The 56,698-nt window shown below is 64.8% G+C and carries 54 protein-coding genes and 2 tRNA genes; 38 read left to right on the forward strand and 18 right to left on the reverse strand.

Annotation, left to right across the window (positions count from 1 at the left end):
* Window positions 1-154 precede the first annotated feature (154 nt).
* Window positions 155-820, reverse strand: coding sequence for a GNAT family N-acetyltransferase (locus HIM68_RS00005; RefSeq protein WP_367647391.1), 666 nt, complete (start codon window positions 818-820; stop codon window positions 155-157).
* Between the two features lie 126 nt (window positions 821-946).
* Here HIM68_RS00005 and gdhA point away from each other — a divergent pair, with 126 nt between their 5' ends.
* Entirely contained in the window at window positions 947-2,293 is a 1,347-nt protein-coding gene (gene gdhA, locus HIM68_RS00010; protein ID WP_139907317.1) for an NADP-specific glutamate dehydrogenase, read from the forward strand.
* Window positions 2,294-2,572: 279 nt separating this feature from the next.
* Here gdhA and HIM68_RS00015 read toward each other — a convergent pair whose 3' ends face one another.
* Window positions 2,573-3,088, reverse strand: coding sequence for a flavin reductase family protein (locus HIM68_RS00015; RefSeq protein WP_139907318.1), 516 nt, complete (start codon window positions 3,086-3,088; stop codon window positions 2,573-2,575).
* Between the two features lie 31 nt (window positions 3,089-3,119).
* Here HIM68_RS00015 and HIM68_RS00020 point away from each other — a divergent pair, with 31 nt between their 5' ends.
* Both HIM68_RS00020 and HIM68_RS00025 read left to right on the forward strand, forming a co-directional pair.
* The gene (locus tag HIM68_RS00020) at window positions 3,120-3,374 is read left to right on the forward strand and encodes a DUF3039 domain-containing protein (protein WP_035320920.1); all 255 of its coding nucleotides are present in this window, start codon (window positions 3,120-3,122) and stop codon (window positions 3,372-3,374) included.
* Window positions 3,375-5,168 (forward strand): DEAD/DEAH box helicase, encoded by a 1,794-nt coding sequence (locus HIM68_RS00025; RefSeq protein ID WP_139469693.1) that lies wholly within the window; start codon window positions 3,375-3,377, stop codon window positions 5,166-5,168. It begins immediately after the preceding gene.
* A gap of 112 nt (window positions 5,169-5,280) precedes the next feature.
* Here the strand turns inward: HIM68_RS00025 and HIM68_RS00030 are convergent, their stop codons facing one another.
* Window positions 5,281-6,600: a nicotinate phosphoribosyltransferase gene (locus HIM68_RS00030; RefSeq protein ID WP_172168599.1), complete on the reverse strand. Its 1,320-nt coding sequence runs from the start codon at window positions 6,598-6,600 to the stop codon at window positions 5,281-5,283.
* A gap of 52 nt (window positions 6,601-6,652) precedes the next feature.
* Between HIM68_RS00030 and clpS the strand changes: the two genes are divergently transcribed.
* The 10 genes from clpS (at window position 6,653) to HIM68_RS00080 (ending at window position 16,564) form a co-directional block, all read left to right on the forward strand.
* Complete coding sequence (gene clpS / locus HIM68_RS00035) at window positions 6,653-6,958, forward strand: ATP-dependent Clp protease adapter ClpS (RefSeq protein ID WP_101545203.1); 306 nt, start codon at window positions 6,653-6,655, stop codon at window positions 6,956-6,958.
* 3 nt (window positions 6,959-6,961) lie between these two features.
* Window positions 6,962-7,540: a DUF2017 family protein gene (locus tag HIM68_RS00040; protein WP_172168602.1), complete on the forward strand. Its 579-nt coding sequence runs from the start codon at window positions 6,962-6,964 to the stop codon at window positions 7,538-7,540.
* On the forward strand, window positions 7,537-8,358 hold the full coding sequence (locus HIM68_RS00045) for an MBL fold metallo-hydrolase (RefSeq protein WP_172168605.1): 822 nt from the start codon (window positions 7,537-7,539) through the stop codon (window positions 8,356-8,358). Before HIM68_RS00040 ends, HIM68_RS00045 begins: the two co-directional genes overlap by 4 nt.
* Window positions 8,359-8,416: 58 nt before the next feature.
* Window positions 8,417-9,139: a ribonuclease PH gene (rph, locus tag HIM68_RS00050; protein ID WP_139469689.1), complete on the forward strand. Its 723-nt coding sequence runs from the start codon at window positions 8,417-8,419 to the stop codon at window positions 9,137-9,139.
* Window positions 9,136-9,741 carry an RdgB/HAM1 family non-canonical purine NTP pyrophosphatase gene (gene rdgB / locus HIM68_RS00055; RefSeq protein WP_139469688.1) on the forward strand — a complete coding sequence of 202 codons (606 nt, stop codon included), beginning with the start codon at window positions 9,136-9,138 and terminating at the stop codon, window positions 9,739-9,741. The genes rph and rdgB overlap by 4 nt, the downstream gene beginning before the upstream one ends.
* 126 nt (window positions 9,742-9,867) lie before the next feature.
* On the forward strand, window positions 9,868-11,373 hold the full coding sequence (locus HIM68_RS00060) for an ABC transporter substrate-binding protein (RefSeq protein WP_172168608.1): 1,506 nt from the start codon (window positions 9,868-9,870) through the stop codon (window positions 11,371-11,373).
* A gap of 12 nt (window positions 11,374-11,385) precedes the next feature.
* Window positions 11,386-12,333: an ABC transporter permease gene (locus tag HIM68_RS00065; protein WP_172168611.1), complete on the forward strand. Its 948-nt coding sequence runs from the start codon at window positions 11,386-11,388 to the stop codon at window positions 12,331-12,333.
* 134 nt (window positions 12,334-12,467) lie between these two features.
* Window positions 12,468-13,283 carry an ABC transporter permease gene (locus HIM68_RS00070; RefSeq protein ID WP_245396104.1) on the forward strand — a complete coding sequence of 272 codons (816 nt, stop codon included), beginning with the start codon at window positions 12,468-12,470 and terminating at the stop codon, window positions 13,281-13,283.
* Window positions 13,276-15,096, forward strand: a complete 1,821-nt coding sequence (locus HIM68_RS00075) for an ABC transporter ATP-binding protein (protein WP_172168617.1) — start codon at window positions 13,276-13,278, stop codon at window positions 15,094-15,096. Before HIM68_RS00070 ends, HIM68_RS00075 begins: the two co-directional genes overlap by 8 nt.
* A 49-nt stretch (window positions 15,097-15,145) precedes the next feature.
* Window positions 15,146-16,564: an amidase gene (locus HIM68_RS00080; RefSeq protein WP_139907324.1), complete on the forward strand. Its 1,419-nt coding sequence runs from the start codon at window positions 15,146-15,148 to the stop codon at window positions 16,562-16,564.
* Between the two features lie 137 nt (window positions 16,565-16,701).
* Here HIM68_RS00080 and HIM68_RS00085 read toward each other — a convergent pair whose 3' ends face one another.
* Window positions 16,702-18,510, reverse strand: coding sequence for a hypothetical protein (locus tag HIM68_RS00085; RefSeq protein ID WP_172168619.1), 1,809 nt, complete (start codon window positions 18,508-18,510; stop codon window positions 16,702-16,704).
* Window positions 18,511-18,625: 115 nt separating this feature from the next.
* Between HIM68_RS00085 and HIM68_RS00090 the strand changes: the two genes are divergently transcribed.
* Window positions 18,626-19,960 (forward strand): DUF6350 family protein, encoded by a 1,335-nt coding sequence (locus tag HIM68_RS00090; RefSeq protein WP_216656704.1) that lies wholly within the window; start codon window positions 18,626-18,628, stop codon window positions 19,958-19,960.
* Window positions 19,961-20,126: 166 nt separating this feature from the next.
* Here HIM68_RS00090 and HIM68_RS00095 read toward each other — a convergent pair whose 3' ends face one another.
* Entirely contained in the window at window positions 20,127-20,579 is a 453-nt protein-coding gene (locus HIM68_RS00095; protein ID WP_101545186.1) for a hypothetical protein, read from the reverse strand.
* A 102-nt stretch (window positions 20,580-20,681) separates the two neighbouring features.
* On the opposite strand from HIM68_RS00095, the gene purN reads away from it, so the two are divergent.
* The 4 genes from purN (at window position 20,682) to HIM68_RS00115 (ending at window position 23,560) form a co-directional block, all read left to right on the forward strand.
* Entirely contained in the window at window positions 20,682-21,305 is a 624-nt protein-coding gene (gene purN, locus HIM68_RS00100) for a phosphoribosylglycinamide formyltransferase (protein ID WP_172168621.1), read from the forward strand.
* 48 nt (window positions 21,306-21,353) lie between these two features.
* On the forward strand, window positions 21,354-22,898 hold the full coding sequence (gene purH / locus HIM68_RS00105) for a bifunctional phosphoribosylaminoimidazolecarboxamide formyltransferase/IMP cyclohydrolase (RefSeq protein WP_139469679.1): 1,545 nt from the start codon (window positions 21,354-21,356) through the stop codon (window positions 22,896-22,898).
* A gap of 1 nt (window position 22,899) precedes the next feature.
* Complete coding sequence (locus HIM68_RS00110; protein ID WP_172168623.1) at window positions 22,900-23,241, forward strand: DUF3017 domain-containing protein; 342 nt, start codon at window positions 22,900-22,902, stop codon at window positions 23,239-23,241.
* Window positions 23,242-23,377: 136 nt separating this feature from the next.
* On the forward strand, window positions 23,378-23,560 hold the full coding sequence (locus HIM68_RS00115; protein WP_139469677.1) for an antitoxin: 183 nt from the start codon (window positions 23,378-23,380) through the stop codon (window positions 23,558-23,560).
* Between the two features lie 188 nt (window positions 23,561-23,748).
* Here HIM68_RS00115 and HIM68_RS00120 read toward each other — a convergent pair whose 3' ends face one another.
* Both HIM68_RS00120 and HIM68_RS00125 read right to left on the reverse strand, forming a co-directional pair.
* The gene (locus HIM68_RS00120) at window positions 23,749-26,298 is read right to left on the reverse strand and encodes a UvrD-helicase domain-containing protein (protein ID WP_172168625.1); all 2,550 of its coding nucleotides are present in this window, start codon (window positions 26,296-26,298) and stop codon (window positions 23,749-23,751) included.
* Window positions 26,299-26,419: 121 nt separating this feature from the next.
* The gene (locus tag HIM68_RS00125) at window positions 26,420-26,812 is read right to left on the reverse strand and encodes a hypothetical protein (RefSeq protein WP_139469675.1); all 393 of its coding nucleotides are present in this window, start codon (window positions 26,810-26,812) and stop codon (window positions 26,420-26,422) included.
* A 64-nt stretch (window positions 26,813-26,876) separates the two neighbouring features.
* Here HIM68_RS00125 and HIM68_RS00130 point away from each other — a divergent pair.
* From HIM68_RS00130 to pth, 6 genes are all read left to right on the forward strand, one after another.
* Window positions 26,877-26,948 (forward strand) — tRNA-Gln (locus tag HIM68_RS00130).
* Between the two features lie 32 nt (window positions 26,949-26,980).
* Complete coding sequence (gene glmU, locus HIM68_RS00135) at window positions 26,981-28,438, forward strand: bifunctional UDP-N-acetylglucosamine diphosphorylase/glucosamine-1-phosphate N-acetyltransferase GlmU (protein WP_172168627.1); 1,458 nt, start codon at window positions 26,981-26,983, stop codon at window positions 28,436-28,438.
* Window positions 28,431-29,402 carry a ribose-phosphate diphosphokinase gene (locus HIM68_RS00140; RefSeq protein WP_025777652.1) on the forward strand — a complete coding sequence of 324 codons (972 nt, stop codon included), beginning with the start codon at window positions 28,431-28,433 and terminating at the stop codon, window positions 29,400-29,402. Before glmU ends, HIM68_RS00140 begins: the two co-directional genes overlap by 8 nt.
* A gap of 144 nt (window positions 29,403-29,546) precedes the next feature.
* Window positions 29,547-30,563: an alpha/beta hydrolase gene (locus HIM68_RS00145; protein WP_172168629.1), complete on the forward strand. Its 1,017-nt coding sequence runs from the start codon at window positions 29,547-29,549 to the stop codon at window positions 30,561-30,563.
* Between the two features lie 148 nt (window positions 30,564-30,711).
* Window positions 30,712-31,356 (forward strand): 50S ribosomal protein L25/general stress protein Ctc, encoded by a 645-nt coding sequence (locus HIM68_RS00150; protein ID WP_139469671.1) that lies wholly within the window; start codon window positions 30,712-30,714, stop codon window positions 31,354-31,356.
* Window positions 31,357-31,544: 188 nt separating this feature from the next.
* On the forward strand, window positions 31,545-32,144 hold the full coding sequence (gene pth / locus HIM68_RS00155) for an aminoacyl-tRNA hydrolase (RefSeq protein WP_172168632.1): 600 nt from the start codon (window positions 31,545-31,547) through the stop codon (window positions 32,142-32,144).
* A gap of 43 nt (window positions 32,145-32,187) precedes the next feature.
* On the opposite strand, the gene HIM68_RS00160 is transcribed toward pth, so the two are convergent.
* Window positions 32,188-32,904, reverse strand: a complete 717-nt coding sequence (locus tag HIM68_RS00160) for a rhomboid family intramembrane serine protease (protein WP_216656705.1) — start codon at window positions 32,902-32,904, stop codon at window positions 32,188-32,190.
* A gap of 122 nt (window positions 32,905-33,026) precedes the next feature.
* Window positions 33,027-34,505, reverse strand: coding sequence for an arylsulfotransferase family protein (locus tag HIM68_RS00165; RefSeq protein WP_172168635.1), 1,479 nt, complete (start codon window positions 34,503-34,505; stop codon window positions 33,027-33,029).
* A gap of 97 nt (window positions 34,506-34,602) precedes the next feature.
* Here HIM68_RS00165 and mfd point away from each other — a divergent pair, with 97 nt between their 5' ends.
* The 5 genes from mfd (at window position 34,603) to eno (ending at window position 41,229) form a co-directional block, all read left to right on the forward strand.
* A complete protein-coding gene (gene mfd / locus HIM68_RS00170) occupies window positions 34,603-38,205 on the forward strand; it encodes a transcription-repair coupling factor (protein WP_172168638.1) in 3,603 nt (1,200 codons plus the stop codon).
* A 120-nt stretch (window positions 38,206-38,325) separates the two neighbouring features.
* Entirely contained in the window at window positions 38,326-38,520 is a 195-nt protein-coding gene (locus HIM68_RS00175; protein ID WP_139469666.1) for a CsbD family protein, read from the forward strand.
* Between the two features lie 63 nt (window positions 38,521-38,583).
* Window positions 38,584-39,033, forward strand: coding sequence for a MazG nucleotide pyrophosphohydrolase domain-containing protein (locus HIM68_RS00180; RefSeq protein WP_367647394.1), 450 nt, complete (start codon window positions 38,584-38,586; stop codon window positions 39,031-39,033).
* On the forward strand, window positions 39,030-39,872 hold the full coding sequence (locus HIM68_RS00185) for a tyrosine-protein phosphatase (RefSeq protein ID WP_172168641.1): 843 nt from the start codon (window positions 39,030-39,032) through the stop codon (window positions 39,870-39,872). The genes HIM68_RS00180 and HIM68_RS00185 overlap by 4 nt, the downstream gene beginning before the upstream one ends.
* 76 nt (window positions 39,873-39,948) lie before the next feature.
* The gene (eno, locus tag HIM68_RS00190; RefSeq protein ID WP_172168643.1) at window positions 39,949-41,229 is read left to right on the forward strand and encodes a phosphopyruvate hydratase; all 1,281 of its coding nucleotides are present in this window, start codon (window positions 39,949-39,951) and stop codon (window positions 41,227-41,229) included.
* A gap of 536 nt (window positions 41,230-41,765) precedes the next feature.
* On the opposite strand, the gene HIM68_RS00195 is transcribed toward eno, so the two are convergent.
* Window positions 41,766-42,773: a DUF559 domain-containing protein gene (locus HIM68_RS00195; RefSeq protein WP_172168645.1), complete on the reverse strand. Its 1,008-nt coding sequence runs from the start codon at window positions 42,771-42,773 to the stop codon at window positions 41,766-41,768.
* A gap of 487 nt (window positions 42,774-43,260) precedes the next feature.
* On the opposite strand from HIM68_RS00195, the gene HIM68_RS00200 reads away from it, so the two are divergent.
* The 5 genes from HIM68_RS00200 to HIM68_RS00220 all read left to right on the forward strand — a co-directional run bounded on the left by HIM68_RS00200 (window position 43,261) and on the right by HIM68_RS00220 (window position 47,944).
* Window positions 43,261-43,755 (forward strand): septum formation initiator family protein, encoded by a 495-nt coding sequence (locus HIM68_RS00200; protein WP_172168647.1) that lies wholly within the window; start codon window positions 43,261-43,263, stop codon window positions 43,753-43,755.
* Window positions 43,755-44,282 carry a DUF501 domain-containing protein gene (locus HIM68_RS00205; protein ID WP_172168649.1) on the forward strand — a complete coding sequence of 176 codons (528 nt, stop codon included), beginning with the start codon at window positions 43,755-43,757 and terminating at the stop codon, window positions 44,280-44,282. Before HIM68_RS00200 ends, HIM68_RS00205 begins: the two co-directional genes overlap by 1 nt.
* Window positions 44,283-44,290: 8 nt before the next feature.
* Complete coding sequence (locus tag HIM68_RS00210) at window positions 44,291-45,238, forward strand: Ppx/GppA phosphatase family protein (protein ID WP_172168651.1); 948 nt, start codon at window positions 44,291-44,293, stop codon at window positions 45,236-45,238.
* On the forward strand, window positions 45,235-46,479 hold the full coding sequence (locus tag HIM68_RS00215; RefSeq protein ID WP_367647395.1) for a S8 family serine peptidase: 1,245 nt from the start codon (window positions 45,235-45,237) through the stop codon (window positions 46,477-46,479). Before HIM68_RS00210 ends, HIM68_RS00215 begins: the two co-directional genes overlap by 4 nt.
* 91 nt (window positions 46,480-46,570) lie before the next feature.
* A complete protein-coding gene (locus HIM68_RS00220) occupies window positions 46,571-47,944 on the forward strand; it encodes an NAD(P)/FAD-dependent oxidoreductase (protein ID WP_139469659.1) in 1,374 nt (457 codons plus the stop codon).
* A gap of 116 nt (window positions 47,945-48,060) precedes the next feature.
* On the opposite strand, the gene HIM68_RS00225 is transcribed toward HIM68_RS00220, so the two are convergent.
* Window positions 48,061-48,666 carry an NAD(P)-dependent oxidoreductase gene (locus tag HIM68_RS00225; RefSeq protein ID WP_139469658.1) on the reverse strand — a complete coding sequence of 202 codons (606 nt, stop codon included), beginning with the start codon at window positions 48,664-48,666 and terminating at the stop codon, window positions 48,061-48,063.
* A 118-nt stretch (window positions 48,667-48,784) separates the two neighbouring features.
* Between HIM68_RS00225 and HIM68_RS00230 the strand changes: the two genes are divergently transcribed.
* A complete protein-coding gene (locus HIM68_RS00230) occupies window positions 48,785-49,180 on the forward strand; it encodes a helix-turn-helix domain-containing protein (RefSeq protein WP_216656752.1) in 396 nt (131 codons plus the stop codon).
* 124 nt (window positions 49,181-49,304) lie between these two features.
* On the opposite strand, the gene HIM68_RS00235 is transcribed toward HIM68_RS00230, so the two are convergent.
* Together HIM68_RS00235 and HIM68_RS00240 are read right to left on the reverse strand one after the other, a co-directional pair.
* Window positions 49,305-49,748: a hypothetical protein gene (locus HIM68_RS00235; protein WP_139469657.1), complete on the reverse strand. Its 444-nt coding sequence runs from the start codon at window positions 49,746-49,748 to the stop codon at window positions 49,305-49,307.
* 65 nt (window positions 49,749-49,813) lie between these two features.
* A tRNA-Leu gene (locus HIM68_RS00240) sits at window positions 49,814-49,890 on the reverse strand.
* A gap of 90 nt (window positions 49,891-49,980) precedes the next feature.
* Here HIM68_RS00240 and HIM68_RS00245 point away from each other — a divergent pair.
* Together HIM68_RS00245 and ppk2 are read left to right on the forward strand one after the other, a co-directional pair.
* Window positions 49,981-51,267, forward strand: coding sequence for an MFS transporter (locus tag HIM68_RS00245; protein ID WP_172168655.1), 1,287 nt, complete (start codon window positions 49,981-49,983; stop codon window positions 51,265-51,267).
* 67 nt (window positions 51,268-51,334) lie between these two features.
* Entirely contained in the window at window positions 51,335-52,237 is a 903-nt protein-coding gene (ppk2, locus tag HIM68_RS00250; RefSeq protein ID WP_139469655.1) for a polyphosphate kinase 2, read from the forward strand.
* A 202-nt stretch (window positions 52,238-52,439) separates the two neighbouring features.
* Here the strand turns inward: ppk2 and HIM68_RS00255 are convergent, their stop codons facing one another.
* From HIM68_RS00255 to HIM68_RS00275, 5 genes are all read right to left on the reverse strand, one after another.
* The gene (locus tag HIM68_RS00255) at window positions 52,440-53,624 is read right to left on the reverse strand and encodes a TIGR01906 family membrane protein (protein ID WP_367647396.1); all 1,185 of its coding nucleotides are present in this window, start codon (window positions 53,622-53,624) and stop codon (window positions 52,440-52,442) included.
* A 68-nt stretch (window positions 53,625-53,692) separates the two neighbouring features.
* Window positions 53,693-54,619 carry an AEC family transporter gene (locus HIM68_RS00260; RefSeq protein ID WP_172168657.1) on the reverse strand — a complete coding sequence of 309 codons (927 nt, stop codon included), beginning with the start codon at window positions 54,617-54,619 and terminating at the stop codon, window positions 53,693-53,695.
* Window positions 54,620-54,780: 161 nt separating this feature from the next.
* Window positions 54,781-55,098, reverse strand: a complete 318-nt coding sequence (locus HIM68_RS00265; protein WP_229663872.1) for a hypothetical protein — start codon at window positions 55,096-55,098, stop codon at window positions 54,781-54,783.
* A gap of 140 nt (window positions 55,099-55,238) precedes the next feature.
* Entirely contained in the window at window positions 55,239-55,586 is a 348-nt protein-coding gene (locus tag HIM68_RS00270) for a DUF202 domain-containing protein (protein WP_139907387.1), read from the reverse strand.
* The gene (locus HIM68_RS00275) at window positions 55,586-55,978 is read right to left on the reverse strand and encodes a YidH family protein (protein ID WP_139469651.1); all 393 of its coding nucleotides are present in this window, start codon (window positions 55,976-55,978) and stop codon (window positions 55,586-55,588) included. The genes HIM68_RS00270 and HIM68_RS00275 overlap by 1 nt, the downstream gene beginning before the upstream one ends.
* A 51-nt stretch (window positions 55,979-56,029) precedes the next feature.
* On the opposite strand from HIM68_RS00275, the gene HIM68_RS00280 reads away from it, so the two are divergent.
* Complete coding sequence (locus tag HIM68_RS00280; RefSeq protein WP_172168660.1) at window positions 56,030-56,617, forward strand: DinB family protein; 588 nt, start codon at window positions 56,030-56,032, stop codon at window positions 56,615-56,617.
* The last annotated feature ends 81 nt before the right edge of the window (window positions 56,618-56,698 follow it).

The raw sequence follows: 56,698 nt of genomic DNA on the forward strand, positions 1-56,698 counted from the left end.
CGCGATATTTTTTAAGGTGATGGCCTCGTCCAGTTTTTGGGCGGGGCCATTACTGTATTCACGAACGAGTGTGTTCGTGTGTGGGTGGGATGCCCGGTGCTTATTACTACCTGACGGGGGTACTGCTACCTGGCGCGGGGTTGCTGCGCCGCCGTCAGGTAGTAATAGTGAGGAAGGTTCGGAAGGCTTCGGCGCCGGTGACTTGTAGGTCACTGTCTGTGTGGACGTAGTCCTCGGCGCGGAGCACCATGCGGTGTTCGGTCAGGACCGTGCCGTTCTGACCGGCAGCGCTTCGATCACCATTGGGGGAGTAGCCGAGCTTCTCCGATACCCGCCGGCTGGCGTCATTGCCGTCGAAGTATGCTGTGTCAAATCGTGCGGCACCGAAGTATCTGGTGAAGGCTTCGATGATCATCCTTCGCATTCTGGTGCCGTATCCGCAGCCCTGTTCAGGCAGCGCCAACCATGATCCTGTCGAGACTGTCCTCGTGAGTGGAAACCGACGTCCGGTCACACCCTGAACTCCGATGGCCCTGCCATTGACTCTGACCGTGAACTCGATCGTCCACTCATCTACGGTGAAGTTCGCTCTAGTGGACCAGTGGTATTGAGCGAGGCTTCGTGCTACCTGCTCATCGGTGCCCGAGTCCCAATTGACGAGGAAGGCTTCGATTCCATCACGTCTCACTCCGCCTCGCGCGATCTGTGCGAGTTCCGGAATATCGGCCTCTCTTACGGGTGAGAGTTCCATATCATCTGATCGCAGATGAAGTGCGAACGGCGGCCAGATCTCCGAGATGTCCATGTGCCTTGTGCCCATTCTTTCGGGTTCAGTGGCCCTGGAACTGCGCGGAAGACTTATATCCCACTTGAAGTGACCGGACAGCGCTGTCCATTATCTGGTCGCTCGGATTGTTGTTATACGGGTCACGGTATGTTTGTGCGCATGAGTCTACATCCATCACTGCAGCCAATCTTCGACACAGTGCTCCAACGTAACCCTGGAGAGTCGGAGTTTCACCAAGCGGTACAGGAAGTTCTCTATTCCCTGGGCCCCGTCGTGGACAAGCACCCCGAATACCTGGAACTCTCCGCGCTCGAGCGGCTCTGCGAGCCCGAACGCCAGATCATCTTCCGGGTTCCCTGGATCGATGACTCCGGAGTCGTGCAGATCAACCGCGCCTTCCGCGTGCAGTTCAACTCGGCTCTCGGCCCCTACAAGGGCGGTCTGCGGTTCCACCCCTCGGTGAACCTCGGCATCGTCAAGTTCCTTGGTTTCGAGCAGATCTTCAAGAACGCCATCACCGGCCTGCCCATCGGCGGCGGCAAAGGCGGATCTGACTTCGACCCGAAGGGCCGCAGCGACCGCGAAGTCATGCGGTTCTGCCAGTCGTTCATGACCGAGCTGTACCGTCACATCGGTGAGTATCGCGATGTGCCCGCGGGTGACATCGGCGTCGGTGGTCGGGAGATCGGCTACCTCTTCGGCCAGTACAAGCGCATGACGAACTCCTATGAAGCAGGTGTGCTCACCGGCAAGGGACTGTCCTACGGCGGTTCCATGGTCCGTACCGAAGCCACCGGCTTCGGCGTCGTGTACTTCCTCAAGGACATGCTCGCCGCCGCGAAGAAGAACATCGACGGTCGCACTGTCTCGATCTCCGGTTCGGGAAATGTCGCAGTATTCGCCGCAGAGAAGGTCACGGCCTTCGGCGGCACCGTCATCACGATGTCCGACTCGGCCGGCTTCATCCATGACCCGGACGGAATCGACACCGAACTCGTCAAGCGCATCAAGTTCGAAGAGCGGGGACGCATCTCCGAATACGTGGAGCAGCGCGGGGGACGCGCGACCTACCACGAGGGTGGAAACGTCTGGGACGTCGAGGTCGACGTCGCACTGCCATGTGCGACTCAGAACGAGCTCGACGGGGACTCGGCTGCGACTCTGGTCAAGAACGGAGTTATCGCCCTCGCCGAAGGCGCGAACATGCCCTGCACGCCGGAAGCCGTGAAGATCTTCTCCGAGGCCGGCGTCCTCTTCGCCCCCGGCAAGGCCGCAAACGCCGGCGGTGTCGCGACCAGTGCGCTCGAAATGCAGCAGAACGCCAGCCGCGACTCGTGGGACTTCGACTTCACCGAGGCGCGCCTGGCCGAGATCATGGGCGATGTCCACGACAGCTGCGCGGCTGCGGCCGACGAGTTCGGCCAGCCCGGAGACTACGTCGCCGGCGCCAACATCGCAGGTTTCATCCGCGTTTCCGAGGCAATGCTCGCCCAGGGAGTCGTCTGATCGTCTGGTCCATCGGCGGCCGGGCGACCAAAGCGCCTGTGCACAGCCGACAGGACGACCGCGATCAGCGCTGACAGTCGAGGCTGACAACCCAAACCACAAGACAGGCTCTGCTCAGAACCGGTGAACTTCTCCACGAAGCCGTCGGTCCTGAGCAGAGCCTCTGTCGTACGCTGTGAGCCCGCGATCGACCCCGATAGCTGTGTCCTGCCTGTCGGTCCGTGTCGACCGTGCTGGGTGGGTTCGTGATCAGGGACCGGTCAGAGCCAGACGAGAAGGTCAGCGCTTTCCGATGGTTCCGTAGCCTTTTCGCCAACGCAGCAGGGGACGACTCGTTCCCGCATCGGCGCCCGCGCCCATGGACACCACCTCCCCGACGACGAGATTGTGGGTCGCAACCTCGAGCACCTCGGTGAGCTTGAGCTCGAACCAGGCGATTGCCTCGGTGAGCACCGGCTGTCCGGCATGAGGGGCGGGAAAAGTGTCGATGCCTTTGAGCGATCCGTACAGTGGTTGGCCCGAAGCGCCGAGGCGTTCGGAGATGTCGCGCTGGTCTGAGTTGAGCAGCGAGATCGCAAAGTGGGAACTCGTCTCCAGAGTCTCCATCATCCGAGAGCCGGAATAGACGCTGACGGCCATCGTCGGGGGATCGTACGACACGTCGAGAAACGAATCGACGGTGATCGCATGCAGGGCACTGCCACGGGTAGCGGAGACCACGGCGACCGCCGCAGCGATGTCGTCGCTGAGCTCGCGGTAGCGTTCTGTGAGGGAATCGTCGTAGGCCTGGTCCATGACTCTCATTCTAGGGAACTACAATGGAGCCATGACCATTCCAGCTTCAGGCGGTTCAGCAACGATCGAGCGCGAGCAGTCCGAGCAGCTAGTCGAGCCCGGCGATCACGAGCGCTTCAGCCACTACGCGCCCAAGGACAAGATCATGGAGTCCATGGTGACCGGGACTCCGCTGATCGCCTTGTGCGGAAAGGTGTGGGTCCCCACGCGCGACCCCGAGCGGTTCCCGATCTGCCCCAAGTGCAAAGAGATCTACGAGACGATGTCCGAAGGACCGCAGGAGTAGATGTCCGCGGATCGTCTCCCAACAGCACCAGGGACCTCCGCGGCAGAACAGCTACCACCGGCATTCCCCGAGCGCGCAGCATGGGGAACGGCGGGAAAGCTGCGTGCCTGGCAGGCTGAGGCTCTCGAACTCTACTTCCAGAAGCAGCCCAAGGACTTCCTCGCGGTCGCGACCCCAGGAGCAGGTAAGACCACCTTCGCTCTGCGGCTGGCGGCCGAACTGCTGGCCCAGCGAGTCGTCAACCGTGTCACAGTCGTCGCTCCCACCGAACACCTCAAGGTGCAGTGGGCCGACTCGGCAGCACGCGTGGGCATCAAGCTCGACCCGCACTTCAAGAACTCCCAAGGCAAACACGCACCCGGCTACCACGGAGTGGCCCTGACCTACGCGCAGGTCGCTGCCAAACCCGTTCTCCACCACAACCGGACGGCCGCCGGCCGCACTCTGGTCATCCTCGACGAGGTCCACCACGGAGGTGACGCCCTGTCGTGGGGCGATGCCGTGCGAGAGGCCTTCGGCCCCGCGGTCCGTCGGCTGTCCCTGACCGGAACACCGTTCCGTTCCGACACCTCACCGATCCCATTCGTCACCTACGCACCCGACGAGAACGGCATCCGCACCTCGGTGGCGGACTATTCGTACGGCTACGGTCGAGCGCTCAAGGACTCCGTCGTCCGCCCCGTCCTCTTCCTCGCCTACGCCGGCGCCATGACCTGGCGGACCAAGGCCGGCGACGAGATGTCGCACGTCCTGGGCGAGGAGACGACGAAGGACATCAACTCGCAGGCCTGGCGCACGGCCCTCGACCCGAAGGGCGACTGGATCCCGGCGGTCCTCAAAGCCGCAGATATGCGATTGACCGAGGTCCGACGCACCGTCCACGACGCCGGCGGCCTCGTCATCGCCACCGACCAAGAGGCGGCCCGAGCCTACGCCAAACGACTGCACGAGATCACCGGTGAGAAGCCGACCGTTGTGCTCTCCGACGAGGCGGGAGCCTCGGAGCGGATCGAACAGTTCCAGAACTCGACCGACCGGTGGATGGTCGCCGTGCGGATGGTCTCCGAAGGCGTCGACGTTCCCCGATTGTGTGTCGGCGTCTACGCGACCTCCTCGTCGACGCCGCTGTTCTTCGCGCAGGCCATCGGGCGCTTCGTGCGTGCCCGCAAACGCGGCGAGACCGCCTCGGTGTTCCTGCCCTCGGTGCCCGTGCTGCTGGCCCTGGCGAACTCGATGGAAGCCGAACGCGATCATGCCCTCGATCGCCCGAAGAACGAGGACGAGAACGATGTCGTCGTCTTCGACGATCAGGCCATGGAGCAGGCGAACCGCAACGAGGGCGCCTCGTCGGACCAGCTCGGCTCCTTCGAAGCGCTCGGCGCCGAAGCCCTGTTCGACCGTGTCCTCTACGACGGCGGTGAATTCGGCACCGGCGGAGCCATCGGCTCCGAGGATGAACTCGACTTCATCGGCATCCCCGGCCTGCTCGAACCCGATCAGGTGCGTGAGCTGCTGAGCACTCAGCAGGCCCGGCAGGCGAAGCGCAAGACCGCGGCGGCTCCTCCGGCCCCTGAGACGGAGACGAGCGAGCTCGAGCACCGAGCGATGAAGGAAGAGCGCAACCAGCTCCAGAGCCTCGTGGGCGCTTGGTCCAGACGTACCGGAACGCCGCACCAGAACGTTCACGTCGAACTGCGCAAGGCATGTGGGGGACCGGCCGTCGCTCAAGCCACGCGGGAGCAGATCCAGGCTCGGATCAAGAAGCTGCAGGGCTGGTTCGTCGGCAAGAAGTGAGCACCGGATGTCGGCAGGGGAGACCCTGTCGGCATGAGGCTGACGAAGCCGCCGAAGCAGACGCAATGTCTGCCTCGGCGGCTTCGTCGATTCGCGGTGGGCCGGGTGTGGATCAGGCGGAGTAGAACACGGTGGGAATGGCGGGCTCGCCGTCCTGCAGGCGCCTGGCCGAACGCGGCAGCTCCGCCAAAGACTCGTCATGTCGGGCGCAGGCCTTCTTCACTCCTGCCGCGCCGATGAACGACTCATCGACCTCACCGTCGACGACGAGATCGACGCTGAGCCGACGGCCTTCGCCGAGATCATCGGGCAGGCTCGGAATGCCGACGGCTTCCTCCACGGCGATCGGACCGTCGATGAGGCGCAGCGCTTCCTTGTGTCCGCCGCGTGAGGGCTTGCCGGAGGAGTTCTTGGCCACCGAGGTCCACTCGCCGGCCTCATCGGCACGAGCCACGAGCTTGTACACCAGGCCGGCGGCCGGGGCACCTGAACCGGTGACCACCCGCGTGCCGACACCGTACGAGTCGACGGGCGAGGCGGCCAATGCGGCGATCGCATACTCGTCGAGATCGCTCGTGACGGTGATCGTCGTGTCGCGGGCGCCGAGGCGGTCAAGGCTCTCGCGCACCTCACTGGCCTGTTCGATGAGATCGCCGGAATCGATGCGCACTCCGCCGAGGTTCGGCCCGGCCAGCTCGATCGCCGTGGTCAGCGCCGCCTCGACGTCATAGGTGTCCAGGAGCAGAGTCGTATCGGTGCCGAGCGACTTCAGCTGAGCGGCGAAGGCCTCCCGCTCGGAATCGTGGAGCAGGGTGAACGAGTGGGCCGAGGTGCCGATCGTGCGCAGACCGTACTGCAGGCCGGCGGCCAGGTTCGACGTCGAGGCGAAGCCGCCGATGACCGCGGCCCGAGCCGCAGCCACGGCCGCATGCTCGTTCGTGCGTCGCCCGCCCATCTCCGCGCAGGGGCGATCGCCGGCCGCCTGAGCCATTCGGGACGCTGCCGAGGCGACCGCACAGTCATAGTTCATCGCCGACAGGATGAGCGTCTCCAAGATGACGCCCTCGGCGAACGTCGATTCGATCGTCAGCAGCGGTGAGCCGGGGAAGTAGATCTCCCCTTCTGCATAGCCGCGGATATTGCCGGAGAACCGATAGTCGGCCAACCAGTCGATGGTGCGCTTGTCGACGATGTTCTCCCTGCTGAGGAACGAGAGCTCGGCATCGTCGAAGCGGAAGTCGCGGATCATCTCGAGGATCCGACCGGTGCCGGCGACGACACCGTAGCGGCGACCTGCGGGAAGGCTGCGGCCGAATACCTCGAAGAGGCTCTTCCGGTGAGCGGCACCGGATTCCAGGGCCGCCTGCACCATCGTCAATTCGTACTGATCCGTGAAGAAAGCCGTCGAATCGGTCCGTGTGAGATCACTCATAGGCGCGATCTTACGTCACGACAGCGTCAGTGTTCTGCCGTATGGTGGAAACGTGAGCAACCCAACGACACCAGTCCTGGAGCCGGAGGTCGACGTCCGACCCTCCGAGAACCTGGCCAAGCCCTGGCGGACCGTGGTCTTCAACGACCCGGTCAACCTCATGAGCTATGTCAGTTTCGTGTTCCAGACCTACTTCGGCTACTCCGAGGAGAAAGCCCACTCACTTATGCTCGAAGTCCATGAGAACGGGCGGTCCGTCGTTGCCACCGGAGGCCGCGAAGCCATGGAACGAGACACCCAAGCGATGCACGAATACGGCCTGTGGGCCGCGTGCCAACCCGATTCAGGATCCGACTGACACATGGCCGCTATCGACGCACGAGGGGACGATGTCGTCCTCACCCTGCAAGACAACGAACGCTCGCTCATGCTCACGGTGTTCACCGATCTTGCGGCTCTGCTGGCCGAAGACAGCGACAGCGATGACGACCGTCCGGACTCGGAGAACTGGGAAGCCCGGCTCGGACTCGTCGACCGTCCCCGTCCGGAGGACCCGGCGCTGCTGCGGCTGCTGCCCGACGTCGATCCCGAGGACGATGAGCGTTCAGCGGAGTTCCGCCGCCTCACCGAGTTCGATCTCAAACAGGCCAAAGCGCACAATGTGCGCCTCGTGCTGCTGGGACTGAGCAAGGGCAATGACATCTCCCTGACACGGGACGAGGTGCTCGCCTGGATGAAGGGCCTCAACGATCTGCGACTCGTCCTCGCTGTCCGCCTCGGGATCGACACCGAGGAGGCGCAGGAGGAGAAGTACGCCCACCGTGAGGACCTCTCCGAATCCGAAGACCTCACCCTGACCCTGTACGACTTCCTGACGTGGATTCAGGACCGACTGACGACGACCTTGCTCGGCCAGACGCAAGGGGATGACGAGATATGAGACTCACCGCAATCGGCACCGCAGGCTCCTTCCCAGGACGCGGCGCCCTCGCCAGCTGCTACCTCATCGAAACCGATGAGGACACACCCACTCGCATCATCCTCGATCTCGGGTCCGGTGCGCTCAGCCCCCTGCAGGAGACGGTCGACACCGATCGTCTCTCCGGAATCGTGTTCAGCCACCTCCATCCGGATCACTGCATGGATATGACCGGCCTCTACGTCAAACACTGCTTCGACCCGAAGTTCTTCAACGGCGACATCTCCGACACGGGAACGATCCGCACGCGCACTCCGGTGTTCGCGCCGGCCGGTGCGAAGGAACGCCTGTCCAGGGCCTATTACACGGATCCCGGAAAGTCCCCGGTGGCCAACGGGGGAGACGACTCGGACTTCGACCACGCCTTCGAATTCACCGACATCGACCACGGCAGTCGTCACCAGATCGGCTCCCTGACCATCGAATCCTTCCTCGTCGACCACCCCGTCGAGGCCTATGCTCTGCGGATCACGGATGCGGCCGGCAAGGTCATCACGTATTCGGGCGACAGCGATGAGTGCGACAACCTCGTCGCAGCGGCAAAAGACGCCGACCTCTTCCTCTGCGAAGCCGCTTTCCAGGAAGACCGCGACACTGCGCGCGGCATCCACCTCACCGGCAAGCGCGCCGGGCGAGTGGCGCAGAACGCCGCGGCGTCCGCGCTCGTGCTCACCCACATCCCGGTCTGGACAGACTGCTCCATCGTTCGCGGTGAGGCGGCCGGGGAGTACCGTGGACCCATCGAGCTGGCGAAGCCCGGAGCCACCTGGACAGTGTGAGCCGGCGACGATCGCCGGCGACCAGCAGACACCACCACCGAGACGAAAGAGGCAGACAGTGCGAGCAGACGGCCGTGCAGCAGACGAACTCCGTGAAGTCCGGATCACTCCGGACTGGATCAATACAGCCGAAGGGTCCGCGCTCGTGGAATTCGGCAACACCCGCGTCCTCTGCGCGGCCTCACTGACCGAAGGCGTGCCCCGTTGGCTCAAGGGCCAGGGCCGCGGCTGGGTCACCGCCGAATACGCCATGCTCCCGCGCGCCACCGATTCCCGCAGCACCCGCGAATCGGTCAAGGGCAAACAGGGCGGACGCACTCACGAGATCTCCCGTCTCATCGGTCGCAGCCTGCGCGCCGTCATCGACATGGACAAGCTCGGAGAGAACACCCTCGTCCTCGACTGCGACGTCCTCCAGGCCGACGGCGGCACCCGCACCGCCTCGATCACCGGTGCCTACGTTGCGCTGGCGAAGGCCATCGACAAGGGGCGCTCGACCGGGCTGATCCCCGCCGCCCACCAGCCGCTCATCGACTCAGTGGCGGCCGTCAGCGTCGGCATCATCGACGGAGAGCCCCTCCTCGACCTGCCGTACGTCGAAGACTCCCGCGCCGAGACGGACATGAACGTCGTCATGACCGGGTCCGGAAAGTTCATCGAAGTCCAGGGCACCGCGGAGGGCGCACCGTTCGACCGCGACGAACTCGGCAAGCTGCTCGACCTCGCCGGCCACGGGTGCACCGAACTCACCCGCATCCAGTCCGAAGTGCTCGCCGGATGACGACCTTCGTCCTGGCCACTCACAACGAGGGCAAGAAGCGCGAGCTGCTGACCATCCTCGGGCCCGTCCTCGGTGCTGACACCCAGGTGCTCACCGCCGCCGAGGCGGGACTCGGCGATGTCGCCGAAACCGGAGTCACGTTCACCGAGAACGCACTCATCAAGGCGCGTGCCGCGGCCGCTGCGACAGGGCACACCGCCATCGCCGACGACTCGGGAATCAGCGTCGACGTGCTCGGCGGTGCACCGGGCATCTTCTCCGCTCGCTGGTCCGGCCGGCACGGAGACGATCGTGCGAACCTCGAACTCCTGCTCGCTCAGCTGGGCGACATCGCGGCCGAACACCGCGGAGCGCAGTTCCGCTGCGCGGCGGCCGCTGTGACCGCCGACGGACGTGAGTTCACCGCCGAAGGAGTCATGCCCGGGCGCCTGGCCACCGAACCCAAGGGCGAGAACGGCTTCGGATATGACCCGATCTTCGTCCCCGAGGGTTCCGAACTCAGTGCCGCCGAGATGACGCCTGAGGAGAAGAACTCACGCTCCCACCGCCGATTCGCCTTCGACGCACTGGCCGCGATTCTCGCCGACGAATCGAATCTCTGAACCTCCTCCTCGAAACGCTCAGCATCTGAACACAGCCGCCTCACCAGCTGAGAACTTCGGATACACTGACGATGCTTGAGTGTTGGCGAACGACCCTCTTCGTGGTCGGCGAAATCGAGGAGAACAATGAAGACTCCGCGCATCATGACGTGGGTGGCGGCAGCGGCCGCCACGAGCCTGCTGATCACAGGCTGTTCGGCCGGAGCCTCCGACACCGGAGGCGATGCGCAGAAGAAGGACTCGATGACGATTGCCTTCACCGCCGAACCGGTCAACCTCGACTTCACCTCCACCTCGGGAGTCGCCATTCCCGAAGCGCTGATGGAGAACGTCTACGAATCGCTCGTCCGGTTGGACGGCGAGGGGGAGATCCAGCCCGCACTGGCCAAGGACTGGACACTGTCCGATGACCGCAAGACCTACACCTTCGAACTCCAGGATGGTGTGAAGTTCTCTAACGGTGCGGACTTCACCAGCGAAGACGTCAAGTACTCCTATGAACGAGTGCAGAAGGACTGGAAGAACGCGCTGAAGTCGAAGATGGACATCGTCGAGTCCATCGAGACCCCGGACGACTCCACCGTCACGATCGAACTGAAGAAACCGTCGAACACCTGGCTGTTCAACCTCACCAGCCTCGTCGGAGCCGTCTTCGACACCGAAGGCACCGACGACCTGGCGAACGAAGCCGTCGGCACCGGTCCCTTCGCGATCGAAAAATTCACACGCGGACAGTCCATCGACTTCGCCGCCCGCGACGACTACTGGGGCGAGAAGCCGTCCCTGAACTCGGTCCAGTTCAAATACTTCAAAGACGCGGTTTCGGCCTCGAACGCCCTGAAGTCCGGGGAGATCGACCTCGTCTCCAACCTCCAGGCCCCCGAACTGGCCGGAGAGTTCCAAAGCGACGACTATCAGATCGTCTCCGGCACTACGAACGGCGAAGTCGTGCTGTCGATGAACAACGCCGAGGGCATCTTCAAAGACAAGAAGGCCCGTGAAGCCGTGATGCATGCGATCGACCGCAAGGCCGTCCTCGACACGGCCTGGGCGGGCTTCGGCGAGCTCATCGGCTCGATGGTTCCCCCGACCGACCCGTACTACGAAGACCTCACCGGGGTGTGGAAGTACGATCCGAAGAAGGCCAAGCAGCTCGTCGACGAAGCCGGGATCAAGGGCGAGGAATTCGCCTTCACCGTGCCGAACCTGCCGTACGCGAAGGCGATCTCCGAAATCGTCTCCGCGCAGCTCGAAGAGGTCGGACTGAAGGCGAAGATCTCGACTCAGGAGTTCCCAGCCGTGTGGTTGGACAAGACCTTCACCGAACACGATTACGACATGTCGGTGATCAACCATGCCGAACCGCGCGACATCCTCACCGTGTTCTCGAAGGACTACTACATCGGCTACGACGATTCGACGATCAAGAAGCTGGCAGACAAAGCCGATACCGGAACCGACGACGAGTACATCTCGGGAATGAAGAAGATCGCGCGGACGATCACCGAGGATGCCGCCTCGGACTTCCTGTTCCTGTTCCCGAATCTCGTCATCGCCAAGTCCGGAGTCGAGGGGATACCCGCCAACCGCGTCTCCGACGCATTCAAGATCGCCGACCTCAGCTGGTCCTGACCGCGCACGTCGATGCTCACCTACGCAATCAACCGCGCGATCCAGTTCGCGCTGTCCCTCCTCGTCGCCTCGGTGGTGATCTTCGCCCTGATGAGCCTGCTGCCGGGCAATGCGGCACAGGTGGCGCTGGGAACGAATGCCACCCCGGAGGCAGTAGCGTCGCTCGAAGCCCAATACGGGCTTGATCGGCCACCTCTCATCCGGTACTTCGACTGGATGGGAGGAATGCTCACCGGAGACTTCGGCACCTCCTACGTCACAGGTGCCGAGATCACTCCCGTCATCGTCGACAGCGTCCAGGTCACGGCGATCCTCGTCATCGCCGCCATCGCCGTGTCCATCCTCATCGCCGTGCCCCTGGGCACCTTCGCCGCCCTCGAGCAGCGCAACTGGATCGGCGTGACGATCTCGGCGATCAGCCAGGTCGGCATCGCGATCCCGAACTTCCTGGCCGCGATCATCCTCGTCATCATCTTCTCTCTGACCCTCGGATGGTTCCCGTCCCAAGGCTGGATGGCTCCGATCGAGGGCCTCGGCGGCTTCCTTCTCCGCCTCGTCCTGCCGGTCGTGTCGCTTGCTCTCGTGCAGGCGGCGATCCTCACCCGCTACGTTCGTTCGGCCGTGCTCGATGTGATGCGGGAAGACTATATCCGCACCGCCCGGGCCAAGGGACTGACCAAGACGAAGGCGCTGTTCGCGCACGGACTGCGCAATGCGGCGATTCCCGTCATCACCGTCGCCGGAGTCCAACTGGCCACCCTGCTGGTCGGGGCCGTGATCATCGAACAGATCTTCGTTCTGCCCGGAATCGGCTCCGAACTCGTCCGCGCCGTCGCCAACCGTGACCTCGTAGCGGTGCAGGGCATCGTCATGGTCCTCGTCCTGCTCGTGCTCATCATCAACCTCATCGTCGACATCCTCGTGCCCATCGTCGACCCCCGGATCAGGAACGCCGCATGAACCCGACCCCGACCAGTGCCCAGAGCCCCAGCGACCACGTCGATCCCGTCGCTCTAGACGCGACCGACGCGACCGCCTCGGCGAAGATCGGGCCGGGCCGGTCCCGCAGGAGCGGACGGCGGGCGAACGCATCGATGATCATCGGCGCGGGCCTCGTCGTGCTCATCGTCGGACTCGCTCTCATCTCCTTCGTGTGGACCCCGTACGACCCGACCACGATCGACCCCGCCGCCCGACTGCAGAGCGGCAGCCTCACCCACCCGTTCGGCACCGACACCTTCGGACGGGACACGCTGACCTGGGTGATGGTCGGGGCGCGGATCACGCTGCTCGTCGGGGTCGTCGCCGTCGGCATCGCCCTGCTCATCGGCACCCCGATCGGAATAATCTCCGCCTTCTTCGCGAAACAGCCGTGGGGAATGTGGCTCGACGCGGTGATCATGCGGGCCAACGACATCCTGTTGGCCTTCCCCGCGCTGCTGCTGGCGATCATCTTCGCTGCCGTCTACTCGCCGGGGACGGGACCGGCCATGGTCGCCGTCGGCATCGCCGCGATCCCCGGCTTCGCGCGCGTCGCACGCTCCGGCACGCTGCAGGTGCTGGGCTCCGAATACGTCCGCGCCGCGCGAGCTTCGAACCGTCGGATCCCGGCCATCGCCGTCGTCCACGTGCTGCCGAACATCGCCGGAATGGTCATCGTCCAGGCGTCCGTGGCCTTCGCGATCTCCGTCCTCGCCGAGGCAGGGCTGTCCTTCCTCGGACTCGGCACCCAGGCCCCGACCCCGTCGTGGGGCCGGATGCTGCAGGAGTCCCAGCAGTACCTGTCCACCCACCCCGAGCTCGCTCTGTGGCCGGGAGTGTTCATTGCACTCGCGGTGCTCGGATTCAATCTCTTGGGCGATGGGCTGCGCGACCGGTTCGACCCGAAGATGGAGGCGCGAGGTGCCTGAGAACCTGCTCGAGGTCCGTGACCTCACCATCACCCCTGCCGGAGCGGACGCTCCGGTGCTCCACGATGTCAGACTCAGCCTGGCGCCGGGCGAGCGGGTCGGACTCATCGGCGAATCCGGGTCGGGGAAATCGCTGACCGCTCAGTCCGTGATGGGTCTGCTGCCAGAAGAGCTGCACGCCCGTGGCCAGGTGCACCTGCAGGGGCACTCCGGGAACCTTCTCGAAGCGAACGAGAAGACCCTGGCCGGGCTGCGCTCGGACATCGTGTCCATGGTGTTCCAGGAACCCATGAGCGCCCTCAATCCGCTCATGCGCATCGGCGACCAGATCGCCGAAGTGCTGCGCCTCCATGGCAAGGCGCCGCGGGGGCAGATTCCGACGCGTGTGCGCGAACTGCTCCGCGACGTCCACATGCCCGACCCCGACAGCGCCCGGTTCGCCTACCCGCACCAGCTGTCGGGCGGGCAGCGGCAGCGGGTCATGCTCGCGATCGCCCTGGCCAATTCGCCGAGGCTGCTCATCTGCGACGAGCCCACCACCGCCCTCGACGTCACAGTGCAGAAGCATATGCTCGACCTCATCGCCGAGAGGGTCTCGGCGGTGGAGGCTGGACTGCTGTTCATCACTCACGACCTCGCGGTCGTCGCCGGAGTCTGCGATCGGGTCATCGTCATGTACCACGGCCGCATCGTCGAGTCCGGCAGCGTCGACGAGATCTTCACCGCGCCCAAGCACGAGTACACGCGGGGGCTCCTGGCATCCTCGGATCTCGAAGCCACAGACGACCGCGGCCGACTCTTCACGCTCAAGACCGCGCTCGCCTACTCGGGGCCGCAGATCGGCGAAGCAGAGGCGTCGGTCGATGTGGAGGAGCCGGGGGATCTTCGTGACGAACCGCAGATCTCGACCCGACCGGATCACACCGGCACGGCCGTTGCGGGGTCGACGGACGAAGACAGCGTCAGGACCACCTCGGTGAGGGATGACCACCGAACCCCCTCGGTGAGGGAATCGGCACCGCTCATCGAGGTCTCGGACGTCACCCGGATCTTCCGCGGACGCGGACTCTTCGGTCGCAGACGATCGGACGTCACCGCCCTGGGCGGGATCGACTTCAGCGTCGCGGCCGGAGCCCGCCTGGGCATCGTGGGGGAGTCGGGATCGGGGAAGTCAACGCTGCTGAACATCCTCTCCGGCCTCGACCGACCGACCACCGGGCATGTGCGCGTCGGCGACATCCGGGTCGAAGCCGCGAGCTCACAGGCTCTGCGCCGCCTGCGCGAGAACCTGCAGATCGTGTTCCAGGATCCGTTCGCCTCGCTCGACCCGCGGATGCGCATCGCCGACATCGTCGCCGAACCGCTCATCGCCGCCGGAGTCGACAAGGACGAACGCGCAGCACGGGTCGAGGAGATGATCGCCGCCGTCGACCTCGACCAGGACTCCCTGCGCCGGTACCCGCACCAGTTCTCCGGCGGGCAGCGACAGCGCATCTCGATCGCCCGGGCCCTCGTGACCAGGCCGCAGATCCTCGTCGCCGACGAACCGGTCTCCGCCCTCGACGTCTCGGTGCGTGCGCAGGTCCTCAACCTGCTCACCGACCTCGTCGACGAGTACGCGCTGACTCTCCTCTTCGTCTCCCACGACCTCGGCGTCGTCAAACACCTGTGCTCCGAGGTCATCGTCATGAGAGCCGGACAGATCGTCGAATCGGGTGCGACGGAGGACATCTACGCGAACCCGCAGGACGAGTACACGCGGCGCCTCATCGCCGCCACCCCGAGCCTGGCCGAAGCACTCGCGGCCGGATAGACCGGCTCGCGCGCAGGGCGCCACGAACCATCGAGAGAAAGGGCAGCATATGACCACATCGCTTGCCGACCGCAGCGCGGCCGAAATGGCAGCCGGATTCGCCGGCGGGGACTTCGACCCGGTCGAGGTGCACTCCGCGGTCGTCGACCGCATGGACGACTGCGAACCGACCATCAACGCCCTGTTCCACCGCGACGACGAACGCTCCCGGGACGCCGCCGCTGCCAGCGCAGCACGCTGGCGAGAGGGACGACCGTTGAGCGACCTCGACGGGGTGCCCGTGACGATCAAGGAGAACATCGCCCGCCGCGGAGTTCCGCTGCCCAGCGGCCACGCCTGGGTGGAGATGCCGGTGGCCGGCCACGATGCCCCGATCACCGAGCGTCTCGAAGAAGCCGGAGCCGTCATCCTCGGGTCGACGACGATGCCCGACTGGGGAATGCTCTCCTCAGGAGTGTCCTCTCTGCACGGAATCACCCGTTCACCGCTGGACCCGAGCCTGACGACCGGAGGGTCGAGCGCCGGAGCCGGAGCCGCGGCAGCCGCCGGATACGGACCCATCCACATCGGCTCCGACATCGGCGGATCCATCCGCCTGCCATGCACGTGGCTCGGTCTGGCCGGGCTCAAGCCCAGCTTCGGCCGCGTGCCTCTCGACGCCCCCTACCTGGGCAGATGTGCGGGACCGCTGGCGCGGACGATGGCCGACGTCAAAGCCGCCATGGACATCATCTCCGCCCCGGACGATCGCGACTATTCGCGGCTGCCGCGCTTCGCCGCCGATGATGCGCAGTCTCTGCCGGGCAGCGACTCGGCTGGAGCCTTCGACCCGCGGGGACTGCGCATCGGCGTGCAGCTCGACGCCGGGTGCGGGGTCGCCGCAGCGGCGCAGGTGCGCTCGGCCGTCACCGAGGCGGCAGAGAGGTTCTCTGCGGCCGGTGCAGAAATCGTCACGGTCGATCCTTTCATCGACGATGATCACCTCCGCGACATGGATCTGTTCTGGCGGGTCCGGTCGTGGGCCGACCTCAAGGCGCTGCCTGTCGACGAACAGGCGCTCATTCTGCCTTATATCCAGCAGTGGGCACAGGACGGAGCCGATACCAGCGGAGTCGACCTGATGCGCTGCTATCACAGCGTTCAGGAGATCCGGCGGCGGACGGTCGAAGCAACTGCCGAGTTCGACCTGGTCATCTCGCCGACAGCTCCGGAAGCGGCATTCCCGGCCGAGCAGCCGATGCCGTACCCGCAGGTGCACGAACCGATGGGGCATATCGGGTTCACCATGCCGTTCAACATGTCAGAACAGCCTGCGGCGACGGTGTTGGCCGGATCCATGGACGACGGTCGGACCATCGGAGTGCAGATCGCCGGACGACGGTTCGCCGACGAACTCGTCATGGCCGCCGGTGCCTGGTTCGAAGCCGCGGCCGACCTCGAGCTGCCGACTAGGTCGGTCGGAGTCTGAGAGAACGACGACAGCGGGCCTGCGACGACCGGGAATCGGTCGTCACAGGCCCGCTGTGACTTGGACGTCGCCTCGGTGACGGTGGGTGTCTCACCTCGGGGAGGTGAGGTGCACCGTGTCGGCGGTGGACCCTGGGGTCAGAAGTCGAAGAATTCGACCGAGAGCTTGTCTCCGTCGATCTTCACGCTTCCGGACACCGACAGGGAGTTGCCGTTGGAGAAGTACGAGGAGCCGGCCCTCTTGCCGTCGACGGAGAAGTTGAACTTGCCTGGCTTCTCGGTGAAGAACGAGCCGGTGTTCGTGTCTCCGGCGCCGAAGCTGGCCTTCACCTTCGGCATCTCCTTCATGTCCCATTTGGCGGTGTTCTTCTTCGCCAGATCATCGAGCTTCTTGTCCGAACCGCCGACTGGGATCTCGGTCGGGTCGTACTTGATGAAGTCGCACTTCGGCTCGATGCTCTTGTTGTCGAAGCACTTCTTGAGCTCCTTCTCGACCTGTTTCTGAACTTCCTTGTCGAAGGCGCCGGTCGGGGACAGATCGAGGTTGAGGGTGGTGGGGGACACCTGGCCCTTGTTCGGCTGTCCGCCGGGGGCGAAGGCCTTCGGGAAGTTCACTTTGGCCGTATCGGAAGCTTCGGAGATCCACTTGCTCTTCGGAATCGTGAAGTCGTAGCTGCCGGGGTAGACAGCGAACGACGTGGTGCCCGACTTCGCCTTGTAGTCCTTGCCGTTGACGGCGAGACCGTCGGCAGCGGGGATATCGAGGGAGATGACGTTGAGGTCGGGGCCCTTCATCGTCCACTTGTCGAAGAACAGGTCCTGTTTGCCGTCCTTCGTCGCAGAGAGCTCCACATTGTAGGGGCTGCCGTCGAGCTCGTAGGACACGACGACGGTGCCCTTGTCCCCGTCGGTCTTCGACGATTCGACCTTGGCCTTCTCGATCTTCGCCGATGAGGAATCGGTGAATTCCTTCTGCAGCAGATCGAGGTTCGTGCCCTCAGGCCGTGTCGAGGGGGCGATCTTCTCCGCGGCTGCGAAATCACCCTTGTTCAGGGCTTCGACGTAGTCCTCTGCGACCTTGTCGGGTCCGTACTTGTTCTTGTTCACGCTGCCGATGACGAAGAACCCGACGAGGACGAGGATGATGACCAGCGCGACCGCACCGAGGGTGATGAAGAGCGGAAGTTTGCTCTTCTTCTTATCGGGGCGATTGTCGGCACGCGTCGCGGTGCTCTGACCGCCGGCGAAACCCGGAGCCGGTGCAGGCTGCGGAATCGCCTGGGAAGGACCGGAACCGGTCTGTTGGGCGTTCGGACCCGACCCCGTCTGATACTGCCCGGACTGGTTCTGGGCGGAGTTAAACTGGCCCGGCTGGTCCTGAGCGCCGGGGTACGGCTGATTAGACGCCCCCGGATATGCCGCATTCGAATACTGACCGCCTGGCTGTTGGACGCCCTGCGGCTGAGCGCCTTGCGATTGAGCCCCGGGGTAGCCGCCGTTCGGCTGCTGCGGGCTCTGGTACTGGTTGTTCGGATACTGCCCGTTCTGAGGCTGGTCACTCGGAGACGGGGCACCGGGATAGGGACCCGCCTGTGGGCCGCCCTGACCGTTGGCTCCGCCTTGCTGGCCGGAGATGAAGGACTGATCGTTCTGGGCGCCGGGGCCCGAATACTGAGGCGGTTGGTTCTGCTGAGAAGCAGCCGGAGCGACCGTCGGTCGTTCCGGCGCATCGTTGCCCGGAGCTCCCAAGGGTGGTGCCTGGTCATCGGGCACCGAGGAACCGCTTCCGGACTGAGCCGAACCGCCGGTTGCGGTGGGGGCGTCATCGGAGACCGAACCCGGAAGGCCCTCATCCGTCGGCAACTCCGACTCGGGCTTCGACCCGCCGTTCTCCGGAGGCTCGCTGGGTGGTGGCGGGAAATTGGGGTGATCGTTCCCGTTGCTCATCGTGGGGTCATCCTTTGCGTGTACAAGCCTGTCCTGGCGCAATTGTACTTCCCGGAGCAGGGAATCGCGTGGTCAATACCGGGAAGCCGAGCCGGGTTAGGCGAAAATGGTCCTGATGCACACTTCTCCTCACCCTCAGCCCTACCGTCGGACGATCTTCGCAGCCCTCATGGAAGTCGTGAAGATCGACCTCATCGTCGTTCCCGCGGGATTCGTCGTCGCCATCGTCTTCTGGATCATCGGGCTCGGCTCGCAGCTGCCGTACTCGGCGATTCCCGAATGGGCGTTCGCACTGTGGGCGACGGTGTCAGGACTGAGTGTCTCGACCCTCGGATTCGACTTCTCGCTGGCGCCGAGCCTCGTGACTGTCGGCCTGTGGCTGCTGGTGGCAACGGGGGCCAAACGAGTCGCCCGCAGCACGGCAGCGGACAGCCCGGCCGAGAGCGACGACGATCCCGGCGGATGGTGGGCGCTCATGGGGACGGCTCTGGGCACATTCGTCGTGGCATACGCCGGTCCTCTGCTCGTCGTGGCGGTCCTGGTCGGCCAGGCCACGGTGACTCCGCTCGGATTCCTTCGGCTCTTCCTCTTCCTCGTCACGGCTGTGGCGTGGGCCTTCATTCGGGTGCGAGGAATCGGTGACATCCCCGGACTGGCCGTGATCGCCGATGACACCTGGACTGTCTCCGTCGGACTCGCACGCCGTCTGCTGTGGGCCGCTGCGGCACTCGGTGCGATCGTGCTCGTCGTCGGAATCGTGATCCGCTGGAGCGATGTCGCCGGCACCGTGCAGGTCTACAGCTCACCGGTCGCCGCAGGCATCGGCCTCATCGTCGTTCAGGCGCTCTTCGCCCCGAGCATCCTCTTCTCAGCCCTGTCGTGGACCGCCGGGACGGGAGTGAGCATCGGCGGGGCCGGGACGAGCTCTGCATTCACCTCAACCTCGGCGCCCGTGCCCGATGTGCACGTGCTGCAGCTCTTGGACGGTGACTATCCCGCCTGGACGGCGGCGGCACCGGCGCTTCTCGTGCTGCTCGGTCTGCTGTGCGTCATCCTCGGCCGCGACCGAGCCCGCGACATCGCCGCACAGTCGTGGACGGTACTGGGGCTTGCGATCGGGATACTGTTCGTCGCCCTCGAGGTGATCGCACTGTTCGCCGGTGGGGCCTTGGGCCCGCTGGGTCTCTCCGGATTCGGACCCTCGGCCCTGACGTCGGCGCTGGCGATCACGGGGTGGATCGGTGTGGGAATGGCCGCCGGCCTCCTACTGATCAGACTCTCCGGTCTGCACGTCGAATACACTGAATTCGCTGAGGATGACGAAGAGTACCCCGACGACGAGGATGGCACAGCGGGCGCGTTCGAAGAGGACCGCACAGCGGATGCGTTCGATGAGGACAACGCGGAACCGGTCGCCGACGACATCGTCGACGAAGACGAACCGCGTTAGACGAGGGCGCCGCCTCGGTGACGGATTGGGCTGCCTCGGTGAGGCAGCGTACTCACCGCGGCTGTGGCGTGAACGGAAGTCCGCCTCGGTGACGGGCCAGGAGTGAACCGAGGGCATCCTCGGTGAGGGGATCAGCGTTGAAAGATCGGGACCGTGGCCCCGTGGATCACTTGGTGCCGGGCAGGTCGAGATCCTGGCCGGTGACCTGCTTGAACCAGTCACCCAGACCCGACTGATACTCACTCGAGCATGAAAGCTGCGCCTGCTGCGTGATCGCGTCGCGCAGACATTCCTCGTACTTCGACTGCACCGGCCAGAGGATGACCGAGGACATCGTGGAGAAGATGAGGTAGATGCTGAGCAGACCACCGAGGATGCCCAAGGACATGTTCCGGCGCTGCTTGGTCTTGACGACGGCGACGATGTACTTCACCGACCAGACGACGGCAGCGATGGCAAAGCCGATGGCGGCGAGCTTGAACGGCAGCTGATACGTGAACGTCAGCACCGAGGCGAGGATCAGCAGTATCAGGACGAGCCCGTGTCGTGCCGGTGCGGCCTGTGCCTCCTCTTCGGGAGTCGGCGCCTTCTTCTCTTCGGTATTCTGCGGTGACGTCACTGGATCAGTTTCTCACAGTCGACTGACAAATGCCTCGGCGGGCCGTGTCCGCACGATGACAGCAGGGCATCGTCCATGTGCTGCAGACGTTAGACTGTGCGGGTGCGCATCGTTCTTCTGGCATCAGGATCCGGTACCCTCACGCAGTCCGTCATCGACGCTTTCGCCGACGGGACCCGTGGAGTCGACATCGTCGCCATCGGGGCCGACTCGGACACCGCAGGGGTCCTGACCCGAGCCGAACAGCACGAGATTCGCTCCTTCGTCGTCCGGCCCAAGGACTTCGCCGACCGCGACGAGTGGAACCTGGCGCTGAAGGACACGGTGGCCGAGCTCGCCCCGGACTGGGTGGTCTCTGCCGGTTTCATGCGCATCCTCGGTCCCAGCTTCGTCGAGGCCTTCCCGTCCCGGATCATCAACACCCATCCGGCGCTGCTGCCGTCGTTCCCGGGTGCACACGGGGTCCGCGACGCGCTCGCCCATGGGGTGAAGCTGACCGGCGGAACCATCCACCTCGTCGACACCGGAGTCGACACCGGACCGATCATCACTCAGTACGCGGTGCCCATCGGCGATGACGACACCGAGGAGACCGTGCACGAGAACATCAAAGCCCGGGAACGCGAAGAGCTCGTGCGTCTGCTGGCACATCTGGCCCACACCGACCTCGTCGTCGAAGGGCGACATGTCCGCGGATATGTCGCCTCGGCGATGACCGCCCACTGACCCCGCCGTGAGAAGAACCGACCGGCAACCGAACCTCGAGGAGGATCTGTGACAGGAACCCGCGCGATCAAGAGAGCGCTGATCAGCGTCTACGACAAGACCGGGCTGGAGGAGCTGGCTCGCGGCCTCCACGCCGCCGGAGTCCAGATCGTGTCGACAGGATCCACGGCAGCGAAGATCGCCGAGGCGGGAGCCGCGGTGACGAAGGTCGAAGACCTCACCGGGTTCCCCGAATGCCTCGAAGGGCGGGTCAAGACCCTTCATCCGCGCGTCCACGCCGGCATCCTCGCCGACTCCCGCAAGCCTGAGCACCTGGAACAGCTGTCCGAACTCGAGATCGAGCCCTTCGACCTCGTCATCGTCAACCTCTATCCTTTCGCCGACACCGTCGCGAGCGGAGCCGGCTTCGATGACTGCATCGAACAGATCGACATCGGCGGACCCTCGATGGTGCGTGCGGCGGCGAAGAACCACCCTACGGTCACCGTCGTGACCGATCCGGCCGACTACTCGGCCGTGCTCGACGCAGCCTCCGGAGACGGCTTCGATATCGATGCCCGCCGCATCTTCGCCGCCCGCGCCTTCGCCCACACTGCGGCCTACGACGCGGCCGTCGCCTCCTGGTTCGCCGCGGAACTCGCCACCGATGAGAAGGCCGAATTCGCCGGCCTCACCGGAGAGAAGATCGCCGACCTGCGCTATGGAGAGAACCCGCACCAGGCTGCTGCCGTGTACTCCGACGGCACCGCCGGAATCGCCGGTGCGAAATTGCTCGGCGGCAAAGCGATGTCGTACAACAACTACACGGACACCGATGCCGCGATCCGCGCGGCATTCGACTTCGAGCAGCCGGCCGTCGCCATCATCAAGCATGCGAACCCTTGCGGAATCGCCGTCGGTGAGACCGCTGCCGCTGCGCACAAGTCCGCCCACGAATGCGATCCGCTGTCGGCCTACGGCGGTGTCATCGCCACGAACCGCGAGGTCGACGCAGAGCTCGCAGCATCGATCAAGCCGATCTTCACAGAATGCCTGGCCGCTCCGTCGTTCAGCGCCGAGGCACTTGAGATCCTCACGACGAAGAAGAACCTGCGACTGCTCGAACTCGGCGACATCGATGTGCCCACAGACGAGGTCAAGCCGATCAGCGGTGGGTTCCTCGTACAGGACCGCGACGCCTTCCAGGCGGACGGCGACTCCGTCGAGAACTGGACCCTGGCCGCTGGTCCGGCAGCTGCACCCGAGGTCCTCGCGGATCTCGAATTCGCGTGGAAGGCCGGACGGGCTGTGAAGTCCAACGCGATCCTGCTCGCCAAGGGGGGAGCCTCGGTGGGTGTGGGCATGGGTCAGGTCAACCGCGTCGACTCGGCCAAACTCGCTGTCGAACGTGCCGGAGCCGAACGCGCCACCGGTGCGGTCGCAGCCTCCGACGCCTTCTTCCCGTTCCCCGACGGTCTGCAGATCCTCATCGACGCAGGAGTCACCGCCGTGGTGCAGCCCGGCGGATCGATCCGCGACGATGAGGTCATCGCGGCCGCGGAGGCGGCAGGGATCACGATGTACCTGACCGGGAGCCGCCATTTCTTCCACTGAGATGAAGCGGCCTCACCCCCGCCACGCACGGCGGGGGAGAGGGCCGATCGCGAAGCGATGGATCTACTGGAAACGGCGATACGCGCATCCCACTCGGCGTGACTGGGTGCTGCTCGGCTGTCTCCTGGGCGTCGCCGTCGCCGCGGCGTGCTCCGTCATCGATTTCCGCCTCGGTGCTGTCGTCCTCGCGGTCGTTCCTGCCGGTCTCGCCGGGTTCCGAGCGATGCCGCCGCCGTGGACCGAAGTGTGGGCGAATCGGTCGAAGGTCGTCGACATCACGACCTGTCTGGTGTTCGCCGGACTGCTGGTCGGGCTTGCGTTCCTCGTACCGCTGACCCGCTGAGTAGTCGGTCTCGGCGACGTTCCTTATGTGCATTCGCTGAGAAATGGGACGCGCAGGTGTCGTCACGTCGACAATAGTGGCAAGGTGAGTGGCGTCAGAGGTTCGCTTCGAACCTTTTCCGATGAAAGGAGACAGCATGGGACTCGACGATCTTACTAACAAAGCCAAGGACGCCTTGAATAGCGATAAGGGTGAAGAGATCAGCGACCAGGGCCTGGACAAGGCCTCGGACGCAGCCAACAATGTCACCGGTGGAAAGTTCGAAGACCAGATCAATCAGGGTCGCGACGGAGCCGATGACAAGCTCGGCAACGAATGATCTTTAATCCATAGCCGCGTCCGGCATGGATGAGCGCCGAGGAGAATGTGATTCTCCTCGGCGCTTTCTTGTGTTCTGGCTAGCGTCAGTCGATACCAACTATCGGGGCACGAGTGGCTTCGCTGCGCGAGAGAACGGCTCAGTGCAGTGGATGCACGGCTTGGCCGTGCATCCACTGCACCATTGCCTCAGCTGAGTTTTTCGATCGGGGCGTAGCGCAGCAGCAGCCGCTTCGATCCGGCCGAACCGAAGTCGACGACGGCCACGGTCTTGTCTCCGACACCGTTGACTTCGGTGACGGTGCCGAGCCCGAAGGACTCGTGCGAGACCTTCTCGCCGACCTCGACGGAGATGACCTCACGATTGGGTCGGATCCGATTGGGGAATCCGGCAACCGGTGTCGACGAACTCGCACTCGAGCGTGAGCGGGAGCCGCCACCGGACGACCGTGATGACCCGAAGCCGCGTGATCCTCCCGAGTATCCGGACGAATAGCCGCCGGAGCCGAAACCTCCGGAACCGAAGCCGCCCGAAGCGAACCCGCCGGAGAAGCTGCCCGTGTTCTCCCAATTGATGAGGTTCTCCGGGATCTCGGACAGGAACCGGCTCGGCGGATTGTATTGAGGCTGACCCCACATGCTCCGGGTCTCGGCGCGAGTGACGAGCAGACGCTGCCGTGCACGCGTGAGCCCGACATACGCCAGACGCCGCTCCTCCGACAGCTCCTGCGGATTCTCGAAGGAACGCGAATGCGGGAATCCTCCGTCTTCGAGCCCGGTGAGGAAGACCACCGGGAACTCGAGTCCCTTAGCCGTGTGCAGAGTCATCAGTGTGACCTGACCGAGTTCGGCATCGGGGATCTGATCAGTGTCCGAGGCCAGAGCCACCTGCTCGAGGAACTGATCGATGGCCGCCGCGCCGACGCCCGGCGCAGCGGAGGCGTCTGCGGAACCGACGTCATCGACGTCGGGGTCGACCGCCTCGGCGGCGGTTTCGGTCTCTGTGCCTCTGGGCTCCGGGGCGGCGGTCGCCTCGGTGTCGGTGCCGTCGTCTGTGTCGGTGTCATCCGGGGTGTCCGGTTCCGCAACTGCGGCAGCCTCCCGAGTGGCGACGAAATCCTCGGCCACGGCGACGAGTTCGGCGAGGTTGTCGACACGGGACTCGTCCTGCGGATCGGTGCTCTTCTGCAGCGATTCGAGGTACCCGGACTGTTCGAGGATCGCCTCGATGACCCGGGAGAGCGGGGAGGATTCGGCGGTGGAGCGCAGGTCCTGCATGAGGTCGTAGAACTTCTGCACCGAGGTCAGGGCGCGCGAACTCAGGTGAGGGATCTCGTCGAGGCGGCCCAGGGCGGTGAAGAAGCTGATGTTCTCCCGGTCGGCGAAGTCGGCGATGATGCCCTCGGTGCGGTCGCCGATGGAGCGTTTGGGCACATTGAGGATGCGGCGCAGATTGACGTCGTCATCGGGGTTGGCGACGACGCGCAGGTAGGCGAGGGCGTCCTTGATCTCCTTGCGCTCGTAGAAGCGGGTGCCGCCGACGACCTTGTACGGGATTCCGGACCGGACCAGCGCATCTTCGATGGCGCGCGACTGAGCGTTCGTGCGGTAGAACACGGCGAAGTCACCATAGGTGTACTTCTCCTCGTCGATGAGGTCATCGATGCGATCGACGATGAACCGGGCTTCACCTTGTTCGTTCTCGGCCACCCAGCCGACGATCTGCTCGCCGGAACCCTCCGAGGTCCACAGCTTCTTCTCCCGGCGGTCGTCGTTGTTCGCGATCACGGCATTGGCGGCGTCGAGGATGTTCTGCGTCGACCGATAGTTCTGTTCCAACAGAATGGTGTCAGCGTTCGGGAAGTCCTTCTCGAACTCGACGATGTTGCGCACCGTGGCGCCGCGGAAGGCATAGATCGACTGGTCGGCGTCGCCGACGACGGTGAGCTCGGCACCCGTCGGCCCTCCTGCGCCGTCACCGGCCAGGGCTTTGATCAGCGCATACTGTGCAGGGTTCGTGTCCTGGTACTCGTCGACGAGGATATGGCGGAACCGGCGACGGTAGGAATCGGCCACCTCGGGGAAGGCGCCGAAGAGGTGGACGGTCTCTGCGATGAGGTCGTCGAAGTCGAAGGCATTGGCCAGGCGCAGACGGGAGGTGTAGCGCTTGAAGACGTCGGCGAGCACCTCGTCGGCGGGATTGTTAGGCCGCGGGATGAAGTCGTCGGGGGTCTGCAGGTCGTTCTTGAGGTTCGAGATTCGGTGCAGGATGGCCCGCGGGGCGTACTTCTTCGTGTCGAGGCCGAGCTCCTTGAGGATCTGGGCGACGAGGCGCTGGGCGTCCTGGGCGTCGTAGATCGTGAAATTCGACTTCATGCCCAGCACCTTCGCCTCGCGGCGGAGGATGCGCACACACGAGGAGTGGAAGGTCGAGACCCACATGGAGCGGGAGGCAGGGCCGACGATCGAGGACACGCGTTCGGCCATCTCTTTCGCGGCCTTGTTCGTGAACGTGATCGCCAGGACTTCGCCGGGGTGGGCGCGACCGGTGGCCAAGGCGTAGGCGATGCGTCGGGTGAGCACCGTCGTCTTGCCCGATCCGGCTCCGGCGACGATGAGCAGCGGGGATCCCGTATGGATTACGGCCTCGCGCTGCCTGGGGTTGAGTCCGGTGAGGAGTTCGGCCGCTCGGGAGTCGGCGCCGGCGGCATGGTCGGTGTGTTCAGCTGCAGCAGTCATGTCGCCACCAACGATACCGTCAGCCTCAGACACGAGCTCACACCCCTCAGAACTACCTGACGGCGGCTCAGCAACCTCGCGCGAGGTTGCTGAGCCGCCGTCAGGTAGTAATTGGGGAGGGTCAGTGGATGAAGACGGCCACGATGACGTTGATGACCGCGAAGGCCACCACCAGGTGCGCCATGGTCGCCGACGGGTTCGCCACCTTCACGCCTGCCCCGCCCTCTGCAGGCGCAGAGGCGGCGAAGGCCTTCTGCTTCTTGTTGCCGATGAACGCGAAGACAGTGACGAGGATCGCCACGACCAGTTTGATGCCGAGCTTCATATGGTTGACGTCGCCATCGCCCATCTCGGCCAGCCCCATGAGCAGCAGGCCGGTGACCAGCTGCAGATAGGCGCCGTGGAGCATTCCGGGCATCACTTTGGGGGAGCGGATGACGGTGAAATAGCCGCCGACGATGATGGCCATACCCAGCAGATGCAGGGTCAGAAGAATCTCGCGTAGAATTTCCATACAGTTAATCGTAGTGGCATGATGGTGTCTCGTGAGCGCGGGCCCCTCTACTGGTGCACGCTGTTCCGCCCTGGTGTAATGGCAGCACGCCGGCCTTTGGAGCCGTGCAGTATAGGTTCGAATCCTATGGGCGGAGCTGGCCCAACCCGACATGCGAAGGATTCAACTATGTCGCAGACTCATCCGACCGCCGTCATCGTTCTGGCAGCGGGCCAAGGCACTCGAATGAAGTCGGCTCTTCCCAAGGTGATGCATCCCATCGGCGGACGCTCCCTGCTCCATCACTCCGTCGCCGCGGCGGCCGGAACCTCTCCCGAGCACCTCATCGTCGTCGTCCGCCATGAGCGCGATCAGCTCGTCGCCCACCTCGACTCCCTTCCCGTGTCCTCTCAGCGAACCCTGCTCATCGCCGATCAGGATGAGGTTCCGGGCACCGGCCGCGCCACCGAATGTGCGCTCACCCAGTTGCCCGAGGACCTCAGCGGAACCGTCGTCGTCACCTACGGCGATGTGCCGCTGCTGACGACGGAGACCATCAACGGCCTCGTCGAGATCCACGAATCCAACGCCAACGCCGTGACCGTCTTGTCCGCCGAGGTGAACGACCCGACCGGGTACGGCCGCATCGTCCGCGACGCGAACGGATCCCTGCTGCGCATCGTCGAGCAGAAGGACGCCGGCGAGACCGAACGGGCCATCCGTGAGATCAACTCCGGCATCTACGCCTTCGACGCCGCGGCGCTCAAGGAGGGCCTGGCCTCGCTGACGACCGACAACGCGCAGGGTGAGAAGTACCTCACCGACGTCATCGGACATTCTCGTGAGGCGGGCCGCCCCGTCGCCGCCACGGCCACCGACGACCTGTGGCAGGTCGAGGGAGCCAACGATCGCGTGCAGCTGGCGAACCTCGGCAAGGAGCTCAACCGCCGGCAGTGCGAGAAGTTCATGCGTGCCGGTGTCTCCATCATCGACCCCGACACCACGTGGATCGACGTCGACGTGTCCATCGCCGCCGATGCGACGATCCTGCCGGGCACCCAGCTGCTGGGCGCCACCGACATCGGCTCCGGTGCCGTCGTCGGCCCCGACACCACGCTGAAGGACACCGAGGTGGGGGAGAACGCCAAGGTCGTGCGCACCCACGGTGAACTCGCCGTCGTCGGTCCGGAAGCCAACGTCGGACCGTTCGCTTACCTGCGTCCGGGCACCAAGCTCGGTGAGTCCGGAAAGATCGGCACCTTCGTGGAGACGAAGAACGCCGACATCGGCAAGGGTGCGAAGGTGCCCCACCTCTCCTACGTCGGCGATGCGGAGATCGGGGAGGGCTCGAACATCGGAGCCGCCTCGGTGTTCGTCAACTACGACGGCGTCAACAAGCACCGCACCGTCATCGGCAAGCATGCACGCATGGGCTCGGACAATATGTATGTCGCCCCTGTCATCGTGGGCGACGGCGCCTATTCGGGTGCGAGCACGACGGTGCGCAAGGATGTCCCTGCAGGAGCGCTGGCCATCTCGGTGGCCCCACAGCGCAACCTGGAGGGCTGGGTTCAGACAAACCGTCCGGGCACGCCTGCAGCGCAGGCGGCCGAAAACGCATCCGAAGGGGAACGGATCAGTGAATGAGATAACGACGGCGGGCGATAAGAAGCTCGTCCTGGTGAGCGGTCGGGCAAATCCCGAACTCGCCGAGCAAGTCGCGGAGAATCTGGGGACCGAACTCCTCCCCACCGACATCTACAACTTCGCGAACGGCGAGATCTACGTCCGCTACTCCGAGTCAGTGCGCGGCAGCGACGTCTTCGTCCTCCAGTCCCACTGCGCTCCCATCAACGAATGGCTGATGGAGCAGCTGATCATGGTCGACGCCCTCAAGCGTGCCTCGGCCAAGCGCATCACCGTCATCGCACCGTTCTTCCCGTACGCCAGGCAGGACAAGAAGCACCGCGGACGCGAGCCCATCTCCGCTCGCCTCGTGGCCGATCTGTACAAGACCGCCGGCGCCGACCGCATCATCACCGTGGACCTGCACACCGCGCAGATCCAGGGCTATTTCGACGGCCCCGTCGACCACCTCATCGCGATGCCGATCCTCGCCGGCTACGTCAAGGACAAGTACCCCGGCGACCTCGCCGTGGTCTCGCCCGACGCCGGCCGCATCAAGGTCGCGGAGAACTGGTCGAACTCATTGGGCGGAGTGCCGCTGGCCTTCATCCACAAGACCCGCGACATCACCCGACCGAACGAGACCAAGGCCAACCGCGTCGTCGGTGAGGTCGAGGGTCGCACCTGCGTGCTCGTCGACGACATGATCGACACCGGCGGCACCATCGTCCAGGCCGCCGATGCCTGCATGGCCGCCGGCGCGAAGGGCGTCATCGTCGTGTCCACCCACGCCGTGTTCTCCGGCCCGGCCGTCGAACGCCTGTCGAACTCCGTGGCCGAAGAGGTCATCGTCACGAACACTCTGCCGCTGAGCGAGGACAAGATCTTCGACAAGCTCACCGTGCTCTCGATCGCCCCGCTCATCGCTCGTGCCGTGCACGAGGTCTTCGAAGACGGATCGGTCACGAGTCTCTTCGAGGTCTGATCCCGAAGGCTGAGGCCCGAAAATCCGCGCAATCGCGCCGGATCAGATGCGAACCCCGAGTCGATGCGGCTCGGGGTTCGCATCGTCTGGACTGCCGTGAGGTCCTACACTGGAGGCAAGACTTCGGCGAAGGGATCAGGGACGATGTCCTCACACGATTACAACCGGTACCGCGTGGACGTCCCCGGCGGGCAGCTGTCCGTGGGAGTGTGGGAGCCGGTGGCGAGCGGCCCCGGGCGCGTGCCCACCGTGTGCGTCATCCACGGCATCACTTCCAACCACCTGTTCTTCGCGGGCCTCGTCTCCGCACTGCCCGGCGTCCGCATCATCGGGCCCGACCTGCGCGGACGAGCCGACTCGCGTACCCTGCCCGGCCCGTTCGGGATGGCCGCCCACGCCGAGGATGTCACCGCCGTGCTCGATGCCTTCGCCCCGGAGGGGCCGGTCACCCTGGTCGGTCATTCCATGGGCGGTTTCGTCGCCATGACCCTGGCCGGAATGTCGGCTGAGCCGAACGTCGACACCGGCGCCGAGGCGGTTCGCCGTTTCCGCGGCCCCGTCCTCATCGACGGGGGACTTCCCCTGCCAGTGGGGCAGCCCCATGGAGACGGCCCCGTCGACGACCTCAACGATGAGGACCTCGACACCGATGATCTCATCGCCGCCGTCCTCGGCCCGGCCGCCGAGCGGCTGTCGATGACTTTCGGCAGCGTCGAGGAGTACTTGGCGTTCTTCGCCGCTCACCCCGCTTTCGTTGACGGCCTCGACACCGTGGCGACCGAGAGCTTCGTCTACGATCTGGCGGCCAAGGACGACCATTCGTTCCAGCCGTCGACGTCGGTGGAGGCGATGCAGGCCGATTCGGCCGACATGTACACCGGCTCCGCCTACCGTGATGCCCTGGAGACGATCATGGGCAGTGACGGAACCCAGTCCGAAGTGGTCTTCCTCTTCGCCGAGCGCGACCTCGTCGCCGCCGAACCGGGCCTGTATCCGCCGGAGACGACCGACGACTTCGCTCGGCAATGGCCGCAGATGGACATCGTCGATGTGCAGGGGACGAACCATTACGACATCCTCCTCACCGAAACCGGAATCGATGCGTGCGCTGCAGCGGTGACCTCTCGGATTGGTGCCGAAACGGACGGTGCCGTAGAATAGTCTGGTTGCCTCGGCGAGGGAGACTGATGTCTCCGTGATCGACGCGGTCCTGCCCCACGAAACGAACCCATCGGGTTCGTGATTCGCGTGGGTGCTCAGGCTGTTTCGCCGTGGTGCTCGAAGGCAAGTTCACCACGAAGGAGAGAAAATGGCTGACTTCAAACTTCTGGCCGAAGCTCGCAACGAGTTCGGCAAGGGCGCAGCGCGCCGCATCCGCCGCGCGGGACGCATCCCCGCTGTCATCTACGGCCACGGCGGAGACCCCGTGCACGTGTCCCTCGAGGGACACGCCACCATGCTAGCTCTCAAGCACGCCAACGCGCTGCTCGAGATCGAAAGCACCGACGGATCGAAGAACGTCCTCGCCATTGCGCGCGACGTCCAGATCGAGCCCGTCCGTCGTGATATCGAGCACCTCGACCTCATCATCGTCAAGCGCGGCGAGAAGATCGAGGTCGACGTGCCCGTCCACGTCATCGGTGAAGCCGCCCCCGGCACCATGGTCTCGCAGGAGGAGTCGACCATCGCCGTCAAGGCCGATGCGACCAAGCTGCCCGAGCTCATCGAGGTCTCCATCGAAGGCCGTCCCGCCGGCGAGCACGTTCTGGCCGGTCAGGTCGAACTGCCTGCAGGCGTCGAGCTCATCGCCGACGAAGAGCAGCTCATCGTCAACGTCTCCGAAGAGATCGAGATGGACACCGAGTCCGACGCCGAGGAAGAGACTGCTGAAGAGTCGACCGAGGAAGAGGCCGCTGAGGAGTCCGGTGAGGAAGAGACCTCCGAAGAGGAGTGATCTTCTCTCCTCCCGGCACTCAACGTGCCGTGAGGAGCACTGACTGACTACGCTGTTCGGTGGGCCGCCTGTTGGGCGGCCCACCGAATGCGTTTCTCAAGAGCGAACCCGGCGCACCTCTCGCCCCGCGGCGAGCAGAAGCCCCACCACTCGGTCAGCGGGCACGGACAGGACGGACAAGGACGGCAATGTCGAACGAAGCATGGTTGGTCTTCGGGCTGGGCAATCCCGGACCCAAGTACGAAACGACACGGCACAACATCGGACAGATGGTCATCGCCGAACTCGCCTCCCGCATCGGAACCACGCTGACGCGGACGAAGCTGCGTGCGAACGTCGGCACCGGGCGGCTGCCCGGCGGCAGCGTCCCGGGACTGCCCGGTCCGCGGGTGGTGTTGGCCACCTCGACGGGATATATGAACGAATCCGGCGGACCGGTGCGCGCGCTGGCTGACTTCTACGGAATCGCCACCGACCGGATCATCGCCGTCCATGACGATGTGGACATCCCCTTCGATGCCATCAAGGCCAAGCTCGGCGGGGGAGAGGGCGGGCACAACGGTCTGCGTTCGATGACCTCGGTGCTCGGGACGAAGGACTATCTGCGGGTGCGAGCGGGAGTCGGACGCCCTCCGGGGAGACAGGACACCGCCGATTATGTGCTGCGCCCGTTCTCGAAGGACGAACGCACGACCCTGCCGATGTTCGTCTCCGACCTCGCCGATGCCGTCGAAGAGGTCATCGTCAACGGGCTCACCGACATGCAGCAGAAGTTCCACTCCCGCTGATCGCACCTCGGGTGCCGACCAAGCAGCGGGCGCTGCCCGGGACTCAGGCCGTCTTCTGCTTCTCCGGGCGACGGTGCAGCCACCATGCGGCGAAGATGCCGCCGGCGAATCCGAACAGGTGGCCCTGCCAGGAGATGTCGTTCGTCTGCGGCAGCATGCCGAAGATCATCGATGCGCCGTAGGTGACGAAGATGAACAGGCCGATGGTGAAGTAGATGATCTTGCGCAGCAGGTCATCGGTGAACCAGGTGCGCAACGCGAGGTAGCCGAAGAATCCGAAGACGATGCCGGACGCACCGACGATGTGCTGGCCGGGCAGCGTGGTCAGCCACGCCCCGAGCCCGGAGCTCAGCGCGGTGATGCCCGTGACCGTCCAGAAACGACGCTTGCCTTCGAAGGCGATGACGATGCCGAGGACGAGGAACGGGAAAGTATTGGCCAGCAGATGGCCGAATCCCGAATGCAGCAGCGGCGAGGTGACCAGGCCGTAGAGCGAGAGCGGATTCCATGACTCCAGACTGAAGACGTCGAGGTCGACGGGGAGGATCGCATCGACGATCTCGATGACCCACATGACGGCCAGGACGATCAGCACCGGAGCGAACCGGGAAAGCAGATGTGGCCGGTCGACGGTGGTGTTCAGGTGCGCAACCGGGGGATTCGCGGAACGGCCGGAGCGGGGAGATCCGGAGTCGGTGGAGTCAGGGCCGAAGAGGAGTCGGGATTCCTCGGCGGAGAAACGGGGGGAGTGGTCGGTCATGATCCAATTGTGGGTGATGAAGATTGGAGAACCCCGAACATCCGGGCCTTCCGGGCAATCGTGATCGTTCCGTTAGGCCCGTTATCGCCTCGAAATATTCACGACCGGTCCAACTCCCGAATCTATCTGTTCTGAGGCTCCGCTCTGGTCGACCCGAGGGACTTGCCGTCCGCGTCGAGAGCTTCGACGATGATCGTCGGACCGTTCGGGGTGATGTCCGCCGCCGTCTCGAAACCGGTGCGCTCGACCTCGGTGTTCTCGACGAGGTGCTCCTCGTCGTCACCGCTGAGCACCCTCCACGAAGCCACCTCGGTGGCACCGTTCCAGCTCATGTGCACCCGAGTGATGTCGGACTGCGGCTGCGACTTCGTGGCCGTCGGGGGAGCAGTCGGCTGGGCATGCCAGTCGAAGCGGTAGGCGCGGTAGTTCGATCCGCCGGTGAAGGTGAGGTCGGCGAGCAGCTTTCCGTCCTTGGAGAACTCGGAGATGTAGGGCTCCGAACCCCAGCCGAGGACGACGTTGCCGCCCGGCAGCTCCTGGAAGTTGCCCTGACTGCCCGACGAACGGTCGTCGGGAGCGGGATACTCCGTGGCCACCTCGGCGCGCTTCTTCTTCTCATCGACGTCGAGGCGCAGGCCGCGGGTGTCGCCGAGCCGAGGCGCGGCGTGATTGTCGAACAGGGTCAGCGTCCCATCGGAGCGGCGCTGGGCATCGTGCTGCCAGGCGAACTGTGCGCCCTCGCCCATCTCGAAGTCCGAGGCCTTGCCGCCGAGGACCCAGTTGAGATCGGCACTCTTCCGGTCGAGCTGGTAGACAGCGTGGGTATTGCGCGCCGAGACGAGGAGAGCCCTGCCGTCATCGTCCTCGGACACGGAGTTGAGGTGGATGTAGTCGAAGGGCTCGTCCTTCGTGCCCTCGCCTTCCTTGAGCTCCGTCTCGGTCTGATCGATGGGCACGGCGTCGAGGGAGCGCCATTCGAACAGGGGATCACCGCTTGCGATGTCGACCTCCTGTACGATGCCCTCCCAGGCCCAGCCGTCCTCGGCTCCGCCGACTGAGCTGAGATCCGTCTGCGTCTTCACGTAGGAGATGAGGAACATTGTGTCATCGGCGGTGATCGTCGTCTCGTGCAGGTCGGACGTGTCCTTGGGAAGCTCGCCGCCCATGCCGACACGGGCGATCTCCTGATACGAGTCGTCGAGGACGACGACCTCGCCGGCGGTGTGCGGAGTCTCGGCCAGTCCCTCCCACCAGGTGAGCACCGGCTTCCCCTGATATTCCTGGACGCGCAGATCCCACAGCGCCTCGGAGTCGTCTCTGATCCACACCGGGTCACCGGCGGAGTCGAGGATGAGCCCGCCCACCCAGGACGTGTCATCGGTCTGCGTCTGTCCCTTCGGGGCGAGGAAGATCTCCAGGTCTCCGTTGTCGTCGGGGAAGGCCCCGGAGTCGATATCGACCTTCGGCGGGGCGAGTTCGGGGCGGGAATGGAAGTCCCACCGTTCGGCGACAGCGATGTCGTCATCGGCATCGGCCGTGCACCCTGCGAGCAGGAGCGTCGCCGCAGCCAAACCTGCAAGGACGGTTCTCTTCATGGCCATATGCTCATCCTCACACGTTTTCGACTCCCGTGGTCCTCGGGCCTTGCCGAGAGGGCGCCGAATGGGTCGTGTCAGCCGCGTGGCCTAGACTGTTCGGGTGCTCAACGGACTCGATCTCACCCGCCGGAATCCCACCATCACCGAACTCGTCGCGGCCTTCAACGACGCGAACACCGACGGTGGCACGATCGATGCGATCAAGGGACTGTGGCCGTCGATCCTGCGCCGCACCGTCACCACCGACGGGGCCGCCTCGGCGCCTCAGCTCATCGTCACCGCCACGACACGTGAGGCAGAAGACCTCGCCCAGGCGCTGGCCGACTGGGTGCCGTCGGCATCGATCGCGATCTTCCCCAGCTGGGAGACCCTGCCGCACGAGAAGCTGTCTCCGCGGTCGGACACCGTCGGCCAGCGCCTTGAGGTGCTGCGCCGCCTCGCCCACCCCACTCCCGGCCGGGAACTGACCTTCATCATCGCGCCCGTGCGCGCCTTCCTCCAGCCCCTGGCCAAAGGACTCGGCGACATCGAGCCGGTCGAGCTCGCCGTCGGCGACGAATACGAGATCGATGATCTGGCCGAACGGCTCACCGAACTCGCATACTCCCGAGTCGATATGGTCTCCAGACGCGGCGAATTCGCTGTGCGCGGCGGAATCGTCGATATCTTCCCGGCCACCTCGGAGCGAGCGCTGCGTGTGGAGTTCTTCGGAGACGAGGTCGACGAGATCCGCGAATTCTCCGTCAGCGACCAACGCTCGATCCCCACCGACGACGGTGACGAACCCCTGCGCCTATCGGCACCGCCGTGCCGGGAGCTGCTCCTGACCGATTCGGTGCGGAAGCGGGCCGCGGATCTCGCCGAGGAGGTGCCCAGCGCCGCCGATATGCTCGACAAGATCGCCGGCGGAGTCGCCGTCGAAGGGATGGAATCGCTCTCCGCCGTCCTCGCCGACGGAATGGAGCCGATCATCGCTCTGCTGCCGGCCGGATCGAAGATCATCATCACCGAACCCGAACGCGTCGACGCCCGCGCCGCGGACCTCGTGGAGACTACGAACGAATTCCTCGAGGCCGCCTGGACCGGAGCAGCCGGCGGGGGAGAGACCCCGATCGACCTGTCTGCCGCCAGCTTCCGCACCGTGGACGAGATGGCCGAAGGCGCTCGCCTCATCGGCCTGGCCTGGTGGGAGATCGGCGGATTCGCCACCGACGAGGAGCTCGCCGGTCCCGAGGAGAACATCTTCTCCGTCCCTGCCCGCATTCCGAAGGGCTATGCCGGAGACGTCGAGGCGATCCTCGCCGACGTCAAGGGACTCATCCACGACAAGTGGCGCATCCTCGTGCTCACCGAAGGCCAGGGTCCGGGCCGTCGCATGGTCGAGGTGTTCTCCGAAGCCGGAGTGCCCGCCTCATTCGTCGACGACCCGACCGATCTGCCCGAAGCCCTGGTGACCGTGACGACGGCCGCGTCCTTCGGCGGCTTCGTCTTCGACGATCTCAAACTCGCCGTGCTCACCGAGGCCGATGTGCTCGGTCGGGCGGCGGCCACCTCGACGCGGGATATGCGCAAGCTGCCCACCCGCCGTCGACGCAACCAGGTCGACCCGCTCAATCTGGCCCCCGGCGACTTCGTCGTCCACGATCAGCACGGTGTCGGACGTTTCGTCGAAATGACGCAGCGGACCACGGGCCGAGGTGCGAACAAGCACACTCGCGAATACCTCATCATCGAATACGCGCCTGCCAAGCGCGGACAGCCCGGCGACCGCCTCTACGTTCCCAGCGATGCTCTCGACCAGGTCACCCGCTATGTCGGCGGGGAGAGCCCGAACCTCAACAAGATGGGCGGCGCCGACTGGCAGACGACGAAGGCGAGAGCCCGCAAGGCCGTCAAGGAGATCGCCGGGGAGCTCATCCGACTGTATTCGGCCCGCCAGGCCACCGTCGGCCACGCCTACGGGCCGGACACTCCCTGGCAGCGTGAACTCGAAGACGCCTTCCACTATGTCGAGACGGCCGATCAGCTGACCACCATCGACGAGGTCAAATCGGACATGGAGAAGACCGTGCCGATGGACCGTCTGATCTGCGGCGATGTGGGCTATGGGAAGACGGAGATCGCGGTTCGTGCCGCGTTCAAAGCGATCCAGGACGGCAAGCAGGTCGCCGTGCTCGTGCCGACCACTCTGCTCGTCCAACAGCACTATGAGACCTTCGCCGAACGCTACTCGGGATTCCCCGTCACCATCGGCGCCCTCTCCCGGTTCCAGACCAAACAGGAATCGGAGAAGGTCAAGGAGGATCTCGCCGCCGGCAAGCTCGACCTCGTCATCGGCACCCACCGACTGCTCAGCGGCGAGGTGCGGTTCAAAGAACTCGGACTCGTCATCATCGACGAGGAGCAGCGTTTCGGCGTCGAACACAAGGAGACTCTCAAGGCGCTGCGGACGAACGTCGACGTCCTCGCCATGTCGGCGACCCCGATCCCGCGCACCCTGGAGATGGCGGTGACCGGCATTCGCGAGATGTCGACCCTGGCCACACCTCCGGAAGAGCGGCACCCGGTGCTGACCTATGTCGGCAAACGCGAAGACAAGCAGATCAAGGCTGCGATCCGACGCGAGCTCATGCGCGAAGGACAGGTCTTCTACATCCACAACAGGGTCCGCGATATCGAAGCAGTCGCCGGACACATCGCCGAAATGGTGCCAGAGGCGCGAATCGCCATCGCCCACGGCAAGATGAACGAGACCCGACTCGAACAGGTCATCGTCGATTTCTGGGAGAAGAAATACGATGTGCTCGTGTGCACGACGATCGTCGAAACAGGAATCGACATCGCGAATGCGAACACGCTGATCATCGACAACGCCGACAAGTACGGGCTCTCCCAGCTGCATCAGCTGCGCGGACGCGTGGGACGTGGACGTGAACGCGCCTACGCCTACTTCCTCTACCCGCCGGACACTCAGCTGACCGAGACCGCACACGATCGTCTGACGACTCTGGCCGCGCATACCGAACTGGGTGCCGGAATGCAGGTGGCGATGAAAGACCTCGAGATCCGCGGGGCCGGCAATCTGCTCGGCGGCCAGCAGTCCGGCCATATCGAAGGCGTCGGCTTCGACCTCTACGTCCGACTCGTCGGAGAGGCCGTGGCGAAATTCCGCGGCGAGGAGACCGAACCCGAGGCGGACATGCGCATCGAACTGCCCGTCGATGCCCACCTGCCGGCCGACTATGTCGACCACGAACGACTGCGTCTCGAGGCCTACCGAAAGTTGGCCGCGGCGACCGACGAAGCACAACTGCAGGAAGTCCTCGACGAGCTCATCGACCGCTACGGCCCCTACCCGGAACCCGTCGGTGTCCTTGCCGATGTCGCCCGGCTGCGCATCCGCGCCCGCGCTTCCGGGGTCAACGACATCGTCATGCAGGGCAACTTCATCCGCTTCGGACCCGTCGAACTCTCCGACTCCCAGGTGGTCAGGCTCAAGCGTCTGTACCCGAAGTCTCTGCTCAAACCGGCGCTGCGTTCGGTCCTCGTCCCGAAGCCGATGGCGGGCACCGGATTCGATTCCAAGGAGATGACCGATTCGGACATCCTGCGGTGGGCGCACCAGTTCCTCGACGCCATCCTGCCTGTCGTCGAGTCGGATGCCACGGAAGTGACGGAGGCCGGAGCCGCGAAGAACGGTTGAGAACTCTCCGACTGTTCACCGCTGTTCGGCCCACGAGCCAGGGCGGTGGCGTAGAGTGCGAAACGCGGAGACATCCGCAGCAAGTGCAAATCACGCAGCTGTCCACTAAGGAGAATCCCCATGGGTGTTGACGACAAGTTCGAGAACAAGGCCGAAGACCTCGGCGGCCGTGCCAAGGAGACCGTCGGCGATGTGACCGGTGACGACCAGCTCAAGGCCGAAGGTGCCACCGATCAGCTCAAGGCCAAGGCCAAAGACGTCGGCGAGTCGGTCAAGGACCTCGGTGCCTCGGTCAAGGACAAATTCTCGAAGTGACCGACGAATCGGCCCTCACCGCTTCTGCGGTGGGGGTCTTTCGTGCCGGCAGGAGGATATTTCGTGGGTGAACGTGACGAACCGGGACTCCAAGCGGTGATCGAAGCCATGGCGACTCTGCGGCGACGCTGCCCCTGGTCGAGCCGACAAGATCATCAGAGCCTCGAGAAATACGCAAGGGAAGAGACCGATGAACTCATCGTCGCCCTCGAGGATTTCAACACAGAACCCACCGCTGAGAATCGGGCTGCCGTCGTCGACGAGCTCGGCGACGTGTTCTACCAAGTGCTCTTCCACTCCGCCCTGCTCGATGAAAGCAGCGGGCAGGACTACGGCCACAGCCTCGGCGCCATCATCGATGGCCTCGAAGCCAAACTCATCCGTCGTCACCCCCTGGCCTTCACCGACGATCCCGGAGATGAGATGGCATCGTTGGACGACGTCGAACGCGAGTACCGCCGGATCAAAGCGGAAGAGAAGGCCGCAGCGCGAGGAGAGGACGGAAGTCGATGAGTCTGGAGAGGCTCGAGATCGAAGGCACGTTCAACTTCCGTGACCTCGGAGGGCCCGCCGCCGAGGCGGGGGAGAGCCGAGTGCGATCCGGGAAGGTGTTCCGCGCCGACGGTCTGGCGCAGCTGAGCGATCGGGCGCGCGCCGATATCGGCGAACTCGGCATCGGCACCGTCATCGATCTGCGCGATATCGGCGAGAGGGCGAAACTGCCGGATGCGCTCGACGGCCTCGACATCCGACATATCGAGCTGCCCGTCTTCGACGACCACTTCTTCCCCAGCCGACCATTGAGCAGGGAAGAAATGAAAGCCGCCGCCGAGGCGACAGGAATGGATCTCAGCGACCGGAGCCTCGGCCGCATCTACGAGCTCATGATCACGCACTTCGGTCACCGGCTGGCCGCCGCCGTCGACCTGATCGCCGAACACTGCGCTGATGGTGTGGTGTTCCACTGCTCTGCCGGGAAGGATCGCACCGGCGTGATCGGAGCATTCCTGCTCGATCTCCTCGGTGTGGGACGGCAGGAGATCGTCGACGAATATGCGATCACCTCCACCCACCTGTCCGGGGGTTTCCTCGAGGCGATCACCAGGAACTTCTCCGATGCCGGGATCTCCGGCAACCTCGCCCAGACCGCCACCGCTGCTCCTCCCGAACTCATGCACGAGGTCCTCGATCGGATCGAGGCCGAGCACGGGACCGCCTCGGCGAAGGACGGGGGACAGCCAAGGGGAGTCGAAGCCTACCTGCTCGCGCACGGGATGGACCCGGCGACGCCCGAGCGACTGCGGCAATGGCTGCTCGAATCCGAGCCCAACCGGGGCCCGGACCGAGGGTGAGCCTGGACGCGCGGTGCATTAAGCTGTCCTCCAGGCACATGTTCCCCATGTGAAACCAAACGCTAAGGAGTACTCAGTGGCCGAGATCGTTGCCGCAAACGCCCGTGAAATCCTGGATTCCCGGGGAAATCCCACCGTCGAGGTGGAAGTGCTGTTGGCCGATGAGTCCGTCGGTCGTGCCGGCGTTCCCTCCGGTGCCTCCACCGGAGAATTCGAAGCCGTGGAGCTGCGCGACGGAGATCCCGAGCGCTACCTGGGCAAGGGCGTCACCCAGGCCGTCGACGCTGTCGTCGACGAGATCCACGAAGTCATCGTCGGACTCGAAAGCGACGACCAGCGTCTCGTCGACCAGGCGCTCATCGAACTCGACGGCACCGACAACAAGTCCCGCATCGGCGCGAACGCGATGCTCGGCACCTCGCTGGCCGTGGCCCGCGCGGCAGCGGTCTCGGCGGATCTGCCCCTCTACCGCTACCTCGGCGGACCGAATGCGCACGTCATGCCCGTGCCGATGATGAACATCCTCAACGGCGGATCCCATGCCGACTCGAACGTCGACATCCAGGAATTCATGATCGCCCCGATCGGCGCCGCCAGCTTCCACGAAGCGCTGCAGTGGAGCGTCGAGGTCTACCACGCGCTCAAGGGAGTGCTCAAGGAACGCGGACTCTCGACCGGACTCGGCGATGAGGGCGGATTCGCTCCGAACCTCGACTCGAACGCCGCGGCGCTCGACCTCATCATCGAGGCCATCGACATCGCCGGGCACCGTCCCGGACGCGATATCGCCGTCGCCCTCGACGTGGCGTCCTCGGAATTCTACGCCGAAGGTGCCTACGAGTTCGAAGGCAGCAAGAAGACCGCCGAGGAGATGGCCTCCTACTACGAAGAGCTGCTGGCGAAGTACCCGCTCGTGTCGATCGAGGACCCCCTCGATGAGAACGACTGGGACGGCTGGGCGACTCTGACGGAGACGATCGGCTCGAAGGTGCAGCTCGTCGGCGACGACCTGTTCGTGACCAACCCCGAGCGTCTACAGCGCGGTATCGACAACGCCACGGCGAACTCGCTGCTGGTCAAGGTCAACCAGATCGGTACCCTGACCGAGACCCTCGACGCTGTGTCTCTGGCGCAGACGAACGGCTACACCACGATGATCTCGCACCGTTCCGGCGAAACCGAGGACACGACCATCGCCGACTTGGCCGTGGCGACCAACGCCGGTCAGATCAAGGCTGGCGCCCCGGCACGATCGGAGCGCGTCGCGAAGTACAACCAGCTGCTGCGCATCGAAGAGCAGCTCGGAGATGCCGCACGCTACGCGGGCCGCAGCGCCTTCCCGCGCTTCGAAGCCTGAGGCGAGCAGGGCTCTGAACTCCCCGAGGCGGGGCCGGACGACTACAACGATCGCCCGGCCCCGCCTCGGTGTTTCCAGCTTCGGCCCACCCTCATCCGAGGCTTCTCGTCTCGAGTCTTCCCGCCTTCGGGTCCTCGTCCATCCGGGGCCGCACTTCTCACCGCGAAGTCTCCTCATCGCGACGATTCTCCGTTGCCGGGCCCGGCTCTTCGCGTCACCATCTGTCACCGGTGGTCTCATATCCGCCCATTGGCGGCTAAGTCTCGCGTTCCTCGCAGTTGGCACCATTGCACCACTCTGACGAGTCACTGCGGGTGAAGGATGGTCGAGCACCTGTAGGAGCTGCCGGCAACGGTGCGGGATGAAACTCTGCCAATCGCACCATGGGAGACGGTGTGCTCGACGAAATAGGGGTGAATGACAGCCGCGGTGCGGGATGCCTCGCCCTATGCAGCGATGTGCCGCCTGGTGCGGCGGTCCGCGGCGGTGCGCTGCGGTCCGCGATGCATCTGCGGCACAGATGCCCGCGGTGGGGATCAGGCGGTGGCGTTCTGCGTACGGCGGATGACGCGGAGGATGTCATAGAACTTCGCCTCTTCGAACAGTTCCTTCCAGCTGATCCGAATCACTTGCCACCCCAGGTCGCGCAGCCACTGCTCGCGACGGCGTTCCTGTTCGAGCTCCTCGCGGGGGACACCTGAGCCGAGATAGAGCTTGCCGATGCCGTCGATCTCGATGATGAGTCGAGCCCGGCGGTGACAGAAGTCGACGCGGATATCGCGCCGCAATGAATCGGCGTGAAATGTGGCTTGGGGCTCCAGCCCCGTGATCCCGTGCTCGTAGAATCGCACCGCGGCGACCGCCTCGGCGGGGGATTCGCGGCGAGAATCAGCCAGATCGATGGCCAGTCGCACTTTCGCGGAATTGCGCTTCTCCAAGCATTGAGCGAGTTTCGTGAGGATCTTCTCCCTGGTGGTCAGCTTTCGGTGCAGCGCATCATCGATCATCGGCACAGAGACGTCGAGGTTGTAGCTGCGGGCGACGTCGATGAGTGTGCGTTCGAGTGTGGTCACCTCGGCGCCGTTGATCGTTGCGCGGTGGTTCTGCGGGATGATGCCGCCGCGGACGTGGATAGTCTTGAATTTGCGGTTGGTGCCCCGCCGGACGACCTCGACCTGGTGGGTGACAGGGTGGGAGATGGGCAGATTGTGGATGAGGGCCGCGGAGATGTGCGAGAAGATCTCCGCCGGTGGGTTCGACTTCGCGTCGTCGGTTCTCCGATCGGCACGTTGTGCGAAGTGAGCCATCACCGAGGCGTTGAGATCGTTGATATCGTCGCGGATGTCTCCGTGCTCGATGAAGACCTGGTGGACCTGTTCGGCGATGCTCGCCCAGAGCGGGCGATGGAAGTCCAGTTCGCAGACGTGGCGGACGAGATATGTGCCCCGCGACAGCCGTCGGAGGCAACATCTGCGGGCGCGCCTGATGTCGCCATGGTTGAATCCGAGCCGAAGGATGTCATCGGTGCTCAATAGTTTATACATGCATCTAAAATGCAATAAACGAAACCAAACAGCAATGAGCGCTCTCTTGTCTGTGGATAACTCTGTGGATAGGGCATTGATCGGGCGGAGCTCTCGCAAGATGACTGGTCGCAGGTCAGGTGATCGACGGCGGCGATCTTCGGACATCCGTCACCCCGAGGCGCATAACGCACCGCAGGAGCGAGGTGGTTTGCTGCCAAGAGTGAGGGGTGCCGTCGTGGGTGTAGGAGTTGGGGCTGCGGGGAGGAGGAAGCAGTAGTGGTGTGAGATGCCTGCGGGAGGCGAGGCTGAGATGGCTCCTGGGGCGGGCACGGGCTGAGGTGAGAGATGCTCGCGGGGGAGGAGTGGGCGGGACCGGACGTGACGGAGGATACGTGAGAATCGAACACGCCACGAGCCCGAAATCCTCGCGCAGGGAATGCGGACACGGCACACTTGGAGATGTTGCGACACTCTTCCCCGATCCCCAGTCGCAGAGGAAAGAAGCATGGTCCCGAGCAAGCCCAGACGAAGTGCCCCGAAATCGGCTCCTGGCAAAGCCACCCCTCGTCGACGCCCGAAACCGGTCATCGAAGCCGATGCCGGCACGGATGCCGAGGCGCGTGGCCGCCGCATGTCGGTGCGCACGGGCATCTTCCTCCTCGTCGTCGCAGCCGTCCTCCTCGCGTTCCTCTCGCCCCTGAACTCCGCGCTCAAACAGGCCCAGCAGATCGCGGCCCTGAATAACGAGATCGAGACGACGAAAGCCGAGGTCAAGAGCCTCGAAGAGAAGAACGAGAACCTCAGAGACCCCGCCTACATCAAGCGCAAGGCCCGCGAAGACCAGTACTACGTGGAAAAGGGCAAGAACGCGGTCATCGTCACGAATCAAGAGGCCGTCGACGAGGAATCCGAGCCCGAACGGCCGGTTCGCAAGCAGGCCTGGTACCTTGAGTTGCTGGAGTCCATTCAGGAGACCGGCAACACCGTGGAGAAGAGCTGATGATCACAGAGTGCACCGAGGCGGATTTCGCTGTCCTCCAAGACCAACTCGGGCGCATTCCCCGAGGCGTCGTCGGCATCGCCGCCCGCAGCGCATCCGGTGAACCCCTCGTCGTCGCCACCGCTCCGCGCCTCGAGGACGGCACGCCGTTCCCGACGACCTTCTACCTCACCCATCCTGCCTACGTGTCCGAATGCTCGCGGCTGGAAGCCTCGGGAATCATGGCCGAATGGACTACGGAGATCGGCGAAGACGAAGAGCTCGCCGCCGCCTACGCCGCCGCACACCGGGCCTACCTCGACGTCCGCTCTGAGATCGGCTCCGCAGCGGGCCTGGCGGAAGTTGAAGAAATCAAGGATTACTCCGCAGGCGGAATGCCGAACCGGGTCAAATGCCTCCACGCCCTCGTCGGCCACTCGCTGTCCGCCGGGCTCGGCATCAACCCCATCGGCGACCGCGCACTGTCGTTCATGAACGATGTGCCTCCGCTGGCCGAGACCGTTGCCCCCACCGAATCCACCGACTAGGACCTGCCATGCGTGTTGCTGCCTTCGACTGCGGGACGAACTCCCTGCGCCTGCTCATCGCCGATGTCGCCGCCGACGGCACCCTCACCGACCTGCGCCGCGAAACCCGGATCGTCCGCCTCGGCCAAGGCGTCGACGCCACCGGCGAGTTCGCACCTGAGGCGCTCGAGCGCACCTTCGCCGTGGCGAAGGAATTCGCCGAGGTGGCCGCCGAGTACCAGCCGGAGAAGCTGAGGTTCGTCGCGACCTCGGCCAGCCGCGACGTGAAGAATCGCGATGAGTTCTTCGCCGGGATCTTCTCGATCCTCGGCGTCGTCCCCGACGTCATCGCCGGTGAAGAAGAGGCCCGGCTGTCCTTCCTCGGCGCCACTGCCGGCCTCACGGATGCTGACGGACCCTATGTCGTCATGGACCTCGGCGGCGGCTCGACCGAACTCGTCCTCGGCCGAGACGATGTCCAAGCGGCCGTGAGCATGGACATCGGATCGGTGCGTCTGACCGAACGGCACATGCCGGTCGAAACTCCCAGCCAGGACCAGATCCAGGCAACTCTGGCCGATATAGACGGCCAGCTCGACCAGGCCGCGCAGATCGTCGACTTCGCGGCCCCGCGCACTTTCATCGGAGTCGCCGGCACCGTCACCACCATCACCGCAGGCATCCTCGGACTCGAAAGCTACCAGCGAGAGCGCATCCACGGAGCACATATCAGCGTCGCCGACGTCGCTGACGAATCCCGAAAGCTTCTGGCCATGGACCGCCAGGCACGCACGGACCTGCCGTATATGCATCCCGGACGCGTCGACGTCATCGGCGCCGGATCGCTGCTCTTCGCCAGGATCGTCGCCCGCTTCGACCAAGCCGTGGCGGCCGCCGGAGGATCGCTGGATATTCGGATCTCCGAAACCGACATCCTCGACGGGACCGCGCTCGACCTCGCGCTGACGAGCTCGTGAGAGCCGCCGCGCGACTCCTCGCCGTCACGACCGTCGTCCTCGGACTCGTCGTCGGTACCACCCAACCCGTCATGGCCGCGCCGAAGGCCGGACCCGGCCAGTGGTTCATCAAAGACTACGGAATCGACAAGGTCTGGAAGAAATCCACGGGCAAGGGAGTCAAGGTCGCAGTGATCGACTCCGGCGTCAACACCGACCACGAAGACCTCAAGGGCGTCGTGAAGAAGTCCAAGGACTTCAGCGGACTGGGCAAGGACGGAAAGACCCCGCTGGGAGGGAAGACCACGATCCACCACGGCACCGCCGTGGCCGGAGTCATCGCCGGCCGAGGAGTCGGTGCCGGGCCGACCGGCGTCGCCCCGGACGCCGAGATCCTGTCGGCATCGATGTGGCTGGGCCCCGACCGCCCCAAGGAATCCGGATCGACTCGAGAACAGGCCGATGAAGCCATCCGATGGGCTGTCGACTCCGGAGCGAAGGTCATCAACATGTCCTTGGGATGGGACGATCCGGGCTGGCCGGAGAGCTGGGACGAATCCTTCGCCTACGCGTACAAAAAGGACGTGCTCGTCGTCGCCTGCGTCGGCAACGCCTCACAGGGAGCGACCCAGGCATGGTCGCCGTCGACGGTTCCGGGCGTCATCGGGGTGGGCGGACTCGACCAGAACGGGAAGGTCCTCGACGACTCCACCGCACCCGGCACCGCCGTCGACCTCATGGGTCCGGCCAAGGACATTCCGATTCCGTACTACAGCGGCGGCTACGCCGAAGGCCAGGGATGCTCCTTCGCCTCACCCGTCGTGTCCGGTGTGGCAGCGCTCATCCGCTCCGAGAACCCCGACCTCAGCGCCGACGAGGTGCGAGCCATACTGCAGTCGAGTGCCAAACCGGTGGACGGTCACAAGGGCGTGAGCAAGAAGGGCAAGCCCGACCCGATCGTCGGCTGGGGGCGCGTCGACCCGCAGAGCGCCATCAAGGCGAAAGCGCCCAAGAACGTCTCCTCCGCCGAGGATGAGCTGGCGGATTGGGTGAAGATGCATCGTCGCGGGGATGCGAAGTCAGAAGAGACCGAAACCGCGGCACCGGATGAGACCGAGAGCCCGAAGGCTCTCGCGCCGACCGATATCGTCGCCACGCAGTCGACACCGACACTCGGCTTCGCCGTCCTCGGGGCCGGAGCCCTGATCGCCGTGGTCCTCATGATCATCTCGATCGTCTCCTTCGCCCGCCGTCGCCGCTGAAGTCAGGTGCAGAAACTGCTCTGATCTGGGGCGTTCGAGTCCGTGGGACAAACAATTAGTGAAAGTTTTCACAAGGGTCTAGCATGGGAATATGGCACTCATCAGAAACTCAAAACTGCGTCCACGAATCCTCGTTGTCGGTGGCGGCTCGGTCGGCCTGCTCGCCGCTCAGAATCTGCTGAAGAACCTCGGTCGGGGCGAAGCCACCGTCACCGTGGTCGATCCCAACCCGTACATGACCTACCTGCCGTTCCTCCCCGAGGTGGCAGCCGGGTCGATCGAGCCTCGTCACGCTGTGGTGCCGCTGCGCCGCAACCTGCCGGGTGCCGAGGTCATCACCGCGAAGGTCACCTCGATCAACCACGCCGAGAAGTTCGCCACCATCGAACCCGAGAACGATGAAGCATTCGAACTCGACTACGACCACATCATCCTCGCCTCCGGTTCGGTTGCCCGTGCGCTGCCGATCCCGGGCCTGAAGGAGAATGCGATCGCGCTCAAGCGCATCGAGGAAGCCGTCGCCCTGCGCGACCACCTCCTCTCCCGCCTCGCCGACGCCGCACTCATGGAGGACGACGAGGAGCGTCGCAAGGCTCTGACCTTCGTCTTCGTCGGCGGCGGATTCGCCGGCATCGAGCTGCTGACCGAACTCGAGGACATGGTCCGCTCGGCCATCGCCCAGTACGAGACGCTGACCGAAGCCGATGTCCGCTTCGTCCTCGTCGAGGCCCTCGGCCGCGTCATGCCCGAGGTCGGCGAAGCTCAGGCCCGTTGGGTCGTCGAGCACATGCGCGAACGCGGAATCGACGTCTACCTCGAGACCTTCCTCCAGGACTGCACCGACAAGCACGTCAAGCTTTCGAACGGCGAAGAGTTCGACGCCGACACTATTGTGTGGTCCGCCGGTGTCAAGGCCAACCCGATGCTCATCGACTCCGACCTGCCGATCAACGAACGCGGCAACGTCACCGTACGCGCCGACCTGCGGGTCGAGGGCGATGACGGTGTCGTCGAGGGCGCTTGGGCTGCCGGCGACAACGCCGCGGTTCCCGACCTGTCCGGCGGCGGAGTGGCAGGCTTCTGCGTGCCCAACGCTCAGCATGCTGTGCGTCAGGCTCCGGTGCTGGCTGCCAACGTGCTCGCCGCACTGCGCGGAGAGACCGAGTTCAAGCAGTACTTCCACAAGACCATCGGTACGGTCGCAGGCCTGGGCCTGTACAAGGGTGTTTCGCAGATGGGTGACTTCGAAGCCCGCGGACTCCTCGCCTGGCTCATGCACCGCGCCTACCACGGCTACGCGATCCCGACCATGGACCGCAAGGTCAGGGTCTTCGGCAACTGGTTCGTCAGCGCCGTCCTCGGCCGCGACGCCATGCCGCTGGCAGACCTCGATGTTCCGCGCAAGAACTTCGTCGAGGCCGCCAACTCGAAGCCGGCTCCGAAGAAGGAACCTGCCAAGGCCTGACTTGAGGCAGCCGGTGCCATCCGGCGACAAGCCCTGATGAGACGACTGACGCCGGGGATGCAGATGCATCCCCGGCGTCAGTCATATCTGCAGGCCCTGCTGCGAGTGCGTCCTGCTCAGTTCGCCACGGTGAAGCGGGCGTCGATGTGCGCAGGCTCGGCGATCTCATCGACCATGGCTACGGCGAAGTCCTCGGCCGAGATCGAGTCGCCCGCGGGCACCTCGAGCTCGACATTGTAGGAACCGGTGCGCTCACCCGGAGCGATCTCCGGGGCGGGGGAGATGAGCGTCCACGGGGACGGGTTCGCGGCACGAAGAAGCTCGAGGGCCTTCGTGCCGGTCTCTGCCTCAGCCTTGTACGCGGGAGGAAAGCCCTCGGTGTCCTTGAGCATCGTGTCCCCGGCGAACAGGGAACCGGCACCGCCGACGACGAACAGTCGCGTATCGCCGCTGGCCTTCGCCAGGGCCGACAGAGCTTCGAGCCATTCCTGGTGGTCCCCGCCCGTGCGGCTGGGTCCGGTGGTGGAGACGATGACATCGTGATCGGCGGCCATGCGTGCTCCGAGCTCCGCATCGGCCATGTCGCCGGCGACTGAGCGGGTCGCTCCGGCCACCTCGGTGCCGGAGCGGGTGATGGCGGTGACCTCGATCCCGCGAGAGGCCGCCTCGGCGACGACGCGAGAGCCGATCATTCCCGATGCTCCAAAGAGTGCGATCTTCATAAGAGTCCCTTCGTTCTTCGTGCGGCGCGACTGCGGTGCACGGTGGATGTCGTAGTCTGACTCTCCTAAGGTATCTTTTGGATATCGAGTACCTCAAGGATACTATTGGGCTATGAGTATGAAAGTTCGCTGGGAAGGCGATGCCTTCGACCCTGAATGTCCGACCCGAGTGGTTCTCGATCGCGTCGGAGACAAGTGGACGGTGCTTATCGTCGACATTCTTGATTCCGGTCAGAAGCGTTTCAACGAGATCCGGCTGGCCATCGGCGGGATCACCCCGAAGGTGCTGACCTCGACCCTGCGATCGCTTGTCGCCGATGGCCTCATCGAGCGCGAGGTCTTCGGCGAGGTGCCACCGCGGGTGGAATACTCGCTCACCGATCTCGGGCGATCGCTGCAGGATCCTGTGGCCGCGCTTCGGAAGTGGGCGGAGGCCAACGTCGCGGAGATCGTCGAGAACCGGGACCGCCATGACGAGGCACATGCGTCCGCGGGATTGCGAGCGTTCCGGTGACCGGAGCCTAACGGTCAACCGGCGGCTGGTGCGGGCGTTTCGGCAGAGACGATGGGTCGCATGTCGACCAGTCGAGTGTGGCGGATGCTGTCACACTCGTACTGCGGAGGAGCAGCAATAGGGATCAGCCGCGGGAGAGCTGTCCGAGCACGGTGACGAAATCACGCAGCTCTCCGGCGACGCGATAGACCCGAGGTGAACCGGAGTAGACCCAGTTGTTCGTGATGATCGAGGCGCTGCCGCCGTTCGTCGCCTGTTTGAACTCGGCGACGTTGAGCGTCGCAAGATGATCCTCGACGAGGCGGCTGCGCAGGTCCGAACCCATCTGCACCCAATGATCGGCTGCCTCGAAGCCGATCTCCGTCCAGTCGCCTCCAGCTTCACGGAAGGCGACCGGGCGACCCAGCGGAGGGAAATCGGCTGCGGTGGAGTCGTCTGTCGCGGTGGGGGAGGCCGCCTCGGTGGCGGTGATGATAACGGCGGGACCGTGCTGGCTGCGGGCGAGATCATCGTCGACGGAGGCGATCGGCAACGGTGCCTGACCTGGGCTGAGAAGAAGGAACGGCATAGGACGATCATGCCGCACTCGACGCGATTCGGCGATCTCGGTCGGTACTCGACGACGACGAAGAATGGTCCCCCCAGTGGGACTCGAACCCACACTGAATCGATTTTAAGTCGACTGCCTCTGCCGATTGGGCTATAGGGGGAATGCTCAGAACACACTTTATCGGCAAAGCCCGGCCACCGCGATCTGAGACATTCCGCGGACGATCCGGGCACACGGCTAACCTGGAACGATGACGACGAACGGACCCACCCGGCAGGCCTGGGTGATCCTCGTCGTCGGCGTCCTCACGCAGATGGCGGCGACCATCGCGATCGCCGGACCCGCCTTCCTCATCCCCTATATGCACTCCGACCTCGGGTTCACACTCACCCAGGCCGGCACCGTCGCGGCCGCACCGAGCTTCGGACTCATCCTCACCCTCATCGCCTGGGGCGCATTCGCCGACCGATTCGGCGAACGTCTGGCGATGACATTGGGCATCGGACTGACGGCTGCCTTCTCGGCCGCCGCCGTGCTCGTCGTCGACTCGCCGATCTGGATGGTCATTGTCATCGCCGCCTCCGGTGCCGCGGCCGCCTCGGTCAACTCTGCATCCGGCCGCGTCGTCATGGGCTGGTTCCCCCGCCACCGCCGAGGACTGGCCATGGGCATTCGCCAGATGTCCCAACCACTGGGCACGAGCGTGGCCGCTGTGACCATCCCACCGATCGCCGCGGCCGGCGGATTCCCCGCCTACCTCTGGTTCGTCGCCGCCGTGACCGGCGTCCTCGCCCTCATCTGCTTCGCCCTCATCCGCAACCCACCGGACCCGACCCCCACCCGCGCCGAGGTGGCCGACCCCGACCGCGACACCCTACCGGAGGCGGAACGACACGGACAGAACGAACCGGGCACCGCCTCGGCGGGGGAGGGGAAGCCCAGCGCCGCCTCGACGATCAATCCCTACCGCAGCGACTCCTTCCTGTGGCGCATCCACGCGGTCTCCGCGCTCCTCGTCGTCCCGCAGTTCGCGTTCTCCACCTACGGACTCGTCTGGCTCATCGTCGTCCAAGGGATCGGCGCGGGCGCCGCCGGAGCGATCGTCGCGATCGCGCAGATCGTCGGAGCAGTCGGCCGCATGGTCGTCGGCGCGCTCTCCGATCGCACGGGATCCCGCGTCGGCCTCATGCGCATCGTCGCCGTCGCAGCCGTGATCGTCGTCGTGGCCATCGCCATCCTGTCGTTGACGGAGCTGCCCGCCGTCGCCGCAGTCGTCTTCATCCTCGCCTCAGCCGTCTCCGTGGCCGACAACGGACTGGCCTTCGCCTCGGTCGCCGAAGCCGCCGGACCGCGCTGGTCGGGCAAAGCGCTGGGAGCCCAGAACACGGGACAGTTCGTCATGTCGGCCCTGCTCGGCCCCGGATTCGGTGCCCTGGTGACGGCATTCGGCTACCCGCTGTCCTTCGGACTCATCGCCATCGCCCCACTGTTGAGCGTCGGAATCATCCCGCGACGCGACGTCGATCGCATAACCTGATATTCATCTCGGCACATTATCGTGCACGAGGCACACCCCGGTGTCGACAGCGAAAGGGAAGGATCTCGTGAACAATCTGTTCCAAGAGAATCTGCGGGAGTACATCGACAAACTCCGCCTCGAAGGGTACACCGTCGAGGACAGTCAGACCACGGATCCGCACCTCATCGACCCCATGGGCCGGGCCGTCGAAACGTGGCGGGAAGGATACCCGTACGACGAACAGATGGACCGGGAAGAGTACGAACTCGAGAAGTACAGACTGCAGGTCGAACTGCTGAAATTCCAGTACTGGGGTCAGGACACGGGCGCCAAACACGTCATCGTCTTCGAAGGTCGTGACGCTGCCGGCAAGGGCGGAACGATCAAACGCTTCACCGAACACCTCAACCCGCGTGCCGCCCGCGTCGTCGCACTCAACAAACCCTCCGACCGCGAAGCCGGACAGTGGTACTTCCAGCGCTACATCTCCCACCTGCCCACGAGCGGGGAGATCGTCATGTTCGACCGCTCCTGGTACAACCGGGGCAACGTCGAGAGGGTCATGGGATTCTGCACCGACGACGAATACGAGACCTTCATGGAACAGGCTCCGGTGTTCGAGAAGATGCTCATCGACTCCGGAGTCCACGTCACGAAGTTCTGGTTCTCCGTGACCCAGAGAGAGCAGCGGACCCGGTTTGCGATCCGTCAGATCGACCCGGTGCGGCGGTGGAAGCTCTCACCGATGGATCTCGAGTCCCTCGATCGCTGGGACGACTACACGGAGGCGAAGGAAGAGACGTTCCGCCGCACGGACACCGACCACGCTCCGTGGATCACGATCAAGAGCAATGACAAGAAACGCGCCCGCCTCAACGCGATGCGCTACTTCCTCAACCAGTTCGACTATGAGGACAAAGACCCCTCGGTCGTCTACGAAGCCGACCCGCTTCTGGTCCGCCGCGGCCGCGACGCCGTCGACGACTAGCCCGCAGTCGTCCACCGTCACCGAGGCGGGGGATCGGAGATCGCTGGTCTCATACGCGGATGATTTCGGACAGAAATTCGGCCGGGTGGAAGGGGAAAGACCACCCGGCCGGAACCGTGGAGCGGGACTCGAACCCGCTGTGCAATGACGCGCCGCTGTGCCGCCGGAGGCCGATGCTCCGGACTGCGGCGAAGAAACCGAATCAGATCTCTGCAGCGGCGTCCTTCCGTGCCTTGCGCAGCGCCCGGCGCTTCTTGTGCCCGGTGAAGCTGAGCAGGAAGAGGATGATCGCCAGGAGCACGAAGAGCCCGCCGCCGGCGATGCCCGCATCGACCCAGAACTGAGGCGGGAAGAGGCGGATGAGCGAATCATCGGCGTAGAACTCCCAGGTCCCATCGGCGAAGAACACCTTGTGGAACCCGCGGAAGAAGCTGTCCCAGCCGAGGACGGCGACAACGGCGACAGCGGCCATGAAGATGATGCTGAAGATCGACCCCAGACGCACGCCTGCATGGATGCCCGATCCGTTCTTGCGGCACATGTAGATGCCGAACAGCACAGATCCGATGATGCCGACGAGAGCCACGAGGTAGAGCAGCGAGATCAGACCCTTGACGTCAGCCATATGGCTGAGCTCGTCGGAGATGAAGATCGGCTCTCCGTTGGGCATGACGATATCGGCGAGGTAGCGCCGGGAATCGAAGTTGTGCAGGTAGTCGATGACATAGGTCCCGTAGTGCTCACGGTCGGCGGCACTGAAGCCGAACCGATCGGCCGGGAAGCCGGGCCGGAAGTACTCGAACTTGAGGAAGATCCCCGAGGCGACGAAGCGCACTGCCAGAGCCAACAGGACGAAGGGGGTGGCGAGCATGATCCAGATCGTGCCGATGACATCGAGCACGGACCGACGTCGTTCGGGCACCTCGGGATCGCGGGCATCGGTCGACGTCGCCGCCTTCGACACGGCGGCCCAATCGGCTTCGCTCATCACCGCGGTGCGCGCATTCTGCGGCACCTCGCGTGTGGCCCCGGTATCGGTCGAGGATGATGCCCCGGCTGTCGATGCAACGGCGGCCGAATCCGTGCCGGCGGACTTCTGCGCGGCGGTGTGATCGGCGGTACGCGTGCTCGCGGGCTGAGAGGCCGGATTCGTCGAGTGGGCGGGAGTCACCCTCACCGGGCCCGTCGAGGGCTTCGCATCCGCGGAATGCTTGGGGGCATCCTCGGCGATGGGATCCGTGATCGGATCGAACGCCTCGGTGTCGGTCGAGGGATCATTGGCCGCCTCCAGAGGGGCCTGCGACTGCTTATCGGCAGCACTGGCAGACCCTGAACTCATCCGCCTGCTCAGGAGGTCTTCGGTCTCGTTCTTCTCGTCTCTGGACACATCCCCATTGTCAGTGACCACAGGGTCCTAGCCCGGGAGGACACGCCACGGCGGCCGATTTCGCGGAGTCAGCCGAGGAGGGCGGCGATGATGACGAGAGCCGGAACGGAGAGCACGGTGGTGATGAAGACGGCATCGCGCATGAGCGCCTCGGATTGTCGGTACTGCATCGAGTAGATGTAGACGTTCTGCGCGGTCGGCAGCGCGGAGGTGACGACGATGGCGAAGAGGTCGACCCCGTCGTAGCCGAGCAGAGGGCCGCCGATGGCCCAGGCGATGACCGGCTGAGCGATGAGTTTGGCGCCGGTGATGTAGCTCAGCTGTGCGCGGCTGCCCTTCACGGGGATTCCCCACCCGTCCTTAAGCGAGATGCCGAACGCCAACAGGGCACCCGGGACCGCGGTGGCGCCGATCATGTCGATGGGCTCGAAGACGAAGCGCGGCAGCTCGAAGCCCGTCGCCGAGGCGGCCACACCGGCTGCAGCACCGAGGACGATGGGGTTCTTGAGCACTTGGAGGATCGCGGAGTACCAGTGCGAATCATGTTGCTTCTTGCCCGCACCGTCGAGCACGGCCATGCCGATGGGGGCGAGGACGAGCAGCTGGAAGAGCAGGACCGGGGCGACATAGCCGATGTCGCGGAGGACATAGGCGGCGATCGGGATGCCGAGATTGCCGATGTTGACGTAGCTGGTCGCCCACGCGGAGAACATCGCCTCCCCGGTGCTGCGCTTTCTGATCCACTTAGTGAGGACGAAGAGAGCGGCACCGACGATGAGCGCCGAGCCGCCGGTGGCGAAGAGCGCGGTGTTGAAGATCAGCCCGAGGTCGGTCTCGGAGACTGTGACATAGAGCAGCGTCGGGGTGCCGGCGTAGAAGACGAGCTTCGCGATGACCTGCTGACCGTGCGGACCGAGAACGCCGGAGCGGCCGAGGACGAACCCGACCAGAATGACTCCGGCGATGACGGCGAAACCTTCGAATACGGCCAGCATGGGCTGCTCGGCTCCTCGCTTCCTGCGTCTGGGAGTGCCGCGGTCAGTCTGGTGCGGCTGGTGTCAGTCCCGTAGAGCGGGTATCAGTTCGGGACGGTCGAGATCGTCGCCGGGCGGAATCCGCGGCGGGGTGCGGAGGTCGGGCCTCCTCGGCGGTGGGGTCAGTCCGCCTCGGCGATATCGGAGACGACATAGGAGGCTGCGGCGCTGACCGCACTGACGGCGAACACGGCCGGCCATGCGCCGATCTTCTTCGCCAGGGGATGGGAGGCACCGAACCCGCCGAGGTAGGCCAAGCTCAGTCCGGTGGCGGCGGGCCAGCCCTTCTTCACATACCAGGAGCGGGCGGCGTAGGCACCCGCTGCGGCGAGGACGACTCCGCCGAGGGGGCGGATCCCGGTCTCGCGGGCGGTGAGGAAGCCGCCGATGAGGCCGACGGCGACGAGTGGGGCGGTGGAGACTTCGCGTGCATCCTTCATACGCACCAGTTTAGGCGTGCAGTTCAGCGGACCGGACGGCGGTCTCATAACGCGGCATGCGCAGCAGGTGTGCGCGATGTCGGGCGGGAGCAGGTGGGATGCCGATCAGGAGGTCTGGGAAGTTGAGCGGCTGGAGAGCCTCAGAGCAGGCTGATCTTGATGACCGAGGCGATGCTCAGCACCGAAATGAGGCACACCGAGGTGGTGAGGAAGATGACCGCCCACGGCGACGGCCGACCGCGTTCGGCCCGAATCGAGACCGAACCTAGCCGGTAGCGTCTGACCTGCATGGCGATGGCGACGATGGCCATGCCCATGCACACGACGAAGAGCGCCACCGACCAGCCTTGGAAGACGTGGATGAAGCGCATGAAGATGAGGCTGACGACCGTCATCGTCAGACTCGTGCGCAGCCAGGATTGGACGGTGCGTTCCGGCTGCAGAGCCGGATCGTCATGCGGCTGCGGTCGCGGTGAGCGGGTCGGCATCACAGTAGGCCGGCGAACACCAGGACGAGGAGACCGGCTCCCAGCGCCGAGGCGAGGCTGACGATGGGGATGATGAGCGGCAGCGGCAGCGAGGTCTTGCGACGCATCGCCGATTCGATGCGATGCCAGCGGACGGCGGCACCGGCGGCGAGGATGAAGCCGATGACCATGAGCACGATCGACAGGGTCGCCCGCAGACCGGTGCCGAAGATCTCCGAGGTGAAGGCCTCGACGGCGATTCCGCCGCCGATGAACGCCAACGCGGTGCGGATCCAGGACAGGAAGGTCCGCTCGTTGGCCAGGGTGAAGCGAGGATCGGGGTCGACTCCGTCGGGGAAGACCCGTCGGGCGATGCGGCTGCGGGAGTCCTGCGACGAATTGTTCTCACTCACCCTTCGAGGATAACCGTAGACGGCGCAGAGATGGTGTGGAAGCCTATGCTCATGAGCGACGACGAGACGATGAAGTCCTTCCTGCAGCAGTCCCTGTGCCGGGGTCGGACGAACCTGCGATGGAAGCTGTCCGGACTCGATGAGAGGTCCCTGAGGTGGCCGCGCACCCCGACCGGATTCAACCTCCTCGGCGCACTCAAACACATGGCACAGGTCGAGATCGTCTACTTCGGCGACACTTTCGGCCGAACCTGGCCGAACCGGGAAGAGGTCGTCAGCGACGCGGACATCGACCTCGATCCGCAGGCCGACTGGTGCGCGACCGAGTCCGAGACGACCGCGTATCTGCTCGACTTCTACTCTCGCGTCTCAGACTTCGCCGACGAGACCATCGACTCGCTCAGCCTGGATTCGCCGGGACGGGTGCCGCATTGGCCCACGGGCCGCGACGAGACCACCTTGGGACAGATCATGGTTCACGTCCTCGTCGACCTCACCCGGCATGTGGGCCAGATCGACATTGTCCGGGAAGGCATCGACGGCGCCGCCGGACTCTCCGAGGCAGCTCCGAACCTGCCGGAGGACTTCGACCACGACACGTATCTCGAACGTCTGCGAACCATCGCCGACCGTTTCTGAGGCGCGGCGGGACGGGGCCGACCGTCGCGAGGGATGGTGACCGATGACACGACAGCGCCGTTGTCACCTATCATGACTGTG

Origin of the sequence: Brevibacterium sp. CT2-23B (assembly GCF_013168765.1) — a bacterium.
In the GTDB taxonomy this organism is placed as follows: Bacteria; Actinomycetota; Actinomycetes; order Actinomycetales; family Brevibacteriaceae; genus Brevibacterium; species Brevibacterium sediminis.

What these genes read in the sequence shown, in the direction of transcription:
- HIM68_RS00145 (WP_172168629.1), top strand. Translation starts at nt 29,547, where the DNA reads ATGTCCTCACACGATTACAACCGGTACCGCGTGGACGTCCCCGGCGGG.
- HIM68_RS00205 (WP_172168649.1), top strand. Translation starts at nt 43,755, where the DNA reads ATGATCACAGAGTGCACCGAGGCGGATTTCGCTGTCCTCCAAGACCAA.
- HIM68_RS00150 (WP_139469671.1), top strand. Translation starts at nt 30,712, where the DNA reads ATGGCTGACTTCAAACTTCTGGCCGAAGCTCGCAACGAGTTCGGCAAG.
- HIM68_RS00060 (WP_172168608.1), top strand. Translation starts at nt 9,868, where the DNA reads ATGAAGACTCCGCGCATCATGACGTGGGTGGCGGCAGCGGCCGCCACG.
- HIM68_RS00030 (WP_172168599.1), bottom strand. Translation starts at nt 6,600, where the DNA reads ATGAGTGATCTCACACGGACCGATTCGACGGCTTTCTTCACGGATCAG.
- HIM68_RS00235 (WP_139469657.1), bottom strand. Translation starts at nt 49,748, where the DNA reads ATGCCGTTCCTTCTTCTCAGCCCAGGTCAGGCACCGTTGCCGATCGCC.
- HIM68_RS00280 (WP_172168660.1), top strand. Translation starts at nt 56,030, where the DNA reads ATGAGCGACGACGAGACGATGAAGTCCTTCCTGCAGCAGTCCCTGTGC.
- HIM68_RS00045 (WP_172168605.1), top strand. Translation starts at nt 7,537, where the DNA reads ATGAGACTCACCGCAATCGGCACCGCAGGCTCCTTCCCAGGACGCGGC.
- HIM68_RS00160 (WP_216656705.1), bottom strand. Translation starts at nt 32,904, where the DNA reads ATGACCGACCACTCCCCCCGTTTCTCCGCCGAGGAATCCCGACTCCTC.
- HIM68_RS00120 (WP_172168625.1), bottom strand. Translation starts at nt 26,298, where the DNA reads ATGACTGCTGCAGCTGAACACACCGACCATGCCGCCGGCGCCGACTCC.
- HIM68_RS00125 (WP_139469675.1), bottom strand. Translation starts at nt 26,812, where the DNA reads ATGGAAATTCTACGCGAGATTCTTCTGACCCTGCATCTGCTGGGTATG.
- HIM68_RS00220 (WP_139469659.1), top strand. Translation starts at nt 46,571, where the DNA reads ATGGCACTCATCAGAAACTCAAAACTGCGTCCACGAATCCTCGTTGTC.
- HIM68_RS00185 (WP_172168641.1), top strand. Translation starts at nt 39,030, where the DNA reads ATGAGTCTGGAGAGGCTCGAGATCGAAGGCACGTTCAACTTCCGTGAC.
- HIM68_RS00065 (WP_172168611.1), top strand. Translation starts at nt 11,386, where the DNA reads ATGCTCACCTACGCAATCAACCGCGCGATCCAGTTCGCGCTGTCCCTC.
- HIM68_RS00265 (WP_229663872.1), bottom strand. Translation starts at nt 55,098, where the DNA reads ATGAAGGATGCACGCGAAGTCTCCACCGCCCCACTCGTCGCCGTCGGC.
- HIM68_RS00225 (WP_139469658.1), bottom strand. Translation starts at nt 48,666, where the DNA reads ATGAAGATCGCACTCTTTGGAGCATCGGGAATGATCGGCTCTCGCGTC.
- HIM68_RS00175 (WP_139469666.1), top strand. Translation starts at nt 38,326, where the DNA reads ATGGGTGTTGACGACAAGTTCGAGAACAAGGCCGAAGACCTCGGCGGC.
- HIM68_RS00090 (WP_216656704.1), top strand. Translation starts at nt 18,626, where the DNA reads ATGCACACTTCTCCTCACCCTCAGCCCTACCGTCGGACGATCTTCGCA.
- HIM68_RS00195 (WP_172168645.1), bottom strand. Translation starts at nt 42,773, where the DNA reads ATGTATAAACTATTGAGCACCGATGACATCCTTCGGCTCGGATTCAAC.
- HIM68_RS00245 (WP_172168655.1), top strand. Translation starts at nt 49,981, where the DNA reads ATGACGACGAACGGACCCACCCGGCAGGCCTGGGTGATCCTCGTCGTC.
- HIM68_RS00230 (WP_216656752.1), top strand. Translation starts at nt 48,785, where the DNA reads ATGAAAGTTCGCTGGGAAGGCGATGCCTTCGACCCTGAATGTCCGACC.
- HIM68_RS00070 (WP_245396104.1), top strand. Translation starts at nt 12,468, where the DNA reads ATGATCATCGGCGCGGGCCTCGTCGTGCTCATCGTCGGACTCGCTCTC.
- HIM68_RS00115 (WP_139469677.1), top strand. Translation starts at nt 23,378, where the DNA reads ATGGGACTCGACGATCTTACTAACAAAGCCAAGGACGCCTTGAATAGC.
- HIM68_RS00260 (WP_172168657.1), bottom strand. Translation starts at nt 54,619, where the DNA reads ATGCTGGCCGTATTCGAAGGTTTCGCCGTCATCGCCGGAGTCATTCTG.
- HIM68_RS00200 (WP_172168647.1), top strand. Translation starts at nt 43,261, where the DNA reads ATGGTCCCGAGCAAGCCCAGACGAAGTGCCCCGAAATCGGCTCCTGGC.
- HIM68_RS00025 (WP_139469693.1), top strand. Translation starts at nt 3,375, where the DNA reads ATGTCCGCGGATCGTCTCCCAACAGCACCAGGGACCTCCGCGGCAGAA.
- glmU (WP_172168627.1), top strand. Translation starts at nt 26,981, where the DNA reads ATGTCGCAGACTCATCCGACCGCCGTCATCGTTCTGGCAGCGGGCCAA.
- HIM68_RS00165 (WP_172168635.1), bottom strand. Translation starts at nt 34,505, where the DNA reads ATGGCCATGAAGAGAACCGTCCTTGCAGGTTTGGCTGCGGCGACGCTC.
- HIM68_RS00005 (WP_367647391.1), bottom strand. Translation starts at nt 820, where the DNA reads ATGGGCACAAGGCACATGGACATCTCGGAGATCTGGCCGCCGTTCGCA.
- rdgB (WP_139469688.1), top strand. Translation starts at nt 9,136, where the DNA reads ATGACGACCTTCGTCCTGGCCACTCACAACGAGGGCAAGAAGCGCGAG.
- HIM68_RS00085 (WP_172168619.1), bottom strand. Translation starts at nt 18,510, where the DNA reads ATGAGCAACGGGAACGATCACCCCAATTTCCCGCCACCACCCAGCGAG.
- HIM68_RS00270 (WP_139907387.1), bottom strand. Translation starts at nt 55,586, where the DNA reads ATGCCGACCCGCTCACCGCGACCGCAGCCGCATGACGATCCGGCTCTG.
- pth (WP_172168632.1), top strand. Translation starts at nt 31,545, where the DNA reads ATGTCGAACGAAGCATGGTTGGTCTTCGGGCTGGGCAATCCCGGACCC.
- HIM68_RS00080 (WP_139907324.1), top strand. Translation starts at nt 15,146, where the DNA reads ATGACCACATCGCTTGCCGACCGCAGCGCGGCCGAAATGGCAGCCGGA.
- HIM68_RS00020 (WP_035320920.1), top strand. Translation starts at nt 3,120, where the DNA reads ATGACCATTCCAGCTTCAGGCGGTTCAGCAACGATCGAGCGCGAGCAG.
- HIM68_RS00210 (WP_172168651.1), top strand. Translation starts at nt 44,291, where the DNA reads ATGCGTGTTGCTGCCTTCGACTGCGGGACGAACTCCCTGCGCCTGCTC.
- HIM68_RS00040 (WP_172168602.1), top strand. Translation starts at nt 6,962, where the DNA reads ATGGCCGCTATCGACGCACGAGGGGACGATGTCGTCCTCACCCTGCAA.
- HIM68_RS00110 (WP_172168623.1), top strand. Translation starts at nt 22,900, where the DNA reads ATGAAGCGGCCTCACCCCCGCCACGCACGGCGGGGGAGAGGGCCGATC.
- HIM68_RS00015 (WP_139907318.1), bottom strand. Translation starts at nt 3,088, where the DNA reads ATGGACCAGGCCTACGACGATTCCCTCACAGAACGCTACCGCGAGCTC.
- gdhA (WP_139907317.1), top strand. Translation starts at nt 947, where the DNA reads ATGAGTCTACATCCATCACTGCAGCCAATCTTCGACACAGTGCTCCAA.